We start from the raw sequence: 57,671 nt of genomic DNA, 5'->3' as shown, positions 1-57,671 counted from the left end.
CCATGCGTGCGGCGTTGTGGCTGAAGGGTAAGGCGGCAGGTCTTTACGACATGCAGGATGTTCTGAACCTGAAAAGTTGAGGTTGAGCTACATACTCAGAGGCTGCGGGAGCAGGGCACCTTCCCGAAAATTTCGGAGGCCATGGATGGCCGGAGAGAAGCGCACATGGAAGTGCTTGTAGCGGTTTTCGGGAAGGTGCCCTGCTTCCGTGGCCGGAGTTTGCGTCAGGCCAAGAGCAATTCGGCGTGGACAAAAAACGCCAAAATCGCTTACAATAAGGCGATTTGACTGCACCAAGCGTACCTTTGAAAAGTTTATAAAAGCGGGACCGGGTTTTTACCTTGTCTCGCTTTTTTGCAACCTGAGATTATGCGCTTGCGTTCCTGTTCGTGACGAACTTACGCCACTCGATGAGGATACAAGCCTTGAGCACACCAGCAATCCTTGCACTCGCAGACGGAAGCCTCTTCTACGGCACCGCCATCGGCGCAGACGGAGAAACCAGCGGCGAGGTAGTTTTCAACACTGCCATGACCGGCTACCAGGAAATCCTGACCGATCCGTCCTACTCCCGCCAGATCGTTACCCTGACGTATCCGCACATTGGCAACACCGGTGTTAACGAAGAAGACGTAGAATCCGACCGCATCCAGGCCGCTGGCCTGATCATCCGGGATCTGCCCCTGCTCGCCAGCAGCTGGCGAAACAAGGGTAGCCTTGATGACTACCTGCGAAGCAACAACATTGTTGGCATTGCGGACATCGACACCCGCCGACTGACCCGCATCCTCCGGGACAAGGGCTCCCAGCATGGGGCCATCGTCGCTGGTGAAAACGCCACTGCCGAACGCGCACTGGAACTGGCTAACGCCTTTCCCGGCCTCAAAGGCATGGACCTGGCCAAAGAAGTCACCTGCAGCGAAGCCTACCAGTGGAACCAGGCCGAGTGGGATCTGGTAAACGGCTACAGTGACCGCTCCGAAGACAGGTTCAAGGTGGTGGCCTGGGATTACGGCGTAAAATACAACATTCTGCGGATGCTCGCGGCCCGCGGTTGCGAGATCACCGTCGTGCCTGCGCAAACCCCGGCCTCTGATGTACTGGCGATGAACCCCGATGGCATCTTCCTGTCCAACGGCCCGGGCGACCCCGAGCCCTGCGACTATGCTATCAAGGCCATTCAGGAAGTGCTGGAAACCGAGATTCCGGTATTCGGCATCTGCCTGGGCCACCAGCTACTGGCCCTGGCCAGTGGTGCAAAAACCATGAAAATGGGCCACGGCCACCACGGTGCCAACCATCCGGTGCAGGACATTGCCAAAGGCACTGTGATGATTACCAGTCAGAACCACGGCTTTGCTGTGGATGAAACAACCCTGCCCGCCAACGTGGAAGCGACTCACAAATCGCTGTTTGACGGCACTCTGCAGGGCATTCGCCGCACCGATAAGCCGGCCTACAGCTTCCAGGGTCACCCGGAAGCCAGCCCGGGGCCCCATGATGTGGCTCCGCTGTTTGACGAGTTTATCCAGCTGATGGAAGCGCGATCTGCCTGAGGGCAAGGCCATCAACGATAGCTCACCGGCGCTGAATACCGCGCTGCAAGAATTCAAAAGTTGCTGACAGGTTTACCAAGACATGCCAAAACGTACCGACATTAAAAGCATCCTGATCCTGGGCGCCGGCCCCATCGTGATCGGGCAGGCGTGCGAATTCGACTACTCCGGAGCCCAGGCCTGTAAGGCGCTGCGCGAAGAGGGCTACCGGGTGATCCTGGTGAACTCCAACCCGGCCACCATCATGACCGACCCGGCCATGGCCGATGCCACCTACATCGAGCCGATCACCTGGAAGACGGTCGAAAAGATCATCGAAAAGGAAAAGCCGGACGCCCTGCTGCCCACCATGGGTGGTCAGACTGCACTGAACTGTGCGCTGGACCTGGAAAAGCACGGCGTGTTGGAGAAGCATAGCGTTGAAATGATCGGCGCTAACGCTGACACCATCGACAAGGCCGAAGACCGCGACCGCTTCGACAAGGCCATGAAGAAAATCGGTCTGGAGTGCCCGCGCGCGGCCATCGCCCATTCCATGGACGAAGCCTGGAAGATCTCCGAAGACATCGGTTTCCCGTGCATTATCCGTCCATCGTTCACCATGGGTGGTTCTGGCGGTGGTATTGCCTACAACAAGGACGAGTTCGAGGAGATCTGTACTCGCGGTCTCGATCTGTCCCCGACCAACGAGCTGCTGATCGACGAATCCCTGATTGGCTGGAAAGAGTACGAGATGGAAGTTGTTCGGGACAAGAACGACAACTGCATCATCGTCTGCGCCATCGAGAACTTCGACGCCATGGGCGTGCACACCGGTGATTCCATTACGGTGGCCCCCGCCCAGACCCTCACCGACAAGGAATATCAGATCATGCGGAACGCCTCGCTGGCGGTGCTGCGTGAGATTGGTGTGGAAACCGGCGGTTCCAACGTGCAGTTCGGTATCAATCCGGATACCGGCCGTATGGTGGTGATCGAAATGAACCCCCGGGTGTCGCGTTCCTCGGCGCTGGCGTCCAAGGCCACCGGTTTCCCGATCGCTAAGGTCGCAGCCAAGCTGGCCGTGGGGTACACCCTTGATGAGCTGCAGAACGAGATCACCGGCGGCGTCACCCCGGCCTCGTTCGAGCCGTCCATTGATTACGTGGTTACCAAGATTCCCCGGTTTACCTTCGAGAAATTCCCCCAGGCCGACGCCCGCCTGACCACTCAGATGAAGTCTGTCGGTGAGGTTATGGCCATTGGCCGGACCTTCCAGGAGTCGGTGCAAAAGGCATTGCGTGGCCTGGAAGTGGGTTCCGAAGGTTTTGACGAAAAGCTGGAAGAGCTGGACTCCGAGAATAGCCGCGAAACCCTGACCCGGGAGCTGAACGTACCCGGTGCCGAGCGAATCTGGTACATCGGCGATGCCTTCCGCGCCGGCATGACCGTGGACGAAGTGTTCCGCCACACCAAGGTAGACCCCTGGTACCTGGTGCAGATCGAGGACATCGTGCGCGAAGAGCAGGCTCTCAAGTCGGCCGGTAAGGCCGATATCGACAAGGCTACCCTGTTCCGACTCAAGCGCAAGGGCTTTTCCGACGCCCGCCTGGCCAAGCTGCTGGGCATTTCCGAAGTCAGCCTGCGCAAGCTGCGCCACGACCTGGGCATCCGCCCGGTGTACAAGCGCGTGGATACCTGTGCGGCGGAATTCGCCTCTGATACCGCCTACATGTATTCCACCTATGAGGAAGAGTGCGAGGCCGAGCCGAGCGATCGTGAGAAGATTGTGGTCATCGGTGGTGGCCCCAACCGCATTGGTCAGGGCATCGAATTCGACTACTGCTGTGTGCACGCGGCCCTGGCCATGCGTGAGGATGGCTACGAGACCATCATGATCAACTGCAACCCGGAGACCGTGTCGACCGATTACGACACCTCCGACCGGTTGTATTTTGAGCCGATCACCCTGGAAGACGTGCTGGAAATCATCAACGTCGAGAAGCCCAAGGGCGTAATCGTCCAGTACGGCGGTCAGACTCCGCTGAAGCTGGCGCGTGGCCTGGAAGCCGCCGGTGTGCCCATTATCGGCACCAGCCCGGACGCCATTGACCGCGCCGAAGACCGCGAGCGCTTCCAGCAGATGATCCAGCGCCTGGGTCTGAAGCAGCCGGAAAACGCCACTGTGCGCAGCCACGAGGAAGGCATCGTGGCGGCCCGCGAGATTGGCTACCCACTGGTGGTGCGCCCGTCTTACGTGCTGGGTGGCCGGGCCATGGAAATCGTCTATGACGAAACCGAACTGGTGCGCTACATGCGTAACGCGGTGCTGGTCTCCAATGACAGCCCGGTTCTGCTTGATCACTTCCTGAATGCTGCTATCGAGGTCGATATCGATGCCATCAGTGACGGCACTGATGTTGTGATCGGCGGTATCATGCAGCACATTGAGCAGGCTGGTGTTCACTCTGGTGACTCCGCCTGCTCCCTGCCGCCCTACAGCCTGAGCAAGCAGGTGCAGGACGAGATGCGCGAGGCCGTGAAGAAAATGGCCATCGAGCTGGATGTTATCGGCCTGATGAACGTGCAGCTGGCCTATCAGGATGGTGAGATCTACGTGATCGAAGTGAACCCGCGTGCCTCACGGACCGTGCCGTTTGTGTCCAAGGCTATCGGGGTGTCTCTGGCCGCGGTTGCGGCCCGGGTGATGTCCGGCAAGAGCCTGAAAGAACTGAACTTTACTCAGGAAATCGTGCCGACCTACTACGCCGTTAAAGAGTCCGTGTTCCCGTTCAACAAATTCCCGGCCGTGGATCCGATCCTCGGGCCGGAAATGAAATCCACCGGTGAGGTGATGGGGCTGGGCGACAGCTTTGATGAAGCCTTTGCCAAGGCCGCTCTGGCCGTGGGTGAACGGTTGCCGGCCCAGGGCGTGGCCTTCATGTCGGTGCGCGATGTGGACAAGCCGGGTGCGGCCAGTGTTGCCCGCGACCTGGTGGATGCTGGCTTCAGGATTATTGCCACCACTGGCACCGCCAAGGCGCTGGAAGCCGAAGGTATCGCCGTTGAGCGGGTGAACAAGGTTCGCGAGGGTCGTCCGCACATTGTCGATGCCATCAAGAATGGTCAGGTTCAGCTGATTATCAATACTACGGAAGGTCGCAAGGCGATTTCTGATTCGGCGCAGATTCGCCAGTCTGCCTTGCAGACCAAAGTAACCTACACAACCACACTGGCAGGTGGCGAAGCCTTCTGCCGGGCCATCAAGTTTGGCCCGGAGCGCACCGTTCGTCGCCTCCAGGAACTACACGCAGGAAAGTAAGGCTATGGCTGACAGAGTACCGATGACCAAGACGGGCGAAGACCGTCTGCGTGAGGAGCTGAAAAAGCTGAAGTCCGAAGATCGGCCGCGGGTGATCGCGGCCATTGCCGATGCCCGTGAGCACGGCGATCTGAAGGAAAATGCTGAGTATCATGCGGCCCGGGAGCAGCAGAGCTTTATCGAAGGTCGCATTCAGGAAATCGAAGGCAAGCTGTCCGTGGCCCAGGTGATTGATGTGACCACCATGGAGAATACCGGCAAGGTGATCTTCGGCACCACTGTGCATCTGGTCAACATGGAAACCGACGAAGAGGTTACTTACCAGATCGTGGGTGAAGATGAGGCCGACATCAAGGCAGGCAAGCTGTCGGTGTCCTCGCCGATCGCCCGCGCGCTGATTGGTAAGAACGAAGGGGATGTGGTGGCTATCCGTATCCCCTCCGGTACCGTGGAGTACGAGATTTCCGAAGTGGAATATATCTGACTCGGTTGTGCTGATCGGGCATAAAGAAAAAGCCGGCTCTGGGGAACCAGGCCGGCTTTTTCGCGTCTCAGCTTACGCTTATTTGTTGCGCAGCAGATTCGACAGCTTGGGGTTCGGTTTCTTCGCACGACGCAGAATGACGGCGATTTTACCGATCGTCTGGACCAGTTCTGCGCCGGAGCTTTCGCACAGAGCCTGAATGGCTTCCTGGCGGACTTCGCGATCCTGGCTGGCGACTTTGATCTTGATCAGCTCATGGTCGTTCAGGGCACGGTCCAGTTCCTCCTGCAGCCCTTCAGACAGGCCTTTGTCGCCAACGATGATGACGGGCTTCAGGTTGTGGGCAATAGCCCGGTATTCCCGGCGCTGTTCCGGTGACAGACTCATGATGTAATCTCTTAATAGGTGCAATTAACAAAAGGTCAGCGGTGAATCCGCTGGCAACCACGTATAATTCAGCGATTGTAACAGATAGCGACTCATGACAAATGGCCGTATTCACTTACAGAGGGTGTTGTAATTCCGGTCATGGCGTCCCATATAGGTAGTATCGCGATCGGTTCCGGATGGGCCGTTTCTGGTTTACCGGCGTACAATTGGTGTAAGGTGTCGGAAAAGGGTTGGCGGCCTTCAGGCGCTGATCCTGCAATTCACAGGTGATGATCCTTGAACGATATGGCAAAAAATCTGGTTCTCTGGCTAATCATAGCCGCTGTGCTGCTGATGGTGTTTCAGAATTTCTCTCCCACCACCACTGGCCAACAAGTTAACTATTCCCAGTTTGTCGAGATGGTCCAGCAGGGCCAGGTACGGCAGGTGACCATTGATGGTCTGCAGGTGCAGGGTGTCCGCAACGACGGCTCCCAGTTCCAGAGCATCCGGCCGCAGGTGTCTGACAACAAGCTGATGGATGACCTGCTCGCCAACAACGTCGAAGTGATCGGCAAGGAGCCCGAGCGCCAGAGCCTGTGGACGCAGCTGCTGGTAGCCGCGTTCCCGATTCTGATCATCATCGCATTGTTCGTGTTCTTCATGCGCCAGATGCAGGGCGGCGGTGGCGGCAAAGGCCCCATGTCGTTCGGCAAGAGCAAAGCGCGCCTGATGAGTGAAGACCAGATCAAAACCACATTTTCCGATGTCGCGGGTGTCGACGAAGCCAAGGAAGACGTGAAAGAGCTGGTGGATTTCCTTCGGGATCCCAGCAAGTTCCAGCGTCTTGGTGGTCGCATCCCGAAGGGCGTATTGATGGTGGGCCCTCCCGGTACCGGTAAAACCCTGCTTGCCAAGGCCATCGCGGGCGAGGCCAAGGTGCCTTTCTTCTCTATCTCCGGCTCCGACTTTGTGGAAATGTTTGTGGGCGTGGGTGCTTCCCGTGTTCGCGACATGTTCGAGCAGGCGAAAAAACAGAGCCCCTGCATTATTTTCATCGATGAGATCGATGCGGTTGGTCGTCACCGTGGTGCTGGCATGGGCGGTGGTCACGACGAACGTGAGCAGACCCTCAACCAGTTGCTGGTGGAAATGGACGGCTTCGAAGGCAATGAAGGCGTTATCGTCATTGCCGCCACCAACCGTCCGGACGTGCTGGACCCGGCGTTGTTGCGCCCTGGCCGGTTTGACCGCCAGGTGGTGGTGAGCCTGCCAGACATCATTGGCCGTGAGCAGATTCTGAAAGTGCACATGAAAAAAGTGCCGCTGGCCGACGGTATTGATCCTGCGGTGATTGCGCGGGGCACGCCGGGCTTCTCCGGTGCCGATCTTGCCAACCTGGTCAACGAAGCTGCGCTGTTTGCGGCCCGTCGTAATCAGCGCCTGGTCTCCATGGAAGAGTTGGAGCTGGCCAAGGACAAGATCATGATGGGCGCCGAGCGCAAGTCCATGGTGATGAGCGAAAAGGAAAAGCGGAATACGGCTTACCACGAGTCGGGGCACGCGATTGTGGGCCGTCTGATGCCTGAGCATGACCCGGTCTATAAAGTGAGTATTATTCCTCGTGGCCGCGCCCTGGGCGTGACCATGTTCCTCCCGGAAGAGGACAAGTACAGCCACTCCAAGCGCTATCTGACCAGCTCGATCTGTAGTCTGTTTGGTGGCCGTATCGCCGAAGAGCTGACCCTGGGCTTTGATGGTGTCACCACTGGTGCGTCCAACGACATCGAGCGGGCGACAAGCCTGGCCCGGAATATGGTGACCCGTTGGGGGCTGTCCGAGAAACTTGGTCCTCTCCAGTATGACACAGACAGTGAGGAGCCCTTCCTTGGTCGTTCTGCGGGGCAGGCGCACACGGTGTACTCGCCAGAGACTGCCCAGCGGATTGATGAGGAAGTTCGCAATATCATTGATGAGTGCTACGAGAAGGCCAAGCAGATCCTGATTGATAACCGGGACAAGCTGGACATGATGGCCGAAGCACTGATGAAGTACGAAACCATCGATCGTTACCAGATTGATGACATCATGGCTGGCAAGGAGCCTCGTCCGCCCAAAAACTGGGGTGACAGTGGTCCCGCCGGAGGCGTGAAGGCTGAAGAGCCTGAGCAGGCGCCGGAGCCCAGAAGCTCCGACGATGGCCGGCAGCCCGGCGTAGGGCGTCCTGCCGGCGAGCACTGACTCGCCGTCAAAGCCTGAGTAACTGAATGCGCCGCCCGGGCCCCCGGGCGGCGTTTGTTTTTGCCTCTCCGAAAACTCTGCCTGTGGAAGTCGCGTTATGAAAATGAACTTTGTCGGTCGCGAACTGGATCTGTCTCGGTGCCACGTGATGGGCATTCTGAACGTCACCCCCGACTCGTTTTCCGATGGCGGACACTTTAATTCCAGGGAGGCTGCACTCGTGCGGGCCCGGCAGATGGTGAGCGATGGGGCTACTTTCATTGACGTAGGCGGTGAATCGACTCGCCCCGGTGCAACTGAAGTGTCGACCCAGGAAGAGCTGGACCGCGTGTGTCCGGTAGTTGAAGCCATTGCCAAAGAGCTGGATACCGTGATTTCGGTGGATACCAGCAATCCGGTGGTGATGGCCGAAACTGCCCGACTGGGTGCTGGCCTGATCAACGATGTCCGCGCCCTGCAGCGGGAAGGCGCGCCCGAAGTGGCGGCAAAGGCCGGCATTCCGGTCTGCATCATGCACATCCAGGGTGAGCCGGATACCATGCAGGACGATCCTCGGTACCGGAATGTGCGGCGGGAAGTCAGCTCTTTTCTGACGGAGCGTATGCGAGTGGCTGAGCAGGCCGGTATTCGTGCCGATAACATTATTCTTGATCCCGGTTTTGGCTTCGGCAAAAGCGTGGAGCATAACTATCAACTGCTCGCCACCCTTGAGCAGTTGCATATTCTCGGGCACCCATTGCTTGTCGGGGTCTCGCGAAAATCCATGCTGGGTGCGGTCACCGGTCGTGATGTGAATGAAAGGTTGCCGGCCAGCCTCGCTGCCGCGACAATATCGGCCATGAAAGGGGCGAGCATCCTCAGGGTGCACGACGTTAGGGAAACTGTGGACGCCGTCAGGATCGTAACGGCAGTGAAGGAGGCAATCTGATGACCCAGCGCAAATACTTTGGTACCGATGGCATTCGTGGCCGGGTCGGAGACAGTCCGATTACGCCGGAGTTCATGCTGCATCTGGGTTGGGCTGCGGGGAAGGCATTCAAGCGTGCGGGCCAGCGCAACAGCGTACTGATCGGCAAGGATACCCGTTTGTCCGGCTATATGTTCGAATCGGCGCTGGAGGCTGGTCTGGCCGCGGCGGGTGTTGATGTGAAGTTGCTGGGGCCGATGCCGACACCGGCTATTGCCTACCTCACGCGAACTTTCCGGGCATCTGCCGGAATTGTCATCAGTGCCTCCCACAACCCTCATCATGATAACGGCATCAAATTCTTTTCTTCTGCCGGTACCAAACTGGACGACGCCCTGGAAGCCGAGATTGAGCGCTGGCTGGACCAGCCTATCGAAGTGTGTGAGCCGGAAGAGTTGGGCAAGGCGAGCCGGGTAGACGATGCGCCCGGTCGCTATGTGGAGTTCTGCAAAAGTACCGTGCCAAACGAGTTTACTCTCGACGGCATGCACCTGGTGCTTGACTGTGCTCACGGTGCTACCTACCACGTGGCGCCCAAAGTGTTCCGTGAGCTGGGGGCGAAAGTGACGGTGATTGGCGCGGAGCCAGATGGCCTGAACATCAACCTGAATGTTGGCTCTACCCATCTGGGCGCGCTGAAACAGGCGGTTGCCGAGAAAAAGGCTGATCTTGGTATTGCCTTCGACGGTGACGGCGACCGGGTGTTGATGGTGGATCGTGATGGTTCCGAAGTGGATGGCGACGAACTGTTGTATATCCTGGCTTCCCAGCGCCAGGCAGAAGGACGGCTGAACGGTGGTGTGGTTGGTACGTTAATGACCAACCTTGGTGTTGAGTTGGCTCTGCGCGAAATCGGCGTCGAGTTCGAGCGGGCCAAGGTTGGCGATCGTTATGTGATGGAGCGCCTGTTGGCCAATAACTGGCTGATTGGAGGCGAGGGTTCCGGGCATATGGTCATCCGGGATTGCACCACCACGGGTGACGGTATTGTCTCTGCGTTGCAGGTTCTGCTGGCAGTGCGGCGGTCCGGCAAAACCATGGAAGAGCTGCGTGCAGGCATGAGCAAACTGCCGCAGAAAATGATCAATGTGCGTGTCGCCGAACGGTTTGATCCTTTAGGGCGGGCGGATATTGTTGAGGCCATGGCGCGGGCAGAGGCTTCGCTGGGTGATGCCGGGCGCATTCTGCTGCGGGCATCCGGCACCGAGCCGCTGATCAGAGTGATGGCCGAGGGTCAGAGCGCGGACGATATTACCCGGGTGGTGGAAGAGCTTGCTCTGGTGGTGGAGCGTTCAACACCCTGATTTCGAAGGGTGGTTGTGTACCGCGGGTGACTGCTGTATAGTTCCGCCTCCCTTTTGCTCGGGACTGTCGAGGACAGAGATGCGTCGCAGAATTGTTGCCGGAAACTGGAAAATGAACGGGTCGAAAGATCTGGTGAAACAGCTGGTTGGCGCAATTTGCGAGCAGTCCGGTAATGTTGGCAAAGATGTGGAGGTGGTTATTATCCCTCCTGCGATCTATCTGGGCCAGGTTGCCGAGCAGGGAGGTGGGCGGATCACTACCGGTGCACAGAACGTGTCCCAGTGGCAATCTGGCGCATACACCGGAGAAATCTCCGCCGAAATGGCCCGCGATATGGGGTGTGGTTATGTGCTGGTGGGGCATTCCGAGCGCCGGCAGTTGTTCGGTGAGACGGATTCTGTGGCAGCCGCCAAGGTTGAGCAGGTTCTGTTGAGTGGCTTGGTTGCGGTGCTGTGTGTAGGTGAAACGCTCGCAGAGCGGGAAGCCGGTCAAGCCGAAGCGGTGGTTGCCGAGCAGGTTCGCAGTGGGTTGTCAGTTGTGGCTGATGATCAGTGGTCCAGGGTTGTTGTGGCGTATGAGCCGGTCTGGGCTATCGGAACCGGAAAAACCGCGACGGCGGACGATGCCCAGGCCATGCATTCGGAAATCCGCAAGGTGCTGGATGGTATGAATGCACCGGCTAATGAGATTTCGGTACTTTACGGCGGCAGTGTAAAAGCGGATAATGCTGCCGCTTTGTTTGCAGAGCCGGATATTGATGGCGGTCTCATCGGTGGTGCATCGTTGAAGGCCGAAGAATTTATCAGCATTTGCCGGTCTTTCCCGGCAGGTGTCTAAGCCGACACGTTTACGAGAGTCTGTATGGATTGGTTGGAAACACTGGTAGTTGTTGTTCACGTCGTGATCGCCGTGTCGCTGGTGGGCCTGGTTCTGATCCAGCAGGGCAAGGGTGCAGACGCCGGAGCGGCTTTCGGTGGTGGTGCGTCCCAGACCGTGTTTGGTAGTCAGGGCAGCGGAAGCTTCCTGACGCGGATGACCACTTTTATGGCGGTTATCTTTTTTGTGACAAGTTTTTCGCTGGCAATTTTTGCCAAGCAGCGCGCCGAAGTGGCTGGCGAGGCAGGTATTCCGGTTGTTCAGGAATCGTCTCAGGCAGGTGCGCAAGCTGAGCAGGCTCCCTCTGCTGATGAGCCTGCAGCTAACAGCGAATCCGAGGGTGGGGACGCGCTCCCCGAACTCGAGTAAAGAATGATGCCCGGGTGGTGAAACTGGTAGACACGCCATCTTGAGGGGGTGGTAGCGAAAGCTGTGCCGGTTCGAGTCCGGCCCCGGGCACCATATTAAAAGAAGACGGCTTGGCAAACCCAGGCCGTTTTTTTTGGTCAGTCCTTGACCAGTCCGCGTGGCGTCACTATACTCCCGCGGATATTGGAGCCTGCGAGCATCGAGGCTTCCAGGCAGGCCAGGTGTCTGTCGGCAGAGCGCTTGAAAGGGTTGGCGCTTTGCGAATTCTTGCAACAAAAGGCCCCATGTTTCAGGGGCTTTTTGATTAAGGGGCCTGGCGCAAAGGGCCCTGGTGCATAAAAGGGCTGATTAACAGCCCTTTTTTTGTTTTTGTACCCTGAAAATTCGGAAACGGAGGCGGCGACACTTGTCAGCCAAACTGAAACAACTGGAAGACATCCTGCGCCCGGTGGTCGAGGGTCTGGGTTATGAGTTCTGGGGAATTGAATTCCGCTCCCATGGACACCATTCCAAGCTTCGGGTGTTTATTGATGATGCCGAGAACGGCATCGCGATCGACGACTGCGAGAAAGTCAGTCGTCAGGTCAGCGGGGTAATGGATGTGGAAGACCCCATCCAGACCGAATATACGCTGGAAGTGTCTTCGCCCGGTATGGACCGGCCGCTGTTCCGGCTGGAACAGTACGAGGCATTTATTGGTCATAAAGTGCAGATCAAGCTGCGTATGGCGTTTGAGGGCCGGCGCAAATTCCTGGGCCTGATCAAAGGGGTGGAGGGCGACGACGTGGTAGTTGTAGTAGATGACCACGAATACCTGTTGCCCTTCGACAGTATCGAAAAAGCCAACATCGTGCCGGTTTTCGAGTGACACATTCGAATAAATCTATAGATGTATCGTTTATTTTGAGGGCAGGGCAATCCCATGAGTAAAGAGATCTTGCTGGTAGTGGAATCCGTCTCGAACGAGAAAGGTGTCGAGAAGGATGTGATTTTCGAGGCGATTGAACTCGCGCTCGCTACCGCTGCCAAGAAACGTTATGAAGACGAAGAGGCGGATATCCGGGTTGCCATTGATCGCCGCACCGGAGAATACGAAACCTTCCGCCGCTGGCTGGTGGTCGACAATGATGCCGTTCCTGCGTTGGGCACTGAGCTGACCCTGCAGGAAGCGGAAGAGATCGACACCAATCTGAAGCCGGGTGATATGTACGAAGAGAAGGTGGAGTCTGTGGCGTTCGGGCGCATTGGTGCCCAGGCGGCCAAGCAGATCATCTTCCAGAAAGTGCGCGAAGCCGAGCGCATGAAGATTGTCGACAGCTACCGCGATCGTATCGGTGAGCTGGTGTCCGGTACCGTCAAGAAGGTGACCCGGGACAATGTGATTGTGGATCTGGGTGGCAACGCAGAAGCTCTGCTTCCCCGTGAGCACCTGATTCCCCGTGAAACCTTCCGGATGGGCGATCGCGTTCGTGCTCTGCTGCTGGAGATTCGCACCGATCATCGCGGACCACAGCTGATTCTGAGCCGTACCGATTCGCAAATGCTGATCGAGCTTTTCCGCATCGAGGTTCCCGAGATTGCCGAGGAGCTGATCGAGATTCGCGGTGCCGCTCGCGATCCGGGCTCCCGGGCCAAGATAGCGGTGAAGACCAACGACCGCCGTATTGACCCGGTTGGCGCTTGTGTGGGTATGCGGGGCTCCCGCGTACAGGCAGTGTCTAATGAGCTGGGCGGTGAGCGTGTGGATATCGTGCTTTACGACGATAACCCGGCTCAGTTGGTCATCAACGCGATGGCGCCTGCTGAGGTGGCCTCCATTGTCATGGATGAAGACCGTCACACCATGGATGTAGCCGTTGCCGAAGATAACCTGGCGCAGGCCATTGGCCGGAACGGCCAGAACGTTCGTCTGGCGACCGAGCTGACCGGTTGGACCCTGAACGTGATGACGGAAGAAGAAGCCGGTGAGCGCCAGGAGCAGGAATACAACCGCCTGCTTGAACACTTTACCGCTCACTTGGATGTTGATGAAGAATTTGCCGGTGTTCTTATCGAGGAAGGCTTTACCTCCATTGAAGAGGTGGCCTACGTACCGATGGAAGAAATGCTGGCGATTGAGGGCTTTGACGAGGAAGCCGTCACTGAATTGCGCCGTCGTGCCAAAGACGTATTGCTGAACCAGGCGCTGGCCAGTGAAGAAGCCCTGGAGGGCGCTGAGCCCGAAGACGATCTTCTGAACATGGACGGCATGGACCGGGCGCTGGCATTCAAGCTTGCCGGCATGGGCGTGCGTACAATGGAAGATCTGGCGGAGCAGTCGATTGATGAGCTGCTCGAAATTGAAGGTATGGATGAAGAGCGTGCTGGTCAGTTGATTATGACTGCGCGCGCACCCTGGTTTGAAGACCAGGCCTGATTCGGGAGAGGAGGACCAGTATGGCTGAAGTAACGGTAAAACAACTGGCCGCAGATGTAGGCGCTCCCGTGGATCGTTTGCTGAAGCAGATCGTGGAAGCGGGCCTGAAAGCCCGCAGCGAAAACGACGCTGTCACCAGCGATGAGAAGCAGCAGTTGCTGGCCTATCTGAGAAAAAACCATGGCGAGGCGGAAGCTGAACCGCGGAAGATTACACTCAAGCGCAAGACCACGACGACGCTTAAGGCCGGCAAGGCCAAGACTGTCAACGTAGAAGTGCGCAAGCGCCGCACCTATATCAAGCGTGCAGAGCTGCAACCTGAGCCGGAAGCTGAGGCGCCGGTAGCGGAAGAGCCGGTACAGGCACCGGCCGAAGAGCAGGCACCGGTGGAAGAAACGCCGAAGGTCGCAGCGGAAGCTGCACCTGCCGAAGCCCCCGAAACGGAAGCTCCGGCCGCAGCGGAAACCGAAGCCAAAGCTGCTCCGGAACCTGCTGCAGAATCCGCAGAGCCTGCCATCGCGCCGGAGGATATTCCCATGCCTCCGCCTGAGGATGAAGGTCGGGATCGCAAGCCGAAGAAGAAAAAAGAGAAGGTGCGTGAGCGCGGCGATGATATTGAAGAAGGCAAGCCGAAGAAGAAGCAGGCTGGCCATCGCGGTCCTCGCAGCCGTCCGGTAGAAGAACCGGTAGTACTGAGCGAAGACGAAGAGGAAACCACTCTTCGCAAGCCGCTGCGGGCCAAAAAGAAACCGAAAGAAAAGCGTCATGCTTTCGAGAGGCCCACAAAGCCCATGGTCAGAGAAGTACAGATTCCGGAAACCATCACCGTTGGTGATCTCGCCCAGCGCATGGCCGTCAAGTCCGCTGATGTTATCAAGACCCTGATGGGTATGGGGGTGATGGCAACCATCAATCAGGCGCTGGATCAGGAAACGGCGATCCTGGTGACCGAAGAGCTGGGTCACAAGCCCAAGGCGGTGAGTGAGGATGCCTTCGAAGAGGAAGTTCTGAGCGAAATCACCGGCCCGGATGAAGGCAAAGAGAAGATCAAGCGCGCGCCGGTTGTCAGTGTTATGGGTCACGTTGACCATGGCAAGACCTCGCTGCTGGACCATATCCGCCGCGCCAAGGTTGCTGCCGGTGAGTCCGGTGGTATTACCCAGCACATTGGTGCTTACCATGTAGAAACTGAACACGGCATGGTGTCCTTCCTGGATACCCCGGGCCACGCCGCATTTACCGCCATGCGTGCTCGTGGTGCCCAGTGTACCGACATCGTTATCCTGGTGGTGGCAGCCGACGACGGTGTTATGCCTCAAACCAAGGAAGCCGTTGAGCACGCCCGTTCTGCCGGCGTACCGATTGTGGTTGCCATCAACAAGATGGACAAGGAAGAAGCCGATCCGGACCGCATCAAGAACGAGCTTTCAGCTCTGGAAGTCATTCCGGAAGACTGGGGCGGCGACGTTCAGTTCGTGCCTGTTTCTGCACACACCGGAATGGGTATCGATGACCTGTTGGAGGCGGTCTTGCTGCAGGCTGAAATCCTTGAGCTGGAAGCGTCCCCGGATGCAGCGGCGAAAGGGGTTGTGGTTGAATCCAGCCTGGAACGCGGCCGTGGTTCTGTTGCTACCGTGCTGGTTCAGAACGGTACGCTTCGCCAGGGCGACATGGTGGTGGCCGGTTCCTTCTTCGGTAAGGTGCGCGCCATGACCGACGAAGCCGGGCGCCAGGTGAAAGAAGCCGGCCCGTCGATTCCGGTCGAGATTCTGGGCCTGAACGGCACGCCAGACGCCGGTGACGAATTCTTCGCTGTGGCAGACGAGAAAAAAGCCAAAGAGCTGGCTGAATTCCGTCAGACCCGCGAGCGTGAGCAACGTCTCCAGCGCCAGCAAGCTGCCAAGCTCGAGAACATGTTCGAGAATATGGGCAAGGACGAGGTCAAGACCCTCAACGTGGTGCTCAAGACTGACGTGCGTGGTTCTCTGGAAGCCATTACCAAGGCCCTGCAGGACCTGGGCAACGACGAGGTTCAGGTGAAGATTGTTTCGTCTGGTGTTGGCGGTATCGCCGAGACCGACGTCAGCCTGGCCATGGCCACCAACGCCGTTATTTTCGGTTTCAACGTGCGTGCGGATACCGCATCCAAGCGTCTGGTTGAGCAGGAAGGTCTGGATCTGCGCTACTACAGCATCATCTATAACCTGATTGATGATGTGAAAGCGGCTTTGACAGGCATGCTCAAGCCGGAATTCCGCGAAGATATCGTGGGCATTGCCGATGTGCGTGACGTATTCCGTTCGCCGAAGTTCGGTCAGGTGGCTGGCTGTATGGTGACTGAGGGCACCGTATACCGTAACAAGCCGATCCGCGTACTTCGTGACAACGTGGTGATCTTTGAAGGCGAGCTGGAATCCCTGCGTCGCTTCAAGGACGATGTGGCGGAAGTCCGCAATGGTATGGAATGTGGTATCGGTGTTAAAGGCTACGACGTGAAAGTGGGCGACCAGATCGAAGTGTTCGATCGCGTCCGTGTTGAACGTCAGCTTGAGTCCACGGGGGCCTGATGGCACGGGAATACAGTCGCGTAGATCGCATCGGCGATCAGATGCAGCGAGAGCTGGCGCAGCTGATCCAGCGCGAGGTGAAGGATCCTCGCGTTGGTATGGTCACGGTTAATGATGTGAAAGTCAGCCGTGACCTCGGCTATGCCGATATCTATATTTCGTTGCTGTCCACCGAGGAACTCACCGAAGATTCACCCGAAGTGCAGGACTCCCTGACGGTACTGAACAAGGCCTCCGGGTTTCTGCGCGGGCAGGTTGGTCGCGCCATGAAATTGCGTGTGGTGCCCCATCTGCGTTTTCACTTCGACAAGCTGTTGGGGCAGAGCCGCAAGATGGATCGCCTGATCCGCGAAGCGGTTGGCGACAAGCCTGCCGTGCCCCGGGACGACAACGATGACCCGGTTTCCGACAACCCGGAGCGTGACGCTTGAGCCGAAGACGCAAAGGCCGTGACGTAAACGGCATCCTGGTGATCGACAAGCCCCAGGGCGTTACCTCCAACGGGATTCTGCAGCAGGTCAAGCGCCTGTATGGTGCGGCGAAGGCCGGCCATACCGGTGCGCTTGATCCGCTCGCCACTGGCGTGCTGCCCCTGTGTTTTGGTGAGGCCACCAAGTTCTCCCAGACCATGCTGGACAGCGACAAGGCGTATATCACCACCGCACGCCTGGGCATCCGGACAGAAACCGGAGACAGCGAAGGGGTTGTGGTGGAGGAAAAGCCGGTTCCCCAGTTCAGTGAGGATGAGGTGGAGGCCGTGCTGGCCCGGTTCCGTGGCGACATTCAGCAGGTGCCCTCCATGTACTCGGCTCTGAAGCATCAGGGCAGGCCACTGTACGAATACGCCCGCGAGGGCATCGAAATTGAGCGCCCGGCCAGGCCGGTGACCATTTACGAGCTCAAATTGTTGGCGGTTCGGGAACAAGAGCTGGATCTTGCGGTTACCTGTACCAAGGGTACGTATATCCGCTCACTGGTTGAGGATATTGGGGAGGTTCTGGGCTGCGGTGCTCATGTCAGTGCTCTGCGCCGAACCCTGGCATCCGGTTACACCCTGGCAAATGCCCACGATGTCAAAGACCTGGAAGCCATGCGCGAGCGCGGGGAAAGCCTGGATGGCCTGCTGTTGCCGCCGGAAACCGCCCTCACCATGTTTCCTGAGTACCGATTGTCCGGCGTGCCGCTGGTATCGATCTTGAACGGACAACCGGTTAGAATACCGGGTCAGCCTTTTGAAGGTTTCGTCCGCCTGTATGGCGAGCATTCCTTCGTAGGGCTGGCAGAAGCATTGCCGGAAGGCGATGGCACTCAACTGGTGCCTCGCCGTCTGGTCAAGAACAGCAAACGGTAAACGCCTTTTGCTGATTAGCCGGGCTGTAGAGATGCGCGGTTCGGCTGAATAGGTATGCATCGCAACCAATGAGGTGAAATATGGCACTGTCTGCCAGTGAGAAAGCTCAGATCGTTAAAGATTTTCAGCAAGGTGATGGCGATACCGGTTCCCCTGAGGTTCAGGTAGCTCTGCTGAGCGCCAACATCAACAAGCTGCAGGATCACTTCAAGGCCAACAAGCAGGATCACCATTCCCGCCGCGGCCTGATCCGGATGGTAAACCAGCGTCGTAAGCTGCTGGACTACCTCAAGCGCAAGAACGCTGACCGTTACCTGGAACTGATCCAGCGTCTGGGTCTGCGTCGCTAATCCGGTTTAGCGACCTGATGGCTGGCCCGGGGGTTCCCGGGTTCAGCCGTGCTTCTCTCCCGCTCCCTGCCTTGCTCATTCCGAACAAGCAGGAAGCGTTTTTTGCTGCAGTTGATTTGTCTGTGAAACCGAAGGATTTTCCCTGTCACAATGGAAAGCCGCTATTGATAGCAGGTTGTTGAAAAGCCCGGGAACTCTGGCCGGGGTTTTGCAACAGCCTGTTAGCTTTCAGACGGGTTGCCTTTCGGTTCACTGATCAGACTGCTGCAGTTGTTGGAAAATGGCGAATGAATGGGTCATTGGCCAGAATCAAAACCGCTGAAAATGCAGGAGTTTATTGTGGAACTGCAACCACGTATCAAGACATTTGAAATGGGTGGGGAAACCTTCACCCTGGAAACCGGTCGTATTGCCCGTCAGGCAACCGGCGCGGTACTGGTAAGCACCGGCGACACTGCCGTTCTGGGCACCGTTGTTGGCGCCAAAGAGCCCAAGCCGGGCCAGGGCTTCTTCCCCCTGACTGTGAACTACCAGGAAAAAACCTACGCCGCCGGTAAAATCCCGGGTGGCTTCTTCAAGCGTGAAGGTCGTCCGTCCGAGAAAGAGACGCTGACCTCCCGCCTGATCGACCGTCCGATTCGCCCGCTGTTCCCGAACGGCTACATGAACGAAGTTCAGGTTGTGCTGACGGTTATGTCTGCCAGCAAGAACCACGATCCGGATATCGCTGCCATGATTGCTGCATCTGCAGCCCTGGCCATCTCCGGTATCCCGTTCGACGGCCCGATTGGTGCTGCCCGTGTGGGTTACACCAACGAGAAAGGCTACTTCCTGAACCCGACCTTCGAAGAGCTCAGCACTTCCCTGCTGGACATGGTTGTGGCCGGTACCGACGAAGCGGTGCTGATGGTTGAGTCCGAGGCCAAAGGCCTGACAGAGGACCAGATGCTGGGCGCCGTACTGTTCGGCCACCAGGAAATGCAGACTGCGATCACTGCCATCAAGGAATTTGCTGCCGAGAACGGCAAGCCGCGCTGGGAGTGGAAGCCCGAGGCGGAAAACACGGAGCTGCTGAACGCCATCAAGGCCGAGTTCGGTGGTGCCATCGAAGAAGCCTACGCGATTCGCGACAAGATGGCCCGTTACGAGCGTCTGGGTGAGATCAAATCTGCTGCCGTTGAAAAACTGGCCGGTGAAGAAGAAGGCCAGCCTTCCGAAGAGGAAGTGAAGAAGTACTTCGGCAAGGTCGAGAAGTCTGTCGTTCGTCTGCAGGTTATCGAAGGCAAGCCGCGTATCGATGGCCGTGACAACAAGACCGTTCGCCCGATCAAGGTGGAAGTTGGCGTACTGCCGTCCGTTCACGGTTCCGCCCTGTTCACCCGTGGTGAGACCCAGGCTATCGTTACCGCCACGCTGGGTACCACCCGTGACGTGCAGATCATCGATGCCCTGGAAGGTGAGCGCAAGGACCCGTTCCTGTTCCACTACAACTTCCCTCCGTACTCCGTAGGTGAAGCTGGCCGTATGGGCAGCCCGGGCCGTCGTGAAATTGGTCACGGTCGTCTGGCTAAGCGTGGTGTAGCCGCGGTTATGCCGACCATCGAAGAGTTCCCGTATGCCATTCGTGCGGTTTCCGAGATCACTGAATCTAACGGTTCCAGTTCCATGGCTTCCGTGTGTGGCTCTTCCCTGGCGCTGATGGATGCTGGTGTGCCGCTGAAGGCGCCGGTGGCCGGTATCGCCATGGGTCTGATCAAGGAAGGCGACAAGTTCGCGGTCCTGACTGATATCCTGGGTGACGAAGATCACCTGGGTGACATGGATTTCAAGGTTGCCGGTACCAAAGAGGGCGTCACGGCCCTGCAGATGGACATCAAGATTCAGGGTATTACCGACGAAATCATGGAAATCGCCCTGGAGCAGGCCAACGCTGCGCGTCTGCACATCCTGGACGAGATGAACAAAGTGATCGCCGAGCCCCGCGCCGAGCTGTCTGAGCGCGCTCCGAGCATCACCACCATCAAGATCCATCCGGACAAGATCCGTGATGTTATCGGTAAGGGTGGCGCGACCATCCGTGGTATCTGTGACGAGACCGGTGCTTCCATCGACCTGGATGACGACGGCAACGTGAAAATCTACGCCGCTGACGCCGCCGCCGCTCAGGCTGCTGTAAACCGGGTCAAGGAAATCACTGCCGAGATCGAAGTGGGCGCTATCTACAAGGGCCGCGTTGAGCGGATTGTGGACTTCGGTGCCTTTGTTAACATCCTGCCTGGCAAGGATGGTCTGGTGCACATTTCCCAGATCTCCGAGCGCCGTATCGAGAACGTCACTGACGAGCTGAGCGAAGGTCAGGAAGTTCTGGTCAAGGTGCTGGATGTGGACAACCGTGGTCGCGTCAAGCTGTCCATGAAGGAAGTCAAAGAAGGCGAGCAGCCGACTGACTTCGCTGACTAAGATGATTCTTGGTTAGAAAAACCCGCCCGGCCTGAAGCCTGGCGGGTTTTTTCGTTTATGGACCTCGTGGCCTCTAAAGGCCTTTTTCCATGAATTCCAGTACTGCTTCCCTGTATGCGGGAATCACAAACGTCGCTGCATGGGGCGTATCGGTCTGCAAGAACTCCTTGGGCTGCTCCGCCGCTTCATACAGCCGCACACCGTGTTCAAACGGAATGATGCCATCCCGAACGCTGTGGATAACCATCACCGGCACCGGTGAGAGGTCAGCGATGCGGTCTGTACCTTCGTAGTCATCCGGGATGGTCCAGCTCAGGGGGTACTGGAATGGCCAGGTGAGCCAGAACTGGTCGAGTTTCTCCCGGGCGATGTAGCGGAAGCCGGAGAAGGTGCCGTCCAGGATGATGCCGTCCAGGGCGGGTTGTTCGTTGCGCTGGGTCCATTCGCTGGCGAGCGCGATGCCCAGAGCGCCACCGAGGCTCTGGCCGAGCAGGTACAGCGGACGGTCTTCGGTGTGTTCCTGATGGGCCAGCCAGCGCAGGCCGGTTTCTACGTCATGCAGGGCGCCTTCGATGTCCGGGGCGCCGGTGGATTGGCCGTAACCGCGATAATCGATGGTGAACACGTTGTAGCCCTGTTCCGGCAGCCAGGCGGCGTTGAGGATGTGGGCGCTGACGTTCTGGGCGTTGCCGTGCAGGAAGTAGATGGTGCCCTTGGCGGGCTCGTCGGTGAGGGCAGGGAGCCACCAGCCGTGGAGGGTTTCGCCGTCCGCGGTCTTGAGGTAGATGTCTTCGTATTCCAGGTTGAGTCGGTCCGGGGTGATGTAAGTGGCATTGTCCGGATAGAAGAACACGCTGCTGCATCCGGTTTGCAGCAGCGTGGTGATGGCCAGCAGGGTGATGAGAGCCGTTTTGGTTTTCAGAAGTAAGCGTGTAGGCCGGCTTGCCATGTGCTTTGGTACCTGTCGTAGTGGTCTTCCCGGGTGAATTTGGCGAATAGGCTGAATTCCCGGCCAATGTGCCAGTTGGCTTCGGCGTAAAACTGGTCTTGCCGGTGTTGGCTGTTGACGATCCAGGCTTTGGTTTTTACGCCGGTCAGCAGGCTGAAGCGGTTGTTCTGGTGCAGCAGGCCAAGGTCTGCACCCGGGGCGAAGTCGTAGCCACGTTTGATGTCATCGTCGATTTCTACATCGGCCGTGGCAATGGCGAAGGCCTGTGTGTTCTGGGCCAGGCTCCAGCTGCCGCCGGCTCCGCCTTCGAGATAGGGCGCCAGAACGCGGTCATCGCCGGTGTCCGTGCGGCGGCCGCCAAAACCAACTTGCCAGGAGATCGGTGCAAAGAACTGGTTCCGGGGGCTCAGGGAGCGTATTTCCACGCCGGTGATCTGTTCCACCTGGAGTTCGTCGTTTTTGTGGTAGAGCCTGGCGTCCAGGCGCAGGAACTGAAGTTGTGCACCGGTACGGTAACCGGCGGGCGGATCCAGTACGTCGTGGTACGCCGGCCGGATGGTCAACTGGGTGAACTCGCTGTGGGCGAGCTGGCCGGAACCGAGGCTCAGGCGAAAGGTGTCATGCCCCTGATCGTCGCGGATCTCCGGTTCGGGCACGTCTGGAAGTTCTGCCGCATCCTCAATCTGGCTGCGGGCGACCAGTAGTTGATGAGACAGCGGCGCCGCGTGTTCCCGGGGCCAGCCTTCGGCTTCGCTCTGGTAGCGTACGTAATCGTACGTGGCATCCAGGAGTTGGGCGCGGTCGTCTTTACCAAGCTTACGCACTTCCGGGTCGCTCACTGCCACATAGCCATTGGCCAAGGCTGCGGCGATGGTCTGGTGGTCTGCGGGCAGGCTGTCCAGGCTATGGGCTACCGAGGTGGCGGCAGACGGGCGGTAATGGATGCTTTCAAGCAGGCCGGCATCTCTCACCCAGCGCACGGTGTCAGACGGGATAGCGTGAGTGCTTACTTCGTCGAGCAGGTCTGTTCCCGGGCGGGCGGCGTCGATCAGGGCTAACAGGCGGTAGGCGCAGTTCTCATCGAAGAAATAGTAATCAAAGTTCTTGTCCTGAATTTCCCAGGTATGGGCCAGCAGGGTGTCAACCTCCTGTTGGTTGAGATTCAGGGTGTATTCCCAGAGATCCCGGTGTTCGATGTCGTTGTACAGCCGGATCATTTCGTAATAGGGCTTGATGGAGGTAATGCCCGGATAGCCACCAAAAATACCGCGATAGGCAAACAACAACTCGCTGTCATGTTCGGCGGCATCGGCTGCGTAGGAAATGGTGTTGGCAAGCAGCAGATCGGTTTCTTCGTCATCCTGGGGGGGATCGAGCCGCAAGAAGGTGTGGCCAAACATGGAAGAGGGGCTATTCAGATAAGAAGCGGCAAATACCAGGGTAACTTTCTCGGTATTCAGTGTGCCTGCCCATTCCTCGAAAGCGGGGCAGTTTACTGGTGTGTCCGGCAAATCCAGTTGCTCTCTCAGCCAGGCATCCCGGGCCGGGAATCGACAGCGGGCGTGGTCATCGCCGCCGCCAGGCTGACGTATCGCCTCCAGCGTTGCCAGCAGTTCTGCCTCCGGCGAGGTTTTGCCATCCTCGCTCAGGAAAAACGCCGGGTCGTCGGCCTGGCTGGTGTAACCGGGGCCAAGGGTATCCTGGTGGTAGTGGCCAAGGGTGAGCCAGACCGGATGTTGGTGAAGGTTGTCGGGGATGGCAGCAAAGGTTGCCGGGGGTGCGAGTGAACATGCAAGCCAGAGTGCAGCCTGCCCAGTGCGCAAGGGGTAGCCCATGGGAATTGTTTACGTCCGGTTTGGATTGGTACAGCGATAGTGCGCCATCCATGGCGCGGGTTCAATCCTTCGGGGCGAGCCGATCAGGCGGCTACGTACTTGCTTAAGGTCTGGTTTTGCTCTAGCAGGGAGACGATAGCCTCTACAGCTTGACCGGTTGCTGTGTCCGAATTGGGGAAGATAACCGAGAAATTGTTTTGAAGCAGCTCGAAGAATTCCGTTCTGTCTTCAGGGGCTATGCCCAATGCAACCGCCATAGCGTTGATATTCTCGCCTTCCCCCCGAGAAATATCTGCTGCCACAGCAGAGCCGCGAGCATCAATAAGCATTGCCATGGATTGAACATTTTCGTTTGTGTTACAGCCAGCTAACCCTAGAGTCATACTTACAGTTTGGGAGGCCATGCCGTTGGTTGTTGCGCCAAGTACATGTGGGACAACGCCAGATTGTCCCTTCCAGATCATTGCGCCTACACCACAGCCGGGCTGGGCGAATGCCATGGAAGATGCACCAAGCAGAATTGCGCCTGCGATCAGTTTTTTCATTATCCACTCCTTTCTGTGGTTATAGCTTTGTCGCATACCCTGCAGCTTTCTGGTTCCGTGGCTGCAAGACAACGGCCGGTATCTGGTTAGGGTTAGAGACCGTCATTCTGAGTATAGATCAAAACAGGAAAGCGCAAGTGACGTCATTGTTATGGTTTGTTGCCTGTTGATGCCAATCAAAGCGAACACGTGTTCATATTTCTAAATGGAACAATAGATCATTTTTTAGCCGCTATTGTTATATATGGCGCATTTCAGTATAGTGCGCGCGGCCATGAAGGCCACGTAACAACCTATGGAGAGTTTGTTTTGAAAAAAGCGCTTATTGCATCAACACTCGTTCTGGCCGGCGCTATGTCCGGTTGTTCCTCCCTCAACGTAAGCTCCAGCTCCATGCCTGTTACTGCTCCTCTGCAGACAGACGTGAAAGCAGACGTTGAAGTAGGCGAGAAGATTTCTGGCAAGGCTTCCGTTACCAAGGTTCTGTTCTTCACTATCGGTAGCGACAAGCAGTTCTCTGACGGCGTTTCCTACGGTGGATCCACCGGCGGTGGCCTGCCCTTCGGCGATCCGGTTGCCAAGGCCAAGTCTGCAGCAGCTTACAAGGCCATTGAGTCTTCTGGCGCAGACATCATCGTAGCTCCGCGTTACACCGTTGAAACTGAAGACTTCGTTGTTTTCGGTACCATCAACGTAACCGTTGAAGGCTACAAGGGCACCATCAAGAGCATCAAGTAAGCTGCTTTTGTGAGTCCCAAAAAAAAGCCGGAGCGCTGATGGCCTCCGGCTTTTTTGGTTTCTGGATGGGTTAACCACCCAGGTAGGCATCCCTCACTTCCGGGTTGGCCAGCAGGTTCTTGCCGCTGTCGTGCAGGCGGATACGACCGGTTTCCAGCACATAGCCCCGGTCTGCCAGGCTCAGGGCCTGGTGAGCGTTCTGCTCCACCAGGAACACCGTAATCCCTTCCTCTCTCAGCTGGCCGATGATCTCGAAGATCTGCTGAATGATGATCGGCGCCAGCCCCAGTGACGGTTCGTCCAGAATGATCATTCTGGGTTTGCTCATCAGCGCCCGGCCGATGGCCAGCATTTGCTGTTCACCGCCGGACATGGTGCCGGCCCGCTGATGTTCACGCTCTTTCAGCCTCGGGAACAGCTCATAAACGTGATCCTGGCTTTTGCGGATTTCCGATTTGGTGTTGAAGAAACCGCCCATGTGCAGGTTCTCTTCCACCGTCAGCCCGGGAAACACCCGGCGGCCTTCGGGCACAATGGCTATGCCGGAGCGCATGATGTTGGAGGTGGCTTCATTGGTAATGTCGCGGCCTTCCAGAATCACCCGCCCTGAGCTGGCCTGCGGGCTGCCGCAGACGGTCATCAGCAGCGTGGTTTTGCCGGCGCCGTTGGCGCCGATCAGTGACACAATCTCGCCCTTCTTCACTTCCACGGACACGCCGTGCAGGGCCTCGATCTTGCCATAGTGGGTATGTACGTCTTCCAGTACCAGCATGGTGTCTCCTCAGGCCTCGCCCAGATAGGCTTTGATCACATCGTCGTTCTGGCGAACTTCGTCCGGGGTGCCGGCAGCCAGGGGGCGTCCCTGGTTGATGACGGTAATCCGGTCTGAGATGTCCATAACCAGGCTCATATCGTGCTCAATCAGCAATACGGAAACGTTGTAGTCCTCTTTCAGGCTGACAATCAGCTGGTTGAGGTCTTTGGTTTCCGCCGGGTTCAGGCCTGCGGCTGGTTCGTCCAGCATCAGCAGTTTCGGTTCGGTCACCATGCAGCGCGCAATTTCCAGCCGGCGCTGCTGGCCATAGGCCAGGTTGCCGGCCTCCCGGTTGGCCAGTTCCAGCAGGCCAACCCGATCCAGCCAGTAGGCGGCCCGGTCAAGGGACTTGCGTTCCCGCTCCCGGTAGTCGGGTGTCTTGATCAGGCCGGATATCAGGTTGGTGTTCAGGTGCCGATGCTGGGCCACCAGCAGGTTTTCCACCACGGTCATCTGGCCGAACAGGCGCACGTGCTGGAACGTTCGCACCATGCCCAGTCGGGAAATCTTGTAGTCCGGTTTACCCTGGACTTCATTACCTTCAAACAGGATCTTCCCGCCTGTGGGCTTGTAAAAACCACTGATGCAGTTGAAGACCGTGGTTTTGCCGGCCCCGTTGGGGCCGATGATGGAGACTATTTCGTGTTCCTGCACGTCCAGGCTTACCTGGTCGACTGCCAGCAGGCCGCCGAAGCGCATGGACAGATTCTGTACTTCTAGCATGTCTGTCACTCCTGGCGTCTGAGTTCAATGTGAATGCGGCGCATGGGCATCAGCCCCTGTGGCCGCCAAACCATCATCAGTACCATGGCGGCGCCGAAAACCAGCATCCGGTAGTCGGAAAACTCCCGGGCCAGTTCCGGCAGGATGGTCACGGCAACGGCGGCAAGCACGACGCCCAGCTGCGAGCCCATGCCGCCGAGCACCACGATCGCCAGGATGATGGCAGACTCAAGGAACACAAACGACTCCGGGCTGATGAAGCCCTGTTTGGAGGCAAACACCGTGCCGGCAAACCCGGCAAAGAAAGCGCCAATGGTAAAGGCGGAGAGTTTCACCGCCGTGCGGCTCAGGCCCAGGGAGCGGGCTGCAATCTCGTCTTCCCGCAGGGCTTCCCAGGCACGACCAACGGGCATGCGCATGAACCGGCGGATGATCAGGGCTGTAATAACGGCCAGAACCAGAGCGATCAGGTAAAGAAAAATCACCTTGTGCTCACCGCTGTAGGCTATGCCGAAGGTCTCATGGAAGGAGGTGTTGCCTTCCTCGCGCACCCGGCGGCCAAATTCCATGCCGAACAGGGTGGGATCGGGAATGCCCCCAATGCCGTTGGGGCCGCCGGTGACGGCAGTCCAGTTGTTGAGCAGAATCCGGATGATTTCACCAAAGCCGAGCGTAACGATGGCGAGATAGTCACCTCGTAATCGCAGCACGGGGAAGCCGAGAACCAGGCCAAACAAGGCTGCCAGGCAAGCTCCGATAGGCAGCGCCATCCAGAAGGAAATGCCGGCGTATTGGGACAGCAGGGCAAAGGTGTAGGCGCCAACCGCGTAGAACGCCACGTAGCCAAGGTCTAGCAGGCCCGCAAGACCCACGACGACGTTCAGTCCCAGTGCGAGCATGACATAGATCAGGACCAGAGTGGCCAGATCCACAGCGCCTCGGGAAACGAAGAAGGGCCAGAACAGGGCCAGAACCACAATGCCGGTAAGCACCCAGGATTCGATTTTAGCCCGCTTGTTCTCGGCCATCGGCTCCTTCTGGGTTTTGGGCATTGGGCTAGGGATGCTCTTGAGCCCGCCCATGATCTGGTCCCGGAACAACTGGAACAGGAACACGACCACCGCGGCCAGCAACACGAGGACGACTGTGCTGGTGTCGGCGCCGGTCAGGGTCACGCTGATGCCCTGGGCTTCCAGGTTAAAGCCGATGATCGGGTAGGAAATGATCAGTGTGATGATCGCGCAGAAAAGCGCGTGTCTAAAATTGTTGGCAGCCATCAGATCTTCTCAACCTCCGGTTTGCCCAGCAGTCCGGTGGGTTTGAACAGCAGAATCAGAATGAGCAGGCTGAACGAGACCACATCTTTGTATTCACCACTCAGGTAGCCCGAGGTCATGCTCTCGGCAACGCCGAGGATGAGGCCGCCCAGCATGGCGCCGGGAATGCTGCCAATACCGCCAAGAACAGCTGCGGTGAAGGCTTTCAGGCCGGCAATAAAGCCGAAGAGCGGATCTACTGAACCGTAATACATACCCAGCAGCAGACCGGCGACGGCAGCGAGCGCGGCACCAATCACGAAGGTGGCTGAAATGATGCGGTTGGTGTCGATGCCCAGCAGGTTCGCCATGCCCAGATCCTGCGAGACCGCGCGACAGGCCCTGCCGATACGGGAGCGGGAGATGAACAGGGAAAGAGCCGTCATACAGATCAGGGTGGTGATAAAGATGGTGATCTGAATGTAGGAGATGGACATCGGGAAGGTATCTTCGGAGCCGAACTGGAAACCACCTTCAATCAATGCCGGGAAGCCGATGTTGCGGGAGCCCTGGGCGAGGTGGACATAATTCTGCAGGAAGATGGACATGCCGATGGCGGAGATCAGTGGAATCAGGCGGTGACGCCCGCGTACCGGCCGATAGGCCACTCGTTCCACGGCCCATCCCATGGAGCTGGAGACAATCACCGCGCATATAAGCGCAACGATCAGTACCAGGGGTAACCAGGCGATACCGAGGGTGGCCAGGCCCGTTATGGCGATCAGCGCGGTGTAGGCACCGATCATGTAAACCTCGCCATGGGCAAAGTTAATCATGCCGATGATGCCGTAAACCATCGTGTAGCCGATGGCGATCAGGGCGTAGGTGCTCCCGATCGTCAGCCCGTTAATGAGCTGTTGAAAAAAATACAGGAGGTCTTGCATGTTTGTGGAACTCCGAAAGCCCGCTCCCTCGCCTGGCTGCGACCGATCACCGGTGTCGCCGGTGCGGATGCAGTGAGGGTCTGCAGGAGCCCAGAAAAACACCTTCCCCCGGATCGCGGTGGGAAGGTGCTCTCATTATTACCGTTAGTTAACGATTTGGGCTCAGTTTACCGGAGTTTTGCTGCCGTCTGAATGCCATTCGTACACCACAAACTCGAACGACTTCATGTCGCCGGCTTTGTCGTACTGAACAGTGCCGATGGGGGTCTCGAAGCTTCCGGCACGAAGAGCCTGGGCCACATCGAACGGATCTTTCGAATCGGCGGCTTCAATGCCTTCCGCAATCAACTGCACGGCGGCATAGGAGGTGAGTACGAAGGGGCCGGAGGGATCTTCACCTTTGGCATCAAAGGCGGCGATCAGCTCCTGGTTTTCCTCTTTCTGGTCGAAGCTGGGGGGCAGGGTAACCAGCAGGCCTTCAGCGGCTTCGCCGGCGATGGTGTTAATGTCTTTGTTACCGACGCCTTCCGGGCCCATGAACTTGGCATCTACGTCAGACTGGCGTGCCTGGCGGAGGATCAGGCCCAGCTCAGGGTGGTAGCCACCGTAGTACACGTAATCGACGTCAGCCTGTTTGATTTTGGTGACAAGGGAAGAGAAGTCCTTGTCACCGGCGGTAATGCCTTCAAACATGGCAATTTCGATGCCGGCATCCTGCAGGGTGTCGCGTACTGCAGTGGCAATACCTTCACCATACTGCTGTTTGTCATGAACGATGGCCACGCGCTCAGGACTCTGGCTGGCAATGTAGTTGCCGGCAACCGGCCCCTGCATGCTGTCCAGGCCAATGGTCCGGAACACCAGTTCGTAGCCGCGCTGTGTGATTTCCGGGCTGGTGGAGGCCGGGGTAATCATCAGGATGCCTTCGTCTTCGTAGATGTCAGACGCCGGCTGGGTAGAGCTTGAGCAAAGGTGACCCACCACATACTGAACGCCTTCGTTCACCAGTCGGTTGGCGACGGTGACAGCCTGCTTGGGGTCGCATACGTCGTCCACTTCAACGGCAACGAGTTCTTCACCCATCACACCGCCGGCGGCGTTGATGCGCTCGATAGCCATGCGTGAACCGGAGAATTGCATGTCGCCATACTGGGCTACGGGGCCGGTCATTGGGCCGGCAATACCAATTTTGATCTCGGCAGTTGCCTGGCCTGCGGCCATCAACGCAACGGAAGCGCTAACAACAGTAACGAGTTTTTTGATGGAGGGTTTCATCGTGATGTCCTGTTTGTGTCAGGGTTATTGTTATGTTCTCAGAGATTTAAGAAACACCACCACCCCAGCCTTGTCAAGCTGGGGAGCTGAGGCATTTGCTCCGGAACACAGCATTGCTATTCAAAGTTGAAATAGCAAACGCCGTGCCGTCTCCGGATGATTACGCGTCCGTGCTGTCGTCCTGGTCAACGAACACCAGGCTCCTGAAGCTCTCGTGGTCTTGCAACTGCTCAAAGCTCGGGTCTACCGAGGCGTCGTCCCGGTAGGCCTCGGAAATATTAATGGCTTTTTCAAGGGTGCTGACGGCATCTTCCCAGCGGCCAATCTCAGCGTAGGCGCAGGCCAGCTGGTAATGGGCGTGGCCGTTGTCCGGCGCCAGCTTCAGTGCCCGCTGGCACAGGCTGATGGCCCACAGGGGCTCACGCATTTCCAGCACCGCATCGGCTTTGTAACTGAGCGCCTCAACGTCGTCCGGGCGCAGGTCCAGAATCTGGTCGTAGGCGGCGATCTTGTTCTGCTGGGAGGTTTCCTGGCTTGCCTTCAACCAGAGCGCGTGCACCTCGTTGGTGCGCTCAATCTCGGCCTGGTTCTGATGAATAATCTCGGACTTCTGCTGCAGCTGTTCCTCGATGGACTTCAGGCGTTGTTCATATTCCACCACCAGCTCGTTTACCCGTTTCTCGGCCAGGCTGGTCAGCTGGTTGCGCATGTCGCGGATGGAGTTCCAGCCGATCACCACCAGGATGGAGGTAGCGCCGGCAATCAGGTAGAAGAAGTAGGTAACCGTGTCTGTGGCGTACGACATGGTTTTGTCGGCCACGGACAGCTCCTTATCGACCACTTTTTCGATCAGTTCCGCCCGGGTATTCTGCATCTCCTGGCGCAGTGCCTTGGTCTCCTCCAGCAGGTAAAGCTCCACAAACGGGGTATACATGGGTTTTTCCAGGGTTCGTGTGCTTTCCTCTACGTCTTCCGCGGTCAGCTCTTCTTCCGGGCCGAGTTGTTGTTGCTGGGCATTAGCCTGCCCGACAAAAGTGAGCGCGAGGGCGAACATGAGGTAATACCTGATCATTAACCAGATCCATCAGTCAGTGAATTGAAGCGATTGCTGACCTTAGCATAGTGGCTGGCAGAAATAATGCTGCATTGCCCAACGGAAAGCCCTAAGACCAACAAGAAAGCAAGCTAGTAAAACTGCACACTTGCAATCCTTGGTGCAAAGACCTCTAATAATTAGTGGTATAAATAACGGCCAGAAATCTCTTCCGGGGGACGGATGTGAACAGCTATGAGCAGGTTTTGGTGGCATTGCGCCGGGTAATCCGGGCCACGGATCTTCATTCCAAGCGACTCAGCAAGCATGCCGGGCTTACCGGCCCCCAGTTGCTGATTATGCGCACGATTCGGGATCTGGGTGAGGTTACTATCGGCACGATTGCCGAGAACGTCAGTCTCAGCCAGGCCACGGTGACCACCATTCTCGACAGACTGGAGCATCGCAAGCTGGTGTACCGGGTTCGCAGCACGAGAGACAAGCGCAAGGTTCACGCCCATCTCACGGAGGAAGGTGCTGAGATTCTGGCTCGTGCGCCCAACCCTCTGCAGGAGGACTTCATCCAGAAGTTTCAGAGCCTGGCGGAGTGGGAGCAGACCATGATTCTGGCCTCGTTGCAGCGCGTGGCCAACATGATGGATGCCGATGATATTGATGCTTCACCGGTGCTGACCGTTGGCTCGGTTCTGAAAGACGACGGCTGGAAAGAAAAGCCCTGACCTGGTTTTGAGACCGGCCCTGATCGAGGGCCGGCCTCAGCAGTTCATTAATGAACGCTTGATCCCTGCTTCGGCTTGCTGCCAAAACACACCTGAAACACATCGTTGTAGTGTTTGGCAAAGTTCACAGAGATACCTTCTTTCAGGTAATCGGGAAGTTCCTCGTAATCCCCGCGATTCGCTTCCGGCAGGATCAGGTTGTTGATCTTCTGCCGGCGTGCGGCAATCACCTTTTCCCGAATACCGCCCACCGGCAAGACCTGCCCGGTTAACGTCAGTTCCCCGGTCATGGCCAGGTTCTGTTGCGGCGCTTCCTTGCGGGCAATGGACAACAGGGCGGTGGCCATGGTGATGCCGGCGCTCGGCCCGTCTTTTGGCGTTGCGCCCTCGGGCACGTGCAGGTGGACAAAGGATTTGTCGAAGAAAGTCGGGTCACCCTTGAACCGCTTGAGGTTAGAGGACACGAAGCTGTAGGCGATCTCGGCCGATTCCTTCATCACATCTCCCAGTTGCCCGGTGAGCTTGAAGCCCCGCTGGCTGCTGTGAATGCGTGAGGCCTCAATGCTGAGAGTGGCGCCGCCCATGGCGGTCCAGGCCAGGCCCGTCACCACGCCGGTGCCTTTCAGGGATTTCTCCTTCTTGAATGCCGGCTGGCCGAGATAGTCGGTCAGATCGCCAACACCCACTCGAACCGGGTCATCCGGGTTTTCCAGCAGGCGCACGATGCCCTTGCGGACAATCTTGTGCAGCAGCTTCTCCAGATTCCGCACGCCGGCTTCCCGGGCGTAGCCCTCAATCACCTGGCGAATGGCAGCGTCGCTGATGTTCAGCTGCTTCTTCAGCAGGCCCGCCCGTTTGAGCAGGCGAGGTACCAGGTAATGTTTGGCAATGGCCAGTTTTTCTTCGCCGATGTAGCCGGACAGGCGGATCACGTCCATCCGGTCCAGCAATGGCCTCGGGATGGTGTCCAGCTGGTTGGCGGTGCAGATGAACAGCACTTTCGAGAGGTCCATGCGCACATCCAGATAGTGATCCAGGAACTCCTTGTTCTGTTCCGGGTCCAGGGTCTCCAGCAGGGCCGAGGCCGGATCGCCCTGGTAAGAGCTGCCGATCTTGTCGATCTCATCCAGCATAATCACCGGGTTGGCCACTTTACTGTCTTTCAGGGCCTGCACGAACTTGCCGGGCATGGCGCCGATGTAGGTGCGGCGGTGTCCCTTGATTTCGGCTTCATCACGCATGCCGCCCACACTGAAGCGGTAAAATTCCCGGCCCAGGGCATCTGCCACCGAGTGGCCGATGGAGGTTTTGCCGACCCCGGGCGGGCCGACCAGCAGCAGTATGGAACCGCTCACTTCACCCTTGAAAGTGCCTTCAGCCAGAAATTCAATGATCCGGTCCTTCACATCGTCCAGGCCGTCGTGGTCCCGGTCCAGAATCTTGCGGGCCTCGGCCAGGTTAAAATGATCCTGTGAATGCACGCCCCAGGGTACCTGGGTAATCCAGTCCAGATAGTTGCGGGTTACCCCGTATTCCGGTGAGCCCTGTTCCAGCACCTGCAGTTTCTGGATTTCATCCTTGAATCGCTCCTGCACGGCTTCCGGCGGATTCAGTTTCGCCATTCGCTCTTCAAAGCGTTCCACGTCCGCCGTCTTGTCATCCTTGGCAATGCCCAGCTCCCGCTGGATCACTTTCAACTGCTCGCGCAGGAAAAACTCCCGCTGGTGCTTCTGCACCTTCTCGTTTACTTCCTCGTTGATCTCGGATTGCAGGCGGGCGACCTCCTGCTCCTTGCGCATCAGCAGCAGTACTTTTTCCATGCGCCGGAGCAGGGGCACGGTATCGAGAACATCCTGCAGTTCGCGACCCGGAGCGCTGGTCATGGATGCACCGAAGTCCGCAAGGGGTGAGCTGTCATCGGGCCCGAAGCGGGACAGGTATTGCTTCACTTCTTCGCCATAAAGCGGGTTGGTACGCAGCAGTTCCTTGATGGCGCTGATGATGGCCAGGGTGTAGGCCTTGAGTTCGTCGGCCGGTTCTTCGGGCTCCTGTGGGTATTCGACTTCCACCAGATAGGGTGGGCGACGGCGAAGCCATTGGACAACTCTGAACCGTTGCAGACCCTGGGCAATGAACTGAACCTTGCCGCTCTCGTTCTGGGCTTGATGCACGCGCACGGCGCAGCCCATGGTCTCAAGGTCTTCACTCTCCGGAATGCCGTTTTCGGCATCTGGATTCTCGACAAAGCAGATGCCCAGAACCCGGTGATCGGTTTCACCAACCCGCTTCAGGGTTTCCTGCCAGGGATCCTGGTTGACCATGACCGGCTGCACCTGTGCAGGAAAGAACGGCCGGTTGGAGACCGGCAGAATATACATGCGCTGCGGCATAACCTGCTGTGGCAGCGCCAGGCTCTTGCTGTTTTCGTCTTTGCCGATGTATTCGGTCACGTCTTCTTCAAATTCTTCCAGGGAGTCTTTGCGGTTCTCGTCATTCATACCGGATTGCTCTCAAGGCGTGAGTGGTTAAAGACCTATGTAACGACAAAAACCGGGTTTTCAAGCTGGCTTGATTTTTCCGCCGCTGGCTCCATATCTTCAGACAATTTCATTCATTCTGGTTCAGGTTCCCGACATATGAGCAATTCGCCGCATATCTTTGATGCCACCGCCGACAACTTTCAGCAGAAAGTGATGGAAGCCTCTGCCACCACGCCGATTCTGGTGGATGTATGGGCGGAGTGGTGCGCGCCCTGCAAACAGCTGATGCCGATTCTGCAAAAGCTGGCGGAGGAATATCAGGGTAACTTCCAGTTGGCCAAGGTGAATGCCGACGAACAGCAGGAACTGACGGCCTCCCTGGGAGTGCGCAGTCTGCCGACCATCATTCTGGTGAAGAATGGTCAGGCTGTGGATGGTTTTAATGGCGCCTTGCCCGAGAGCGAAATCCGCAAGATTCTGGAAAAGCACATCGAAGCCCCGGCGGAAGATCCTTACGAGAAAGCCCATGCTCTTTGGGAAGCCGGTGATGTGGACGGAGCTCTGGCCATCCTCACGGAGCTGAACCGGAAAGACCCGGAAAACCTGGATGTGCTGATTGATCTGGCCCAGTTGAAGGCCGAGCAGGGCGATCTGGATACCGCGGAGCAGGTGCTCAACAGCCTGCCGCCGGAAGAAAAAATGCAGCATAAAGCCAAACAGCTGGCGGCGAGGGTGAAGTTCCTCAAGCAGTCGGGTGAACTGCCCGCGCAGGCGGAGTTGGAGGCAAAACTGGAGGTCAATCCGAAAGATCCTGAGGCTCTGCATCAGTTGTCCCTGCACATGGTTTTGCAGGATAAAAACGCGGAAGCCATGGATTTGCTGATCCGGCTGATGCAGGCCGATAGCACCTACAAGGACGGCGTCGCCAAAACCACATTGGTGGAGCTGTTTGAAAAACTGGGCAACAACAATCCGGATGTGCGCACGTATCGTAGGAAGCTGTATACCCTGATGCACTGAGCCGGTTGGACGGTGAGCCGGTCGGTAGCATCGCTGACTGGCTCAATTATCTCTCCACGATGCTGAAACTCCCTCCCCAGCCCGACCATTGTGAGCTTTGCGAACGCCCGGTGGCAAAGCTCACAAGGCATCACCTGATACCCAGGCATCTGCATCGCAAGAAGCGCTTTCAGAAACTGTTTTCCAGGGAAGAGTTGATCACCCGTACGCTTTGGGTCTGTCGTCCGTGCCATAACGCGATTCACAGGGCGTGTTCGGAGTATGAGCTGGGGCTGAATTACAACTCGAGGGAGAAGCTGCTGGAGCTCGAAGAGGTGAGGGTGTTTGTTGAATGGATTCGGGAAAAGCCAGCGGGGTTTGTGCCTAAGAAGGGATGGTAAGCAGGCCCGTCACGGGGACGGGCCTGATCTTAAGTCAACGCCTCAGGCGTTACCGTTCTTCATGGCTTCAAATTCATCTTCAAAGAAGAATTTTTCCTCTCCGAAGGCGGGCTCGAGCTCATGCAGCCAGGTGGCCGTTTCGCTGTATTTGGCGAAGAACGGTCGCTGCACCCAATCCGGGTTGCGGCCTTGCAGGAAGCGCAGTACGAAGACCTTCTCGCCATTGATTTCGGTGATGCCCTGGATCTCCACCTTGCCGGGACCGGCGCTCATGCTGGGGCCGCGGGCAGTGCGGGCCAGGCCGCTGACCTGCTTCATGGCCTCACGATAGATGTGATAAGCCTCGGCCAGGGGGACCTCGAAGTAGTTCTTGGCACCGGTATCCCGCTCTACAAACATGTAGTAGGGGATGATGCCCAGCTTCACTTCTTTCTTCCACAGCTTGGCCCAGGCATCGGCATCGTCGTTCACATGCTTGATCAGCGGGCCCTGGGCGCGGATCTCGGCACCGGTGGCGCGAATGCGGCGGATGGCCTCTTCCGCGATGTCTGTGGTGATCTCCTGCCAGTGGTTGTAATGGGCCATGATGGCCACGTGTTTGCCACCATCAACCAGCCTGGCGAACAGTTCGATCAGTTCGTCGGCGTCCTTGTCGGTCACGAAGCGATAGGGCCAGAAGGTCAGGGCCTTGGTGCCGATGCGGATGGTCTGGATATGATCGAACTCTGGCTGCAGCAGCGGTTCCAGGTACTGCACCAGGTTTTTGGTCTTCATTACCATCGGGTCGCCGCCGGTGACCAGCAGGTCGGTCACTTCGGTGTGCTCCTGCAGATAGCCGTGCAGTTTCTCGGCGTCGGTGCTGGCCATCTTCAGGTCCTTGTCACCGACAAACTGCGCCCAGCGGAAACAGAAGGTGCAGTAGCTGTGGCAGGTCTGGCCCTGGGACGGGAAGAACAGCACGGTTTCGCGGTACTTGTGCTGCACGCCGTCCAGCACCTCTCCGTCCAGTTCCGGCATGTTCATTTCCATCTGCCCGGCCGGGTGCGGGTTCAGTGCGTCGCGGATTTCCTTGGCAGCGGCCTGGATGTCTTTCTTGTCGGCGCCTTCCCGGTGCAGTTGCGCCATGCGCTCGTAGTGTTCGTCCTTGAGCATGCCTTTCTGGGGAAAGACCAGCTGATAGATAGGGTCGTTGGGCACCTTGTCCCAGTTGATCAGTTCGTTGATCACATATTCGTTAACCCGGAAGGGCAGCACGCTGGCCACCACTTTCATTTCAAACAGGGTTTCCTCGGGGAGATTCTGGATCGCCTCAATCTTGTCGAGCTGGCGGTCGGTAAACACCTTGAACCGGCGCTCCTCGAATTCCTGAACCGGAATACGGTTCGGAAAGGTGACGATGGAGTTCATGGATCGCCCTCTGTTGTGAGCCAAAGACAAAAGGAGGTGTGCCTCCTTCACTGGTTAAAAAACGGGCAGGCAAGTATACATAAATCATAATTTATTTTCAGGTCTAATCAATAAAACGGAGGTCCGGGCGAGGGGTTTCGGTCGTTCGGTCGGTATTAGCGCCTATTTGTCGCTAAAGGCTGCGAAAAGTCGTGAATGACAGTTTCAGATTATGCTTAGTGTGTTGATGTAAATGAGCGCTGGGAAGGGGGTTCGACCTTGGTCGGAGATCGGTTGTTTCGTGATCGGAATATCGCCATTATTGCGTAAGTAATCTAAATAAATGATGGGTATCTGTCATTCAAACAGGTGTTTGTTTGTTTCTTAGTGTCATTTTGTAGTAAAAGAACGAAAGTTTTGCTTCTGCTGGATAGTCAGGGCTGGCAGAACCATTCTCCGCGCAATCGATCCGTGCCAAAAGCCATACCGATAACCGTTCGCGCGGCAGGAAAAATGAGAAAGCTGTTCTATGCTTGAGAGAGGTCAATCACGCAGCTCAGCCTTTCTTACAAGCTGACGTTTCCACAAAAAAATACTGCATACTATCGCAGCTTATCGACTTCGCACCGTCTTTGGCCGCTGATCGTGGCCGGCGTTGCACCTTTTGATGCCAAGGGGAGGGTTTGATGTACCAGGATGATGATCCCATTGAAACCAGTGAATGGCTGGATGCGCTGGAATCTCTGATTGAGAACGAAGGCGTAGACAGGGCCAAATACATTCTTGAACGGCTTTCCGAGCGAGCCAGCCGCGATGGCACCGAACTGCCTTATTCCATAACTACGCCATTCCGTAACAGCATCCCTGTGACCCAGGAATCTCGCATGCCGGGCGATCTGTTCATGGAGCGCCGCATTCGCTCGCTGATTCGATGGAACGCCATGGCCATGGTGGTACGGGCCAACAAGCGCCCGGGTGACCTGGGTGGCCATATCTCCACCTTCTCTTCTGCAGCCACCCTTTATGATGTGGGCTTCAACTACTTCTTCCATGGCGGTGGCGACGAACGCGCGTCAGACCTGGTGTATTTCCAGGGCCACGCATCGCCCGGTATCTACGCCCGTTCCTTCCTGGAAGGTCGTTTCAGCGAAGAACAGCTGGACAAGTACCGCGAAGAAGTGGATGGCGAAGGCCTGTCTTCCTACCCGCACCCCTGGCTGATGCCGGATTACTGGCAGTTCCCGACGGTATCCATGGGTCTGGGGCCAATTCAGTCCATCTACCAGGCCCACGTCATGAAGTACCTGCACAGTCGCGAGCTGATCGACATGGACGGCCGCAAAGTGTGGGCGTTTGTCGGTGACGGCGAGTGCGATGAGCCGGAAACCCTGGGGTCTATCTCCAAGGCCGGCCGCGAGAAGCTGGATAACCTGATCTGGGTGGTCAACTGCAACCTGCAGCGCCTGGACGGCCCGGTACGGGGCAATGGCAAGATTGTTCAGGAGCTGGAAGGTGTGTTCCGCGGTGCTGGCTGGAACGTTATCAAGGTGGTCTGGGGCCGCATGTGGGATCCGCTGTTCGAGAAAGACGAGGATGGCGTGATGCAACGGGCCATGGACGAGCTGTGCGATGGCGAACTTCAGAACCTGACGTTCAAAGGCCCGGCCTATACCCGCAAGGAATTCTTCGGCAAGCATCCGGAGCTGGCCAAGCTGGCGGAAAATCTGTCGGACGAGGATATCAGCAAACTGAACCGCGGCGGCCACGACCCTTACAAGGTCTACGCGGCTTATCACAAGGCTGTGAACCAGGCCAACGGCAAGCCCACCGTGATTCTGGCCCACACCATCAAGGGCTATGGTTTTGGTGCGGCGGGTGAAGCCCAGAACACGGCACACTCTTTGAAGAAGCTGGACATCGACACCCTGAAAGCATTCCGGGATCGTTTCGGTGTGCCGCTGAAAGACGAAGAACTGGAAGATGTACCTTATTACCGTCCGGCGCCGGACAGCCCGGAGCTGGTCTATATGAAGAAGCGCCGGCAGGAGCTAGGTGGTTTCTATCCCAAGCGCAACAAGGATTGCCAGCCGCTGCAGATCCCCGAACTGGATATCTTCAAGCAGGTGCTGGAAGGGTCTGACGGCCGTGAGATCTCCACTACCATGGCCTTTGTCCGCATTCTGAGTGCCTTGGTCAAAGACAAGCGCATCGGCAAGCGCGTGGTGCCTATCGTGCCGGACGAAGCCCGTACTTTCGGTATGGAAGGCATGTTCCGTCAGTTGGGTATCTACACGGCGGAAGGCCAGAAATACGTGCCCCAGGACCGTGACCAGATCATGTACTACCGGGAGGACAAGAAGGGCCAGATCCTGCAGGAAGGCATCAACGAAGACGGTGCCATGTCCACCTGGATGGCGGCGGCTACGTCTTACAGCACTAACAGCTTCCCGCTGATTCCGTTCTACGTGTTCTATTCCATGTTCGGCTTCCAGCGCGTGGGCGACCTGGCCTGGGCTTCCGGCGACATGCAGGCCCGAGGCTTCCTGATCGGCGGTACCGCCGGCCGGACGACCCTGAACGGCGAAGGCCTGCAGCACCAGGACGGCCACAGCCACATTCTGGCCAACACCATTCCCAACTGTAAGGCCTACGACCCGGCATACGGCTACGAGATGGCCGTGGTGATCCGTCATGGTATGAAGGAGATGTTTGAAGATAACCAGAACGTCTTCTACTACCTGACCATCGAAAACGAGAACTACGAACAGCCGGCGATGCCGAAAGACTCTGAAGACGGCATCATCAAGGGTATGTACAAGTTCGAGTCGGTGGAAACCAAGGGCCGCAAGAAGAGCCCGCGGGTTCAGCTGCTGGGCTCCGGCGCGATCATGAACGAAGTCCGTGCCGCGGCGCAGATGCTGAAGGACGACTGGGGTGTGGCCTCGGATGTCTGGAGTGTCACCAGCTTCAACGAACTGGCCCGTGATGGCCAGCATGTGGAGCGCTGGAACCACCTGCACCCGGATGACAAGCCGCGCAAGGCTTACGTCACCCAGTGCCTGGAGAAAGCCCAGGGGCCGGTGGTGTCGTCTACCGACTACATCAAACTGCACTCCGAGCAGTTGCGGGCATTCATCCCGAAAACCTACATGACCCTGGGCACCGACGGTTTCGGCCGCAGCGATACCCGTGAGAAGCTCCGTAATTTCTTCGAGGTGGATCGTTACTATGTGGCGGTGACTGCACTGGCCGCCCTGGCTAAAGATGGTGAGATCAAACAGGAGCAGGTTCTCGAAGCCATGCGCAAGTACGGAATCGATCGCAACAAACCGAACCCGGTGCTGAGCTAAGGAGACCGCCATGAGTGAACAGGAAATCAAGGTTCCCGATCTCGGCGGTGCTGATGAAGTCGAGATCATCGAAATCATCGTCAGTGAAGGGGATTCGGTTGAAGAAGAAGATCCGATTCTGACCGTTGAGTCTGACAAAGCCTCGGTAGAACTGCCGGCACCTGCGGCCGGCAAGATCACCAAAATCACAGTGAAAGTGGGTGACAAGGTGAAAGAGGGCGACGTGATCGGCATGCTGGCCGCCAGCGGTGATGCTGGGGGCTCGGACGACGACGGCAGCGACAAATCCGACGAGCCCGAGCCGAAAGCAGAAAGTAAAACCGAGGCCAAATCCGAAGACAGCAAACCGGCGCCCAGGAAAAAGTCCGGCGGCTCTCGCACCGAAGTGGTGAAAGTGCCTTCGCTGGATGGCTTTGAAGATGTGCCGGTGATTGAAATCAACGTGGCTGAAGGCGATACGGTTGGTGAGGAAGATCCGCTGGTAACAGTGGAGTCCGACAAGGCCACCATGGAAATTCCGTCACCCTACGCTGGCAAGATCGGCAAGATTCTGGTGAAGGAAGGCGACAAGCTCTCCGAAGGTTCAGACCTGCTGGAAATGACCATCGAAGACGATGGTGGTGAAGAGGAAGACTCTGCAGACTCCGGAGAAAGCTCCCAGCCAGACAGCCAGGAAAGCAAACCGGAGCAAAAACAGGGCAAGCAGGAATCGGCGCCCCAGCCGCAGGGTTCCACCTACGAGCCGCCTTCACCTGGCACCAAGGTGCACGCCGGCCCGGCCGTGCGCAAACTGGCTCGGGAACTGGGTGCCGACCTCACTCGCGTGAAAGGCTCTGGCCCGAAAGGCCGGATCGTGAAAGACGATGTCCACGCCTACGTGAAGAGCCAGTTACAGCAGGCCCAGCAGGGCGGTGGCGTGGCCACTGGCTCTGGCATTCCGGGCGTGAAACTGCCGGACTTCAGCCAGTTTGGTGAGATCGAGCGTGAAGGCATGTCCCGCATGATGGCGGCCACGGCCACCAACATGCAGCGCAGTTGGCTGAACGTGCCCCACGTAACCCAGTTCGACGATGCCGACATCACCGAAATGGAAGCCTTCCGCAAGGGCCAGAAAGCGGCCGGCGAAAAGCGTGGCGTGAAAATGACCCCGCTGCCGTTCCTGCTCAAGGCCTGCGCGGCGGCACTGGCGGAACTGCCTCAGTTCAACGTGTCCCTGGACATGGAGCGCAAAGAGGTGGTGCGCAAGAAGTACATCCACATCGGCATTGCGGTGGATACGCCTCATGGCCTGATGGTTCCGGTGATCCGGGATGTCGACCAGAAAGGCCTGTGGGAGCTGGCGGCAGAAAGCGCCGAGCTGGCCCAGAAGGCGAGGGACAAGCAGCTGAAGCCGGCAGAAATGCAGGGCGCCTGCTTTACCATCACCAGCCTGGGCGGTATTGGTGGCACCGCGTTCACACCGATTGTGAACACGCCGGAAGTGGCGATCCTGGGTGTCTCCAAGGCTTCTATGAAGCCGGTGTGGGACGGCAAGGAGTTCCAGCCGCGGCTGATGCTTCCGCTGTCGCTGTCTTACGACCACCGTGCGGTGAACGGGGCAGATGCGGCCCGGTTTACCAACCTGCTGACGCAGCTGCTGGGGGATATTCGGACCTTGTTGCTGTAGTCCTGAGTCGAGGGCCGCTCCGTAGCTTTTTAGTTGCTGGGCGGCTTTCTCGGTTTTGCGTTGAGTCTGGCCAAATCTCTACCAATTTGCTGCATCAGGCTCGTTCTGACTTTCGGCCTCCGACGGATGCCCCTGTCGGCCGCCGTTTATGGCTGGCGTAAGGTATCTACTCTGCTGAAGCCATACGTTGCCGGCGTCTCCTTGGTGAGTGTGCCCAACTATTCCTCATGATATCCAGCCGCCCCGGGGTGTTCAGCCGCAGCACCTGAAGTGCCATCTCGTCGTTTTTCTGTTTCCAGGTGTCGTTATCCATGTCCCGCCAGTAACGGGGTGGGCGGTTTGTTCGCCGGTCGTGTTCGGCGGTGACGGGGTCGTTGGGGCGGTGTTCTTCCCAGAGGGGAATGTCCGGCAGGGGGCGGCTGGTATCCATGAAGTTCTGGAACATGTCCCACAGGGCATAGCATTCCTCGGGGTTGGTTTTGCCGATCAGGGTGCCGATGGGGATCAGGATGTTGCGGTACCGGTGGGCCAGGTACAGGGTGTGCACCACCCCGCCGCCGTGGATCAGTTCGTTGGAGGTGTAGGCATCGAACTCGTAAAACGGGGCGGACTCTTCTTCTGGCTGGCCGATTTGGCCCCAGGTGCCTTTTTTATCGTAGTGAAACACCGTCACCAGGCCGGTGCGGCGATTGAGTTCCCACAGCGGGCCCTTGTCCGGCTTGATGAGCTGCCGGGGGAAGAGTTTGAACAGGGCGGTGGGGATGAGGTTGCAGGCGATAAAGGGCGCGTAGACAAGGGCGACAAAGGGTGAAAAATCGACGATTGCATCGATAAAGCCAGTTCCAGAGGGTTGGTGATACCAATTGGTTAAAAACGTGAAAAGCATGGGGAAGGCAATGAATGCCATAATTATTGGATTGCCAAACGCATTGAAAAACAAAAGGATGCGTGTTCTTAATGCTGCTGTGGCATGACGATAGCGCTCGTGGTCAATGCGCTGATGAGTCTGCAGATCTCCGAACGGCAGTGGTTTTTTCTCGAACTTCCGGAGAATTTCGGGACGATTTCGCCGCCTAATGATTTGCGGCACGACATCTTCTGTGTGACCCCAGGGCAGTTTCCGGTCAACTTTTCGGTTAAACCAGGGTTGTGCCGGATTAGCGCCCGGTGCCGGGCGCTTTTGCTGGGGGATGTGTTCGGAATCATAGGCCTTCGGGCCGTAGTATCCCGATGCAGGTTTATCGGTTGTCATCCCGTGGTTACCAATACGTTCACTCAGTGGCCTGCCTTGAAGTAACGGGCCGCTGTCGCCGAGGCCTTGGTGAGTACGCCCAACTATTCCTCATGATATCCAGCCGTCCCGGGGTGTTCAGCCGCAGCACCTGAAGCGCCATCTCGTCGTTTTTCTGTTTCCAGGTGTCGTTATCCATATCCCGCCAGTAACGGGGTGGGCGGTTGGTTCGTCGGTCGTGTTCGGCGGTGACCGGGTCGTTGGGGCGATGTTCTTCCCAGAGGGGAATGTCCGGTAGCGGCCGGCTGGTGTCCATGAAGTTCTGGAACATGTCCCAAAGGGCGTAGCACTCCTCGGGGTTGGTTTTGCCGATCAGGGTGCCGATGGGGATCAGGATGTTGCGGTACCGGTGGGCCAGGTACAGGGTGTGCACGACCCCGCCGCCGTGGATCAGTTCGTTGGAGGTGTAAGCGTCGAATTCGTAAAAAGGGGCGGTTTCTTCCTCCGGCTGGCCGGTTTTGCCCCAGGTGCCTTTTTTATCGTAGTGATACACCGTTACCAGACCAGTGCGGCGATTGAGTTCCCATAGTGGGCCCTTGTCGGGCTTGATGAGCTGCCGGGGGAAGAGTTTGAACAGGGCGGTGGGGATGAGGTTGCAGGCGATAAGGGGCCCGACAAAAATGGCCAGAATTGGGATAAAAGCAATCAGCATCTGGCCAAAGGTTTCGTCTGGTGGGCTAAGTCTCCAGTGGGAGAAAAAGCCAATTGTTACCGGCAGCATCATAAAGGCGATGACGAAGGGGTTACCGAAGGCATTGAAAAACAGAAGAATACGGGTCCGCAGTGCCGCCGTCGCATGCCGATAGCATTCATGGTCAATGCGCTGATAGCTCTGCAGATCTCCGAACGGGGTCGGGTTTTTCTCGAACTTCCGGAGAATTTCGGGACGATTTCGCCGCCTAATGATTTGCGGCACGACATCTTCTGTGTGCCCCCAAGGCAGTTTTCGGTCAGCTTTTTGGTTAAACCAGGGTTGTGCCGGATTAGCGCCCGGTGCCGGGCGCTTTTGTTGGGGGAGGTGTTCGGAATTGTAGGCTTCCGGGCCGTAGTATCCCGATGCAGGTTTATCCATCGTCATGCTGTGGCTTCCATACTCTTCACTCTGTGGCCTGCCGTGAGGCGACGGGCCGCTGTCGCCGAGGCCTTGGTGAGTACGCCCAACTATTCCGCATGATATCCAGCCGCCCTGGGGTGTTCAGCCGCAGCACCTGCAGCGCCATCTCGTCGTTTTTCTGTTTCCAGGTGTCGTTATCCATATCCCGCCAGTAACGGGGTGGGCGGTTTGTTCGCCGGTCGTGTTCGGCGGTAACCGGGTCGTTTGGGCGGTGTTCTTCCCAAAGGGGAATGTCCGGCAGGGGTCGGCTGGTGTCCATGAAGTTTTGGAACAGGTCCCACAGGGCGTAGCATTCCTCGGGGTTGGTTTTGCCGATCAGGGTGCCAATGGGAATCAGGATGTTGCGATACCGGTGAGCCAGGTACAGGGTGTGCACCACCCCGCCGCCGTGGATCAATTCGTTGGAGGTGTAGGCATCGAACTCGTAAAACGGGGCGGACTCTTCTTCTGGCTGCCCGGTTTTGCCCCAGGAGCCGTTTTTATCGTAGTGAAACACCGTCACCAGGCCAGAGCGGCGATTGAGTTCCCACAGCGGGCCCTTGTCCGGCTTGATGAGCTGCCGGGGGAAGAGTTTGAACAGGGCAGTGGGGATGAGGTTGCAGGCGATTAAGGGCCCTAAGAACGTTGCTAGTATTGGGAGAAATGCAAGAAGAGTCGCCCCGAACGGCTCACTCTTTGGCCGAATATGGAGATGGCCTGCAAACCCTAAGGCGATTGGGAACATCATAAAGGCAATGATGATGGGGTTGCCAAACGCACTGAAAAACAAAAGGGTGCGTGTTCTTAGTGCTGCTGTCGCATGGCGATAGCATTCATGGTCAATGCGCTGATGAGTCTGCAGATCCCCGAACGGCAGTGGGTTTTTCTCGAACTTCCGGAGTATTTCGGGACGATTTCGCCGTCGAATGATCTGTGGCACGACATCCTCTGTGTGCCCCCAAGGCAGCTTCCGGTCGGCTTTTCGGTTAAACCAGGGCAGTGCCGGGTTGGCGCCCGGTGCCGGGCGCTTTTGTTGGGGGAGGTGTTCGGAATCGTAGGCCTTCGGGCCGTAATATCCCGATGAAGGTTTATCGGTTGTCATCCCTTGGCTCCCGGGTTGCTGAATTCATTAATCCAGAAAAGCTGCTTTTTCTCGCTGAAGTCCGGCTCCGTATGCTCATTGTCTCTGGCGTCGTAAAGGGTTGAATCTTTGGGTGGCGGTGCGGGGAACGCGAGTTCCCGGATGCCCGTTTCCACACGGATTTGGGCTTTTGGTTGCCAGGTATAGCTCACATTGTGAGTGCTGAGCGGTATGCCAAGGAATTTGGTCGTTTCCGTATGGGGGGAGGGTGTTCTGACGATGTATTCGTAACCATCCGGCGTGACGCCCTCCCGGAGAATGTAGCTTTGCATTTCGGTGTCTGGAACTTGCTGAGGGGCCAATGGAACCGAGTGGTTGCTGTCTTGCTTAACTCGGTGGCTGAGCAGTTGAAGCTTGAACGTCAGTTGTTGTTCCGTGAAGCCAGTCATGCCTGGCAGATTACTCTCAAGACGGATGAGATGTGTTGCCTGGGCAAGATCATGATCGGCCAACCCCTGGCGTTTCAGCGTTACGCGGGTGATTTCCGGAATCGGGTATATTGATACCCGAACCTGAGAGAGCAAGTAGACCAGCCGGTACCAGGCATCCAGGGCGTTGTTGTCGCCTTGCAGATGCGGCAGTCCGTCGTGTTCGCCGAAAGGACCGTTCTTCAGCCAGTTTTCTATGGGTTCGTCTTCGTAGAGTGCCACAAGTACCGCACCACCAAGGATCAGGCAGAGACCGGCCCAGCCCAGAGGACCCATGCCAAGCAGAGTGAGTTGGGCGGGTACCATCGCGGAGAGTGTTGTCACCACACCACCCATAGTAACGATGCCGTGGCCCAGAGCCGCCTGATCGCCAGTGTTTATGGCGTAGATGGTGTCAGACAGGCTGACGCCTGTCAGGGCCAGACCTCCGATGCCACCAAGCAGCATTTTCACGGTCAACGCTTTTGCGCCGAAGACTTTTGCAATTGCTGTAGCTGCTTGGTGCTCGAACTCATAGCTGAGGACGGCGGAAATCTTTCGTTTCAGGGCCTCGTTAGCAAAGCGCTCAGACAAAAGAATTGTCGCTAAGGCTCCGCCGTATCCAGAAGACAATAGTCCAGAAACAGCTCGATAACCGCTGCGTTCACGGGATGCTCTCTTTAGAGAACCAAACGCATTCGCCACATTAACTGCCTCAATAGCCAACACCACCAACGGCAATGCCGGTGTATTCAGCACCCGGTGCAGCCGGCTTCGTTCGGCAGCGTTGAGGTCCACCCGGTGCGCCTTCGCTTCGCCCTCCAGCTTGCGAATCTCCGCGTTGATATCCCGAATCCGGCCGCCGGTCTGCTTCAGTTCGTCGATCACCTGATTGTACCGGCTCTGGGCCGCCTGCAACTTCGCCCTGAGTTCTTCGTGGTTGCCATTGGCTTCGGCCAGGGCCCGGCGTGCCAGGGTCAGCTGATTCTCGGCCCGGGTCAGTGCCTGGATAGCCTGGGTGGTGGGCTTGTCCCGGCTCAGAACCCAAACCAGGGCCTTGCCTGCGGCGGGTGTTTCCGGGTTATAGCGTGCGCCATCTGGCCCCAGGTCTTCCAGGCCGAGTACGTATTTGCCTTGGGCAATGGCGTCGCTCAGGGGCATTTGCCTCAAATCGGGTAACAGTTCAGGCATGGCGCGGCGTATACCTTCCATCGGGTTCGCCATGGCGGCAATGCGCTGGGCCATCAGGCGCTGCTGGATAGCCTGCCGGGTTTGGGCGTGTTGCTGTTCCAACCGCGCACTGGCGTCATCGAAGTCTTTGAGGGCTTTGGCGGCGGCCTGTTCTTTCCTGAAGGCTTCGTCGCTGTTGCGCTTCATCCATTCCCGGCTGGCCGCGTCGTGTTCGGCTTTCAGGGCGGCGCGGCGCTGGGCCAGGCGGGTTTGTTCGTCGGTCAGGTTCTGAAGTTGTCGGTCGTTGTTCTCCAGCGCGGCCATGGCGGAGCGGATGGACTGGTGTAATTCACTGTGCGAGCTGTCCAATGCCTTCATGCCGGAGTTAATGCCCGCGAGCATCAGAGTGGTCAGTGCGCCGCTTTGAATGTCATCAGCTAAACGCAGTCCTTCCACCGTCAGTATTTCGCTCAGATCCTCCGGCAAATCCAGCTTTTCCAGGGCGGCGAGCGCTGCGCCCCGGAATACACCCGTGCCATCGTTGGGTTCGGGCGTTTCTGGGGGCTGGTAGGGTTCGGTTTGGCTGTCTGGTGTGGTTTGCGGCCACAACATGCGGGCGAGAGAGACTTCCTCTCGCGAGGCACTGGCGGCGGCCTGCTCGGTACAAAGCGACCTTACCCAGGCCTTGCCGTCGCTGTCCGGGCTGGGCTGGCTGTGTTCCGGGTCCAGTGGGTCCTGCTTGTAGGCGGGCTCCAGGGTGTCGCTGATAAAATGCCCGGCGCAACGGAAAGCACCGGCATAGTCGAAACCTTCGGTGCTGAACAGGTCCGCCAGGGCTTGTTGATAGGGCTGGCGTTTCAGGCATTGCAGCAGTTCGGCCTGGGCCAGGGTCAGGTAGTGTTGGCCCAGGGTGCGCTCTTCGGTCATCAGTATCCGGCGAATCTTTTGCCGGCCACTGGAGGGCAGCGCCAGGCTGTATTTGGCCAGCGGGTTCTTCTGGCGCCCAATTCGCCCAGGCAGGATGAGCTGGTTCACCAGGAGGGCGTTTTCCAGTTGCGGATGCCTGCGGGCTTTCTCGGCACACAGTGCCAGCAGATGGCGCGCCGTGTTGATGCGTGCTTGCTGGTGCCGCATCTCGTAAAAATGATCTTCAATGCGCAGGCCGCAAACGCCCCGGTTTCTCAAATCCTCAAGGGCGTCTGTCTGGCAATCGCTGGTTCGCCACTCATCGTAGCTGAATAGCTGCTTCGCTGGGGTTTCGCTAGCGCGGTCCAGATCTTTTTGAATCGCAATGCCGAGCGCGGCCGGCTCGGGGTGTTCGAAGGGGGCCAGGGGCTCGGTGCGCTCACCGGCATTCCACTCTTCATAAAGGCTGGCCGCCATATCCAGTGCTTTGCCGGCGTAGGTTCCGGTGGTATCGGCCAGGTACTCCCAGGGCCGCTCAAACTGCCATTCTTTGGCGGGTGCCCTGGGCCTTTGTGCTTCAACTTTGTCTAATCGGAAGACGGTTCGTTTAGCGGCATCGGGCCAGCGGGCAAAGCCCATCTGGGGTTGGTCGGCGGGGTAAAGGTCCCGGAACTGGCTGCACCGGTAATGTCGAAGCCCGGAATCGCTCTGCAGGCAATTCAGCCGCGCTGCGGAGAGTGGCGATTCGCTGAAGGCGGCCTCAAGGGACTGGTCCTTGCCGTCAAGGCGAACGGGTACCCAGACATCGGCCAGCGGCTTGCCCACGGCGGGGCGGCGGTCTTCGGTAAATTGTCCGTCTTCCGTGCGATGGTCCGCGAGCCTTATGTCGCGGAATTGCGGCTGGTTGCCTTCCCAGGCGATTTGCAGCTCTCGCCAGAGTGTGCCGTTGCGGAACAGATAGAGAAAGCCAGGGCGGGCGAGTGCCGGCCAGGCCAGGTGCTTGCCTTCGTGATTCATTCCCCGCACCCAGGCCATGGGCACGGTGGGCATGAGGATGTTGGCGGTGGTTTCGGAATGGATGCTTTCGGGCGCCGGGGCATCTGTGAGCGGAAGGTGAATCGGCGCGCCGGATTCGACATCCACTTCCAGTACTGCACAGCTGGCAGGCTGGTTGCGCCAAGGCCAGATATGCAGGGCGGATTCGCCATCGCCGGATATTTTCAGATAACTTTTCTGGATACCATCCGGCAGGCGCCGTTCAACTCCGGGGAACGGGGCTTCTGCCGTCTGAAAAACCACCGGGCGTTGCCCCTGACTGTGGTTGTTGCCAAGCACTGCAACAATGAAATCGCAGAAGGTGCAGGGAGGGCCGTCGGAAAGGCGGCTGTGGGCCAGGTTGCTCATATTGACGTTCCTTATCAATGGCTGAGAGAAGCTTCTTGCTTCAATGCTTCGAAATTTTATATGGCCCGGATTGTGATGTCACATTGCTGTGCCTGTCAGTGCCGGAATGTGTGATGTTTAGCGGGCCTTCCGTAATGAACACACCGATCCTGCTATCTTTCGTGAAATGGGCGAGAACGGCCTGCTGGGTGCCACCCTGCCGGAGCAGTACGGCGGCAGTGGCCTCAATTATGTGAGCTATGGGCTGATCGCCCGGGAGATCGAGCGGGTAGATTCCGGCTACCGTTCAATGATGAGCGTGCAATCTTCCTTGGTGATGGTGCCCATCTACGAATTCGGCAACGAAGAAACCCGCCAGATATACCTGCCCAAACTGGCCTCTGGCGGATGTGGCCAGGCTCGCCCGGGACATGCTTGGTGGTAACGGCATCAGCGATGAATTCGGGGTGGCCCGCCAGCTGGTGAACCTGGAAGTGGTGAATACCTATGAAGGCACCTACGATGTCCATGCCCTGATTCTGGGGCGGGCACAGACCGGAATCCAGGCCTTCTTCTGAGGGCTGGGGAGAAACTTAAGCGGGCTGTCCTCCTGTGGGAGCAGCCCGTTTTTTTATGGCTGGAGTTCAGTCTGACCGAAACAACAGTCAGACTGAAAGCGCGTCAGTTGGCAAAGAACATCCAGTCGAAATAATCGTGCAGATCCTGCATGGCCCAGGCTTCTGCAGGTTGGGTCAGTTCGAACAACAGGTTTTGGTTTTTGGCGAGTTTCATGGCGTTACCTCACGTCGTTGCGATAGGAATGCGAGTTCGCTGTCGCCAGCGTATCAAGGCTTTTGCATTGGTCATGCCAAATCTTTTGACTGAAGGTAAGTCTATGAAAATGTTAAGTAAGGAATAATTGGCTTTGAAGCTGGAAGGTGAGAGCTGAGCAGGAATGGTGCCGGCGCACCATCCTGGAACGAAAAACCCCAGCCGGAGCCGGGGTAATTCTGAGTTAACTTCTGATAGGAAGGATCAGAAGTTGTACTGTGCTGCGAACATCAGGCGGTTAGCGTCTTCGCTGTCACCACCTTTGGTTTCGGTTTTCCAGTACTGGTATTCAACGCCCATCATCACGCTCTTGACCGGCGTCCACATGTAGTTGGCAATGATGTTGGAGCGGGTTTCTTCGTCTCCATCATTTTCAACATCCAGTTCCACCATACCGTAGGTCAGGTTGACGCTGCGGCCGTTGCCCAGGGACAAGCTGGTGCCGATTGAAGCGCCGTAGCCTGAGATGGTTTCGAGGTCTTCACCGTCGAGGTAGGCATCAGCTGAACCGGACTGGTACAGATAGGCATTGGCGCCGTCTGTGTAGTTCAGGGCGCCTTGGATAGACACCATGTCTGAAGCCTTGAATTTGGCAGCGCCAAACATGCCGTAACCCATGGCGGAGTCGTCTGCATCCGCGGTTTCATCCTCATAGGCGTTTTGCTTGACCAGGCCTGCTACAGCAAATGACAGAGCGTCCGCGGAGCCCTCATAGCGGGCAGTGACAGCGGGCATGCTGTCTTTTTCTTCCGTAGTGTCATCGATAGATCCTTTTGGATCCTCCAGGGCAACGGACAGTCCGCCCGTGGTGTAGCGAAGCTGAGCTGTGCGAAGCTGGTAGCCTGCCCAGCCGGCGCTGCCGTTGAAGTCCAGGGTCGGCGTATTGCCGGTGAAGCTGTTGTAGTTTGACCAGGTTTGACCGGCGAGGATGCCGTTATACTCACCGAAAGCGTGGCGCAGGCGGAAATTGCCTCCGCTGGCGAAGTCACCTTCAACGGTAATCCTGAAGTCTTGCGGCAGAGTTGCCTTCACGCCAATACGGCTTTGTGTGGCAGAAGCGTCAAAATGACCTTCATTGTCAGAGCCGTCAACCATTGAGAAATCACCAGCCAGAGTACTGTTGTCACCGGTGATCTTTTCGTTGATATCGTAAGTGGCAGTCAGTCGCGCGTAGCCGTCGCACGAATTGCCATTCTTAATTTGTTGCTTTGCATTGTTGTTGTCTCCACACGTTTATTGTTGTTGGACCCACAGACAAAGTAGTTACGAATCTATGACAATTCAAACAGAATCGGTGATTAGTTAGACGAATGTCTATAGGCCTTCGATTCAGTCATGGTGGCATCCGGAGGAGTACTTTGGTCGTAATGGGCAAGATGACTTTCAAACACGAGATGCTATCTGAACCTACGTTTGCCTTCGTCGATATTGAAACCACCGGCGGCAATGCCCAGCGGGATCGGATCACCGAAATTGGTATCCGCTTCTGGCGTAACGGGGCCGTTGTGGGGGAATGGCAAACGCTCCTGAACCCGGAAGCCCGGATCTCCGGGTTCATCGAACGACTGACGGGTATCTCCAATGCCATGGTGGCGAGTGCCCCTCGTTTTGAGACCGTTGCCGACGAGCTGGAGCGGCACCTGGACGGGTGCATTTTTGTCGCCCACAACGCACGCTTTGATTACGGTTTTATCAAGAGTGAATTCCGCAGATTGGGGCGTCTGTTCAGTGCCCGGGTGCTTTGCACCGTTCGACTTTCCCGGGCGCTCTATCCGGAGGCCGAACGCCACAACATGGATGCGCTGATCGCCCGGCACGGATTACCCGCTGTTGAGCGCCACCGGGCCATGGGCGATGTCACTGCCATGCTGGCGTTCTTTGAACACACCTTGCTTGAGCATGGCGAAGACACCGTTGGTGCCACCATCAACCGCCTGCTCCAGCGCCCCAGCACACCCTCCAACGTACCCGCGGAAATGCTCGCTGACTTGCCGGCGGGGCCCGGTGTGTACCGGTTTTATGGAGATAACGATGTGCTGCTGTACGTGGGCAAAAGCACCAATATTCGCCAGCGGGTGGCCTCGCATTTTTCCGGTGATCATCAGAGCAGCCGTGGAATCCGGCTGTCCGAAAGCCTGCGCCGGGTGGAATACACCGAAACTGCCGGAGAGCTAGGTGCCCTGTTGCTGGAACTCAAACAGATAAAGACCCTGAGCCCGCTGTTCAACCGTCGCTCACGGGCGGCGAAAAGCCTGGTCAGCATCGCCCTGCACCCGGACAACTCCGGCTACCTGAATGCCGAGTTGGCCAGAACCATCACGCCGGATCAACTGGGAGATTACTTCGGCCTGTTTCGCAGCAAGCGGGACGCGTTAAGTGCGTTACGGGGCATCGCCAGCAAAAACGACCTGTGCGGAAAACTCCTGGGGTTGGAGCCGGCAACCCCGGGACCATGCTTTCAACGATCCCTGGGGCGGTGCAAAGGTGCCTGTGAAGGCGCGGAAGACGTCACCCGGTTCAACCTGCGCATGCAGATCGCCTTTCATAATCTGCGTCTGAAAACCTGGCCCTGGCCCGGCCCAGTTGCCCTGGCCGAAGAAAACCCGGAAAACGGACGCACGGACTGGCTGATCATCTGGAACTGGATTCATATAGAAACGCTGCGCAGCGACCAGCACACCGAGGCCGATCTGCACGACTATCAGCCCGGCGAAGACCCGGTCACCTTTGATCTGGATTCCTACAAGCTGCTCATTAAAGCGCTCCTGGGGAAAGATCGAAACCACCATCGCATCATCGAGTTACATGCTATAACACAACCGGCTGTTCTTATGCCCTGAGTGGCGTATTATGGGGAGGAATTCATCCACTCAGAGAGAGATCCATGAACAGAGAACCTGTCTCCCGCGAACTTTTTGATGAAGTCATGGTGCCCAACTACGCCCCCGGAACCATCATCCCGGTGCGAGGCGAAGGCTCCCGCGTGTGGGATCAGGAAGGCCGAGAATTCGTGGATTTGCAGGGCGGGATTGCCGTCACCAGCCTGGGCCATGCCCACCCGGGGCTACTGGGTGCGTTACAGGAACAGTCAGAAAAAATCTGGCACCTGTCCAACGTCATGACCAACGAGCCGGCCCTGCGGCTGGCCAAAACCCTGTGCGACCTCACCTTCGCCGAACGGGTGTTCTTCGCCAACTCCGGCGCCGAAGCCAACGAAGCCGCCTTCAAACTGGCCCGTCGCTACGCGTGGGAACACTACGGCCCGGAAAAACACGAGATCATTTCGTTCAAGAACTCCTTCCACGGCCGCACCCTGTTCACCGTCAGCGTGGGTGGCCAGCCCAAATACCTGGAAGGCTTTGAACCGGCCCCTGGAGGCATCCATCACGCCGAATTCAACAACCTGGACTCGGTAAAAGCGCTGATCTCCAAAGAGAAAACCTGCGCTGTCGTGGTCGAGCCCGTCCAGGGCGAAGGCGGCGTCATGCCGGCAGATCCCGAATTCCTGCAAGGACTGCGAGACCTCTGCGACGAACACAACGCCCTGCTGGTCTTCGACGAAGTCCAAAGCGGCGTAGGCCGCACCGGCTACCTGTACGCCTACGAAATGTACGACGTAACACCGGACATCCTCTCCAGCGCCAAAGGCCTGGGTGGCGGCTTCCCCGTTGCCGCCATGCTCACTACCGCCAAAGTCGCGGCCAGTCTGGGCGTAGGTACCCACGGCAGCACCTACGGCGGCAACGCGCTGGCCTGCGCTGTGGCCCAGAAAGTCATCGACACCGTCAGCCAGCCGGAAATCCTCAAGGGCGTCAAAGCCCGCTCCGAGAAATTGCGCAAAGGCATGATGGACATCGGTGAACGCTACGGCGTGTTCTCCGAAGTTCGCGGTGCTGGTCTACTCTTGGGTTGTGTGCTGACCGAACAATGGCAGGGCAAGGCCAAAGATTTCCTGAACGCCGGCCTGGATGAGGGCGTGATGGTCCTGGTGGCCGGAGCCAATGTGGTGCGGCTGGCGCCTTCGCTGATCATTCCGGAAACGGATATTGAGGAAGCTTTAGAGCGTTTCGAAGCAGCAGTGAAAAAGCTGAAGGCATAAGACAACGTAGCCCGTATGGCAGCCCCCCTGTCCGGAAATGTCGGAGGCCAAGGATGGCCGGAGAGAAGTGCACATGGATGTGCTCGTAGCGGTTTCCGGACAGGGGGGCTGCCATATGGGCGGCCGTCAAACTCAACCGTGTCAGTTAGAACCGGGGAGTAAACACCATGTGGCGAGTCAGACCAGCCAAACTGGATGACCTGCAACAAATCCTGGACATAGCCGGCGCCCAAACCGCCAGGCTCTCGTCCACCCTGCCCAAAACCGAAGAAACCCTGGCCCGGAAAATCCAGCACTCCCGGGCCTCCCTGGCCGACAACGCCCCCGAAGGCACCCCGCGCCGCTTCCTGTTCGTACTCGAAAACACCGACACCGGCGAAATCGCTGGCACCGCAGGCATCGACAGCCGCGCCGGCAATGGCCAGCCATTTTACAACTACCGGCGCGACTACCTCATCCACGCCTCCCACGAACTCAACGTCTCGCGCCGTGTCGAAGTCCTGTACCCGAGCCACGCGCTCACAGACCTGACCCTGCTGTGCTCCTTCACCCTGAGAGAACAACACCGCAACACCCCGGTATTCGAGCTGCTATCCCGGGCCCGAATGATGTTCATTGCCAGCCACCGGGAATGGTTCACCAACCGAACGGTGGTTGAAATCCAGGGCATACAGCACGAAAACGGCAGCGTGCCCTTCTGGGACAGCCTGGGGCGACATTTCTTCAATATGGACTTTGAAACCGCCGATCAATACTCCGGGCAGCTTAGCAAAACCTTTATCGCCGAACTCATGCCGCCGAACCCGGTATACGTCACCCTGCTCAGCACCGAGGCCCAGGAAGCCCTGGGCCAGCCACACCCGCTGACCGAGCCAAACTATCAGTTGCTCCAGCGCGAAGGTTTTCAGCCCGGATGCTACGTCGATATCTTTGACGGCGGACCAGTGATGGAAGTGCGCACCGACAGCCTGAAAACCCTGGTGACCAGTCAGCCCAAAACACTGCACGGCAGCCACCAGAACGATGGTGAAACCTGCCTGATCAGCGCCGGCGAAGGTGAGCACTTCCGCTGCCTGTTGACCCCGGTGGCAGAAACGTTGGCGGATGATGTAAAAGTGCCGGTGAGCACCTGGCATGGCCTGCAAAGCAGCGCCGGCGACCCGGTAAGGATTTCACCGTTATGAGCATGCAAATACAGGGGAGGGCGTAAGATGCTGGTGATCCGCCCGCTTCAGTCTGACGATCTGGAAGACCTCTATGCCATGGCGCAGAAGGCCGGCAAAGGCCTGACCACATTGCCCGCCGACCGGGAACTGCTTCAGCGCAAGATTGATCGCGCCCGTGAATCCTTCAATCAACGCTGTGCGCCGGAAGCGGCCCTGTACCTGTTTGCGCTGGAAGATATTCAGGCCAGGAAGACCGTTGGCATCAGTGGCATCGAGGCCCGGGTTGGCCTGGAAGAAGTGTTCTACAATTACCGGCTGAGTGTCACGGTCAATGCATCGAAAGAGCTGGGTGTGCATGTGCGCACGCCCACGCTGAACCTGTCCAACGACATGACCGACACCACCGAAATCTGCTCGCTGCTGCTTTCCGACGAGTATCAGGGCGGCGGCAATGGCCTGTTGTTATCCCGCTGTCGTTTTATGTTCCTGGACGATTTTCGCAAACGCTTTTCCGACAAAGTGTTCGCGGAAATGCGTGGAGTCTCGGACAAAGACGGTAAAAGCCCCCTGTGGGATGCCCTGGGCAGCAAGTTTTTTGACATGGAGTTCAGCCAGGCCGATATGCTCTCCGGGCTTGGCAATAAATCCTTCATTGCGGAACTGATGCCGAAATACCCCATCTACCTGCCGATGTTGCCAGACGCTGCGCGGGCGGTCGTTGGCATGGTGCACGACAATACCCGGCCGGCGCTGAAGATGCTGCAGGCCGAAGGTTTCAACTTCAACGGCATGGTGGATATTTTCGATGGCGGGCCTGTGGTTGAAGCCTTTGTCCATAACATTCGTACGGTGCGGGAAGCGGTCAACCGGCATGCCATGGTAGTTAATCACAGCATGGATCTGGATGTGCCGGCAGAGCAACGGGTGATGATCTCGAACCGGTCGTTCCGGGACTTTCGGGTAACCACCATACCCATGAACTGCATCGGGCCCGACACTGTCAAAATTCCTAGAGTGCTGGCCGAGGCTCTTTTAGTGGAGTCGGGTGATCCGGTGCGTATTGCCCCTTTGAAGGAGGGTGCTTTGTCGCCGATCCGGCCAAACAATTCCGAACCGGGAGGTGGTAAATAATGGCAAACCTGACAGGCAATGTTTACATCGACGGGCTCTGGCTGCAAGGCCACGGAGCGCCCTTTGAATCGGTGCAGCCGGTAACAGGTGAAACGGTCTGGGATGGCAATGCCGCCAGTCTCGAAGATGTTGACGCAGCGGTTCGGGAAGCTCGAAAGGCGTTTCTGGCCTGGCGCCGGAAAAGTCTCGCAGAACGCCAGGCGGTGATTGAGGCCTTCGGCGAACTGCTTGAGGCCAACAAGGAAGAAATGGCCCATCAGATCGGCCTGGAAACAGGAAAGCCTCTCTGGGAGTCCCGCACCGAAGTGGCGGCCATGATGGGTAAAATTCCGATCTCCGTGAAAGCCTACAACGAGCGTACGGGTCACACTGAATCTGACGTGGCTGGCGGACATGCGGTGTTGCGCCACCGTCCCCATGGCGTGGTCGCCGTGTTTGGCCCCTATAACTTCCCGGGCCATCTGCCCAACGGGCACATTGTGCCGGCCTTGCTGGCCGGCAATACCGTGGTGTTCAAACCCAGCGAACTGACCCCGGGGGTGGCGGAACTCACTGTCAGGCTCTGGGAAAAAGCCGGTCTGCCGGATGGGGTGATCAATCTGGTTCAGGGCGGTTCCGATACCGGCAAGTGCCTGGCCCGCCACCCGCTGATTGACGGTTTGTTCTTTACCGGCAGTTCCACCGTCGGGCACCTGCTGCACGAACAGTTCGGCGGCCAGCCGGAAAAAATCCTGGCGCTGGAGATGGGCGGTAATAACCCTCTGATCGTTCAAAATGTGTCAGATCTGGATGGCGCCGTGCACCACGCACTGCAGTCCGCGTTCCTGTCGGCCGGCCAGCGCTGTACCTGTGCTCGCCGGTTACTGGTGCCCAAAGGCAAGAAGGGTGATGAATTCCTGGCACGGCTGGTGGAAGTGGCGGCCCGCATCACCGTGGCGGAATTCGATGCTGACCCGCAGCCGTTTATGGGCTCGGTGATTTCTGCCGATGCGGCAGACCAGCTACTCAAGGCTCAGGCTGCGATGCTGGAGAAGGGTGCGACCTCGTTGCTGGAAATGAAACAGCTCAAGCCCGATACAGGTCTGTTGTCGCCGGGAATTGTGGATGCGACCGGGATAGAGCTGGAAGATCAGGAGTTTTTCGGCCCGCTGCTGACGGTGTACCGCTACAAAGGCTTCGATGAGGCCCTGGAGCTTGCCAACAACACTCGCTACGGCCTGTCTGCCGGCATCCTGAGCGATGACCGCAAACTCTATAATCGTCTGGTGGAGGAAGTGCGCGCCGGTATTGTGAACTGGAATCGGCCA

General features: G+C 57.7%; 44 protein-coding genes, 1 tRNA gene and 1 pseudogene (2 of these 46 cut by a window edge). 29 read left to right on the top strand and 17 right to left on the bottom strand.

Annotated features, from left to right (window positions below):
- The 4 genes from dapB to greA all read left to right on the top strand — a co-directional run.
- On the top strand, window positions 1-80 hold the 3' portion of the coding sequence (gene dapB, locus ACSSVV_RS04530; RefSeq protein WP_023011654.1) for a 4-hydroxy-tetrahydrodipicolinate reductase. 724 nt of this gene lie to the left of the window's left edge; 80 of the gene's 804 nt are visible here — the last part of the coding sequence; its start codon lies beyond the left edge, outside the window; its stop codon occupies window positions 78-80.
- Between the two features lie 345 nt (window positions 81-425).
- A complete protein-coding gene (gene carA, locus ACSSVV_RS04525) occupies window positions 426-1,556 on the top strand; it encodes a glutamine-hydrolyzing carbamoyl-phosphate synthase small subunit (protein ID WP_023011652.1) in 1,131 nt (376 codons plus the stop codon).
- A gap of 82 nt (window positions 1,557-1,638) precedes the next feature.
- Window positions 1,639-4,857 (top strand): carbamoyl-phosphate synthase large subunit, encoded by a 3,219-nt coding sequence (carB, locus tag ACSSVV_RS04520; protein ID WP_113879229.1) that lies wholly within the window; start codon window positions 1,639-1,641, stop codon window positions 4,855-4,857.
- A gap of 4 nt (window positions 4,858-4,861) precedes the next feature.
- Entirely contained in the window at window positions 4,862-5,341 is a 480-nt protein-coding gene (gene greA / locus ACSSVV_RS04515) for a transcription elongation factor GreA (protein WP_022991279.1), read from the top strand.
- Between the two features lie 78 nt (window positions 5,342-5,419).
- On the opposite strand, the gene yhbY is transcribed toward greA, so the two are convergent.
- On the bottom strand, window positions 5,420-5,728 hold the full coding sequence (gene yhbY, locus ACSSVV_RS04510) for a ribosome assembly RNA-binding protein YhbY (protein ID WP_022991280.1): 309 nt from the start codon (window positions 5,726-5,728) through the stop codon (window positions 5,420-5,422).
- 279 nt (window positions 5,729-6,007) lie between these two features.
- Between yhbY and ftsH the strand changes: the two genes are divergently transcribed.
- The 13 genes from ftsH to pnp all read left to right on the top strand — a co-directional run bounded on the left by ftsH (window position 6,008) and on the right by pnp (window position 20,612).
- Window positions 6,008-7,951, top strand: a complete 1,944-nt coding sequence (ftsH, locus tag ACSSVV_RS04505; RefSeq protein ID WP_022991281.1) for an ATP-dependent zinc metalloprotease FtsH — start codon at window positions 6,008-6,010, stop codon at window positions 7,949-7,951.
- A gap of 97 nt (window positions 7,952-8,048) precedes the next feature.
- On the top strand, window positions 8,049-8,879 hold the full coding sequence (gene folP, locus ACSSVV_RS04500; RefSeq protein ID WP_454105644.1) for a dihydropteroate synthase: 831 nt from the start codon (window positions 8,049-8,051) through the stop codon (window positions 8,877-8,879).
- Window positions 8,879-10,222 carry a phosphoglucosamine mutase gene (gene glmM / locus ACSSVV_RS04495; protein WP_454105643.1) on the top strand — a complete coding sequence of 448 codons (1,344 nt, stop codon included), beginning with the start codon at window positions 8,879-8,881 and terminating at the stop codon, window positions 10,220-10,222. Before folP ends, glmM begins: the two co-directional genes overlap by 1 nt.
- A gap of 79 nt (window positions 10,223-10,301) precedes the next feature.
- Window positions 10,302-11,060, top strand: coding sequence for a triose-phosphate isomerase (gene tpiA, locus ACSSVV_RS04490; RefSeq protein WP_031211574.1), 759 nt, complete (start codon window positions 10,302-10,304; stop codon window positions 11,058-11,060).
- 24 nt (window positions 11,061-11,084) lie between these two features.
- The gene (gene secG / locus ACSSVV_RS04485; protein ID WP_014422594.1) at window positions 11,085-11,468 is read left to right on the top strand and encodes a preprotein translocase subunit SecG; all 384 of its coding nucleotides are present in this window, start codon (window positions 11,085-11,087) and stop codon (window positions 11,466-11,468) included.
- A gap of 8 nt (window positions 11,469-11,476) precedes the next feature.
- Window positions 11,477-11,561 (top strand) — tRNA-Leu (locus ACSSVV_RS04480).
- 313 nt (window positions 11,562-11,874) lie between these two features.
- Window positions 11,875-12,336, top strand: coding sequence for a ribosome maturation factor RimP (gene rimP / locus ACSSVV_RS04475; RefSeq protein WP_011786762.1), 462 nt, complete (start codon window positions 11,875-11,877; stop codon window positions 12,334-12,336).
- Window positions 12,337-12,390: 54 nt separating this feature from the next.
- Window positions 12,391-13,884: a transcription termination factor NusA gene (nusA, locus tag ACSSVV_RS04470; protein ID WP_113879232.1), complete on the top strand. Its 1,494-nt coding sequence runs from the start codon at window positions 12,391-12,393 to the stop codon at window positions 13,882-13,884.
- A gap of 20 nt (window positions 13,885-13,904) precedes the next feature.
- On the top strand, window positions 13,905-16,451 hold the full coding sequence (infB, locus tag ACSSVV_RS04465) for a translation initiation factor IF-2 (RefSeq protein WP_014422593.1): 2,547 nt from the start codon (window positions 13,905-13,907) through the stop codon (window positions 16,449-16,451).
- Window positions 16,451-16,882: a 30S ribosome-binding factor RbfA gene (rbfA, locus tag ACSSVV_RS04460; protein ID WP_011786759.1), complete on the top strand. Its 432-nt coding sequence runs from the start codon at window positions 16,451-16,453 to the stop codon at window positions 16,880-16,882. The genes infB and rbfA overlap by 1 nt, the downstream gene beginning before the upstream one ends.
- A complete protein-coding gene (gene truB / locus ACSSVV_RS04455; RefSeq protein WP_141067977.1) occupies window positions 16,879-17,802 on the top strand; it encodes a tRNA pseudouridine(55) synthase TruB in 924 nt (307 codons plus the stop codon). The genes rbfA and truB overlap by 4 nt, the downstream gene beginning before the upstream one ends.
- Before the next feature lie 80 nt (window positions 17,803-17,882).
- Window positions 17,883-18,152: a 30S ribosomal protein S15 gene (gene rpsO, locus ACSSVV_RS04450; RefSeq protein WP_011786757.1), complete on the top strand. Its 270-nt coding sequence runs from the start codon at window positions 17,883-17,885 to the stop codon at window positions 18,150-18,152.
- Between the two features lie 345 nt (window positions 18,153-18,497).
- The gene (gene pnp, locus ACSSVV_RS04445; protein ID WP_454105652.1) at window positions 18,498-20,612 is read left to right on the top strand and encodes a polyribonucleotide nucleotidyltransferase; all 2,115 of its coding nucleotides are present in this window, start codon (window positions 18,498-18,500) and stop codon (window positions 20,610-20,612) included.
- 73 nt (window positions 20,613-20,685) lie between these two features.
- On the opposite strand, the gene ACSSVV_RS04440 is transcribed toward pnp, so the two are convergent.
- The 3 genes from ACSSVV_RS04440 to ACSSVV_RS04430 form a co-directional block, all read right to left on the bottom strand.
- The gene (locus ACSSVV_RS04440) at window positions 20,686-21,561 is read right to left on the bottom strand and encodes an alpha/beta hydrolase (RefSeq protein ID WP_454105642.1); all 876 of its coding nucleotides are present in this window, start codon (window positions 21,559-21,561) and stop codon (window positions 20,686-20,688) included.
- Complete coding sequence (locus ACSSVV_RS04435) at window positions 21,531-23,396, bottom strand: DUF7840 domain-containing protein (RefSeq protein WP_454105641.1); 1,866 nt, start codon at window positions 23,394-23,396, stop codon at window positions 21,531-21,533. Before ACSSVV_RS04435 ends, ACSSVV_RS04440 begins: the two co-directional genes overlap by 31 nt.
- 83 nt (window positions 23,397-23,479) lie before the next feature.
- A complete protein-coding gene (locus tag ACSSVV_RS04430; protein WP_454105640.1) occupies window positions 23,480-23,941 on the bottom strand; it encodes a DUF3015 family protein in 462 nt (153 codons plus the stop codon).
- 309 nt (window positions 23,942-24,250) lie between these two features.
- On the opposite strand from ACSSVV_RS04430, the gene ACSSVV_RS04425 reads away from it, so the two are divergent.
- The gene (locus tag ACSSVV_RS04425) at window positions 24,251-24,679 is read left to right on the top strand and encodes a hypothetical protein (RefSeq protein ID WP_041655081.1); all 429 of its coding nucleotides are present in this window, start codon (window positions 24,251-24,253) and stop codon (window positions 24,677-24,679) included.
- A 70-nt stretch (window positions 24,680-24,749) separates the two neighbouring features.
- Here ACSSVV_RS04425 and ACSSVV_RS04420 read toward each other — a convergent pair whose 3' ends face one another.
- From ACSSVV_RS04420 to ACSSVV_RS04395, 6 genes are all read right to left on the bottom strand, one after another.
- Window positions 24,750-25,451, bottom strand: a complete 702-nt coding sequence (locus ACSSVV_RS04420; RefSeq protein ID WP_454105639.1) for an ABC transporter ATP-binding protein — start codon at window positions 25,449-25,451, stop codon at window positions 24,750-24,752.
- Between the two features lie 9 nt (window positions 25,452-25,460).
- A complete protein-coding gene (gene livG / locus ACSSVV_RS04415; protein WP_011786750.1) occupies window positions 25,461-26,216 on the bottom strand; it encodes a high-affinity branched-chain amino acid ABC transporter ATP-binding protein LivG in 756 nt (251 codons plus the stop codon).
- Between the two features lie 5 nt (window positions 26,217-26,221).
- Window positions 26,222-27,493, bottom strand: coding sequence for a high-affinity branched-chain amino acid ABC transporter permease LivM (locus ACSSVV_RS04410; protein ID WP_011786749.1), 1,272 nt, complete (start codon window positions 27,491-27,493; stop codon window positions 26,222-26,224).
- The gene (gene livH, locus ACSSVV_RS04405; RefSeq protein ID WP_014422583.1) at window positions 27,493-28,416 is read right to left on the bottom strand and encodes a high-affinity branched-chain amino acid ABC transporter permease LivH; all 924 of its coding nucleotides are present in this window, start codon (window positions 28,414-28,416) and stop codon (window positions 27,493-27,495) included. The genes ACSSVV_RS04410 and livH overlap by 1 nt, the downstream gene beginning before the upstream one ends.
- A 162-nt stretch (window positions 28,417-28,578) precedes the next feature.
- Window positions 28,579-29,691 carry a branched-chain amino acid ABC transporter substrate-binding protein gene (locus ACSSVV_RS04400; protein ID WP_454105638.1) on the bottom strand — a complete coding sequence of 371 codons (1,113 nt, stop codon included), beginning with the start codon at window positions 29,689-29,691 and terminating at the stop codon, window positions 28,579-28,581.
- Window positions 29,692-29,851: 160 nt separating this feature from the next.
- Window positions 29,852-30,763 (bottom strand): TPR end-of-group domain-containing protein, encoded by a 912-nt coding sequence (locus tag ACSSVV_RS04395; protein ID WP_454105637.1) that lies wholly within the window; start codon window positions 30,761-30,763, stop codon window positions 29,852-29,854.
- 206 nt (window positions 30,764-30,969) lie between these two features.
- Here ACSSVV_RS04395 and ACSSVV_RS04390 point away from each other — a divergent pair, with 206 nt between their 5' ends.
- Window positions 30,970-31,464 (top strand): MarR family winged helix-turn-helix transcriptional regulator, encoded by a 495-nt coding sequence (locus tag ACSSVV_RS04390; protein WP_022991296.1) that lies wholly within the window; start codon window positions 30,970-30,972, stop codon window positions 31,462-31,464.
- 47 nt (window positions 31,465-31,511) lie between these two features.
- Here ACSSVV_RS04390 and lon read toward each other — a convergent pair whose 3' ends face one another.
- The gene (gene lon, locus ACSSVV_RS04385; RefSeq protein WP_454105636.1) at window positions 31,512-33,962 is read right to left on the bottom strand and encodes an endopeptidase La; all 2,451 of its coding nucleotides are present in this window, start codon (window positions 33,960-33,962) and stop codon (window positions 31,512-31,514) included.
- 138 nt (window positions 33,963-34,100) lie between these two features.
- Between lon and trxA the strand changes: the two genes are divergently transcribed.
- Together trxA and ACSSVV_RS04375 are read left to right on the top strand one after the other, a co-directional pair.
- Complete coding sequence (trxA, locus tag ACSSVV_RS04380; RefSeq protein WP_023009687.1) at window positions 34,101-34,964, top strand: thioredoxin; 864 nt, start codon at window positions 34,101-34,103, stop codon at window positions 34,962-34,964.
- A gap of 59 nt (window positions 34,965-35,023) precedes the next feature.
- The gene (locus ACSSVV_RS04375; RefSeq protein WP_031210361.1) at window positions 35,024-35,344 is read left to right on the top strand and encodes a hypothetical protein; all 321 of its coding nucleotides are present in this window, start codon (window positions 35,024-35,026) and stop codon (window positions 35,342-35,344) included.
- 42 nt (window positions 35,345-35,386) lie between these two features.
- Here the strand turns inward: ACSSVV_RS04375 and ACSSVV_RS04370 are convergent, their stop codons facing one another.
- Complete coding sequence (locus ACSSVV_RS04370) at window positions 35,387-36,751, bottom strand: KamA family radical SAM protein (RefSeq protein ID WP_011786741.1); 1,365 nt, start codon at window positions 36,749-36,751, stop codon at window positions 35,387-35,389.
- A gap of 665 nt (window positions 36,752-37,416) precedes the next feature.
- Here ACSSVV_RS04370 and aceE point away from each other — a divergent pair.
- Together aceE and aceF are read left to right on the top strand one after the other, a co-directional pair.
- Window positions 37,417-40,080 (top strand): pyruvate dehydrogenase (acetyl-transferring), homodimeric type, encoded by a 2,664-nt coding sequence (gene aceE / locus ACSSVV_RS04365; protein ID WP_454105635.1) that lies wholly within the window; start codon window positions 37,417-37,419, stop codon window positions 40,078-40,080.
- 10 nt (window positions 40,081-40,090) lie between these two features.
- Complete coding sequence (gene aceF, locus ACSSVV_RS04360) at window positions 40,091-41,746, top strand: dihydrolipoyllysine-residue acetyltransferase (protein ID WP_022991301.1); 1,656 nt, start codon at window positions 40,091-40,093, stop codon at window positions 41,744-41,746.
- 166 nt (window positions 41,747-41,912) lie between these two features.
- Here the strand turns inward: aceF and ACSSVV_RS04355 are convergent, their stop codons facing one another.
- The 4 genes from ACSSVV_RS04355 to ACSSVV_RS04340 are packed head-to-tail and all read right to left on the bottom strand — an operon-like array spanning window position 41,913 to window position 49,158.
- Window positions 41,913-42,998 (bottom strand): hypothetical protein, encoded by a 1,086-nt coding sequence (locus ACSSVV_RS04355; protein ID WP_454105634.1) that lies wholly within the window; start codon window positions 42,996-42,998, stop codon window positions 41,913-41,915.
- A gap of 19 nt (window positions 42,999-43,017) precedes the next feature.
- On the bottom strand, window positions 43,018-44,115 hold the full coding sequence (locus tag ACSSVV_RS04350; RefSeq protein ID WP_454105633.1) for a hypothetical protein: 1,098 nt from the start codon (window positions 44,113-44,115) through the stop codon (window positions 43,018-43,020).
- Between the two features lie 19 nt (window positions 44,116-44,134).
- Window positions 44,135-45,232: a hypothetical protein gene (locus ACSSVV_RS04345; RefSeq protein WP_454105632.1), complete on the bottom strand. Its 1,098-nt coding sequence runs from the start codon at window positions 45,230-45,232 to the stop codon at window positions 44,135-44,137.
- A complete protein-coding gene (locus ACSSVV_RS04340; RefSeq protein ID WP_454105631.1) occupies window positions 45,229-49,158 on the bottom strand; it encodes an ABC transporter permease in 3,930 nt (1,309 codons plus the stop codon). The genes ACSSVV_RS04345 and ACSSVV_RS04340 overlap by 4 nt, the downstream gene beginning before the upstream one ends.
- A gap of 124 nt (window positions 49,159-49,282) precedes the next feature.
- On the opposite strand from ACSSVV_RS04340, the pseudogene ACSSVV_RS04335 reads away from it, so the two are divergent.
- Window positions 49,283-49,715: pseudogene (locus ACSSVV_RS04335) on the top strand (acyl-CoA dehydrogenase family protein); the annotation flags it as partial.
- A gap of 457 nt (window positions 49,716-50,172) precedes the next feature.
- Here ACSSVV_RS04335 and ACSSVV_RS04330 read toward each other — a convergent pair.
- Window positions 50,173-51,114, bottom strand: coding sequence for a DcaP family trimeric outer membrane transporter (locus tag ACSSVV_RS04330; RefSeq protein ID WP_264673085.1), 942 nt, complete (start codon window positions 51,112-51,114; stop codon window positions 50,173-50,175).
- Window positions 51,115-51,344: 230 nt separating this feature from the next.
- Between ACSSVV_RS04330 and ACSSVV_RS04325 the strand changes: the two genes are divergently transcribed.
- From ACSSVV_RS04325 to astD, 5 genes are all read left to right on the top strand, one after another.
- A complete protein-coding gene (locus tag ACSSVV_RS04325) occupies window positions 51,345-52,808 on the top strand; it encodes an exonuclease domain-containing protein (RefSeq protein WP_036148721.1) in 1,464 nt (487 codons plus the stop codon).
- A 44-nt stretch (window positions 52,809-52,852) separates the two neighbouring features.
- Window positions 52,853-54,067 (top strand): aspartate aminotransferase family protein, encoded by a 1,215-nt coding sequence (locus ACSSVV_RS04320; protein ID WP_454105630.1) that lies wholly within the window; start codon window positions 52,853-52,855, stop codon window positions 54,065-54,067.
- A 167-nt stretch (window positions 54,068-54,234) separates the two neighbouring features.
- Window positions 54,235-55,251 carry an arginine N-succinyltransferase gene (locus ACSSVV_RS04315; RefSeq protein ID WP_454105629.1) on the top strand — a complete coding sequence of 339 codons (1,017 nt, stop codon included), beginning with the start codon at window positions 54,235-54,237 and terminating at the stop codon, window positions 55,249-55,251.
- Window positions 55,252-55,278: 27 nt separating this feature from the next.
- Window positions 55,279-56,364: an arginine N-succinyltransferase gene (astA, locus tag ACSSVV_RS04310; RefSeq protein ID WP_113879245.1), complete on the top strand. Its 1,086-nt coding sequence runs from the start codon at window positions 55,279-55,281 to the stop codon at window positions 56,362-56,364.
- On the top strand, window positions 56,364-57,671 hold the 5' portion of the coding sequence (gene astD / locus ACSSVV_RS04305; RefSeq protein WP_153740577.1) for a succinylglutamate-semialdehyde dehydrogenase. 168 nt of this gene lie beyond the right edge of the window; the window shows 1,308 of its 1,476 coding nt (coding positions 1-1,308); it begins with the start codon at window positions 56,364-56,366; its stop codon lies beyond the right edge, outside the window. Before astA ends, astD begins: the two co-directional genes overlap by 1 nt.

Source organism: Marinobacter sp. MBR-105 (genome assembly GCF_053628895.1).
Note: the sequence above shows the minus strand (reverse complement) of the source record. Positions and strands in the feature narration are given on the sequence as shown.

Excerpts from the sequence above, each read along its gene's own strand:
- carB (WP_113879229.1), top strand. The coding sequence starts at position 1,639 with ATGCCAAAACGTACCGACATTAAAAGCATCCTGATCCTGGGCGCCGGC.
- greA (WP_022991279.1), top strand. The coding sequence starts at position 4,862 with ATGGCTGACAGAGTACCGATGACCAAGACGGGCGAAGACCGTCTGCGT.
- yhbY (WP_022991280.1), bottom strand. The coding sequence starts at position 5,728 with ATGAGTCTGTCACCGGAACAGCGCCGGGAATACCGGGCTATTGCCCAC.
- folP (WP_454105644.1), top strand. The coding sequence starts at position 8,049 with ATGAAAATGAACTTTGTCGGTCGCGAACTGGATCTGTCTCGGTGCCAC.
- glmM (WP_454105643.1), top strand. The coding sequence starts at position 8,879 with ATGACCCAGCGCAAATACTTTGGTACCGATGGCATTCGTGGCCGGGTC.
- tpiA (WP_031211574.1), top strand. The coding sequence starts at position 10,302 with ATGCGTCGCAGAATTGTTGCCGGAAACTGGAAAATGAACGGGTCGAAA.
- secG (WP_014422594.1), top strand. The coding sequence starts at position 11,085 with ATGGATTGGTTGGAAACACTGGTAGTTGTTGTTCACGTCGTGATCGCC.
- nusA (WP_113879232.1), top strand. The coding sequence starts at position 12,391 with ATGAGTAAAGAGATCTTGCTGGTAGTGGAATCCGTCTCGAACGAGAAA.
- infB (WP_014422593.1), top strand. The coding sequence starts at position 13,905 with ATGGCTGAAGTAACGGTAAAACAACTGGCCGCAGATGTAGGCGCTCCC.
- rbfA (WP_011786759.1), top strand. The coding sequence starts at position 16,451 with ATGGCACGGGAATACAGTCGCGTAGATCGCATCGGCGATCAGATGCAG.
- rpsO (WP_011786757.1), top strand. The coding sequence starts at position 17,883 with ATGGCACTGTCTGCCAGTGAGAAAGCTCAGATCGTTAAAGATTTTCAG.
- ACSSVV_RS04440 (WP_454105642.1), bottom strand. The coding sequence starts at position 21,561 with ATGGCAAGCCGGCCTACACGCTTACTTCTGAAAACCAAAACGGCTCTC.
- ACSSVV_RS04435 (WP_454105641.1), bottom strand. The coding sequence starts at position 23,396 with ATGGGCTACCCCTTGCGCACTGGGCAGGCTGCACTCTGGCTTGCATGT.
- ACSSVV_RS04430 (WP_454105640.1), bottom strand. The coding sequence starts at position 23,941 with ATGAAAAAACTGATCGCAGGCGCAATTCTGCTTGGTGCATCTTCCATG.
- ACSSVV_RS04420 (WP_454105639.1), bottom strand. The coding sequence starts at position 25,451 with ATGCTGGTACTGGAAGACGTACATACCCACTATGGCAAGATCGAGGCC.
- livG (WP_011786750.1), bottom strand. The coding sequence starts at position 26,216 with ATGCTAGAAGTACAGAATCTGTCCATGCGCTTCGGCGGCCTGCTGGCA.
- ACSSVV_RS04410 (WP_011786749.1), bottom strand. The coding sequence starts at position 27,493 with ATGGCTGCCAACAATTTTAGACACGCGCTTTTCTGCGCGATCATCACA.
- livH (WP_014422583.1), bottom strand. The coding sequence starts at position 28,416 with ATGCAAGACCTCCTGTATTTTTTTCAACAGCTCATTAACGGGCTGACG.
- ACSSVV_RS04400 (WP_454105638.1), bottom strand. The coding sequence starts at position 29,691 with ATGAAACCCTCCATCAAAAAACTCGTTACTGTTGTTAGCGCTTCCGTT.
- ACSSVV_RS04395 (WP_454105637.1), bottom strand. The coding sequence starts at position 30,763 with ATGATCAGGTATTACCTCATGTTCGCCCTCGCGCTCACTTTTGTCGGG.
- lon (WP_454105636.1), bottom strand. The coding sequence starts at position 33,962 with ATGAATGACGAGAACCGCAAAGACTCCCTGGAAGAATTTGAAGAAGAC.
- trxA (WP_023009687.1), top strand. The coding sequence starts at position 34,101 with ATGAGCAATTCGCCGCATATCTTTGATGCCACCGCCGACAACTTTCAG.
- ACSSVV_RS04375 (WP_031210361.1), top strand. The coding sequence starts at position 35,024 with ATGCTGAAACTCCCTCCCCAGCCCGACCATTGTGAGCTTTGCGAACGC.
- ACSSVV_RS04370 (WP_011786741.1), bottom strand. The coding sequence starts at position 36,751 with ATGAACTCCATCGTCACCTTTCCGAACCGTATTCCGGTTCAGGAATTC.
- aceE (WP_454105635.1), top strand. The coding sequence starts at position 37,417 with ATGTACCAGGATGATGATCCCATTGAAACCAGTGAATGGCTGGATGCG.
- aceF (WP_022991301.1), top strand. The coding sequence starts at position 40,091 with ATGAGTGAACAGGAAATCAAGGTTCCCGATCTCGGCGGTGCTGATGAA.
- ACSSVV_RS04355 (WP_454105634.1), bottom strand. The coding sequence starts at position 42,998 with ATGACAACCGATAAACCTGCATCGGGATACTACGGCCCGAAGGCCTAT.
- ACSSVV_RS04350 (WP_454105633.1), bottom strand. The coding sequence starts at position 44,115 with ATGACGATGGATAAACCTGCATCGGGATACTACGGCCCGGAAGCCTAC.
- ACSSVV_RS04345 (WP_454105632.1), bottom strand. The coding sequence starts at position 45,232 with ATGACAACCGATAAACCTTCATCGGGATATTACGGCCCGAAGGCCTAC.
- ACSSVV_RS04340 (WP_454105631.1), bottom strand. The coding sequence starts at position 49,158 with ATGAGCAACCTGGCCCACAGCCGCCTTTCCGACGGCCCTCCCTGCACC.
- ACSSVV_RS04325 (WP_036148721.1), top strand. The coding sequence starts at position 51,345 with ATGACTTTCAAACACGAGATGCTATCTGAACCTACGTTTGCCTTCGTC.
- ACSSVV_RS04320 (WP_454105630.1), top strand. The coding sequence starts at position 52,853 with ATGAACAGAGAACCTGTCTCCCGCGAACTTTTTGATGAAGTCATGGTG.
- ACSSVV_RS04315 (WP_454105629.1), top strand. The coding sequence starts at position 54,235 with ATGTGGCGAGTCAGACCAGCCAAACTGGATGACCTGCAACAAATCCTG.
- astA (WP_113879245.1), top strand. The coding sequence starts at position 55,279 with ATGCTGGTGATCCGCCCGCTTCAGTCTGACGATCTGGAAGACCTCTAT.